At 66.4% G+C, this 57,042-nt stretch carries 52 protein-coding genes and 1 rRNA gene; 19 read left to right on the top strand and 34 right to left on the bottom strand.

The annotated features are described in order from the left end of the window. Positions 1–100: 100 nt before the first annotated feature. The 9 genes from V3B25_RS17840 to V3B25_RS17800 all read right to left on the bottom strand — a co-directional run bounded on the left by V3B25_RS17840 (position 101) and on the right by V3B25_RS17800 (position 10,970). The gene (locus tag V3B25_RS17840; RefSeq protein ID WP_329811099.1) at positions 101–1,465 is read right to left on the bottom strand and encodes a VOC family protein; all 1,365 of its coding nucleotides are present in this window, start codon (positions 1,463–1,465) and stop codon (positions 101–103) included. Between the two features lie 150 nt (positions 1,466–1,615). Next, the gene (locus tag V3B25_RS17835) at positions 1,616–2,104 is read right to left on the bottom strand and encodes a hypothetical protein (protein ID WP_329811098.1); all 489 of its coding nucleotides are present in this window, start codon (positions 2,102–2,104) and stop codon (positions 1,616–1,618) included. Positions 2,105–2,135: 31 nt separating this feature from the next. Next, entirely contained in the window at positions 2,136–2,888 is a 753-nt protein-coding gene (locus V3B25_RS17830) for an HAD family hydrolase (protein ID WP_329811096.1), read from the bottom strand. A 95-nt stretch (positions 2,889–2,983) separates the two neighbouring features. Beyond that, a complete protein-coding gene (locus tag V3B25_RS17825) occupies positions 2,984–3,394 on the bottom strand; it encodes an EF-hand domain-containing protein (protein WP_004139214.1) in 411 nt (136 codons plus the stop codon). Positions 3,395–3,626: 232 nt separating this feature from the next. Then, on the bottom strand, positions 3,627–3,998 hold the full coding sequence (locus V3B25_RS17820; protein WP_201117964.1) for a hypothetical protein: 372 nt from the start codon (positions 3,996–3,998) through the stop codon (positions 3,627–3,629). Positions 3,999–4,208: 210 nt separating this feature from the next. Next, positions 4,209–4,922, bottom strand: a complete 714-nt coding sequence (locus tag V3B25_RS17815; RefSeq protein WP_197617270.1) for a M15 family metallopeptidase — start codon at positions 4,920–4,922, stop codon at positions 4,209–4,211. Beyond that, on the bottom strand, positions 4,855–6,405 hold the full coding sequence (locus V3B25_RS17810) for a serine hydrolase domain-containing protein (RefSeq protein ID WP_329811103.1): 1,551 nt from the start codon (positions 6,403–6,405) through the stop codon (positions 4,855–4,857). Before V3B25_RS17810 ends, V3B25_RS17815 begins: the two co-directional genes overlap by 68 nt. 23 nt (positions 6,406–6,428) lie before the next feature. Next, entirely contained in the window at positions 6,429–9,428 is a 3,000-nt protein-coding gene (locus tag V3B25_RS17805; protein ID WP_329811093.1) for a TonB-dependent receptor, read from the bottom strand. Between the two features lie 51 nt (positions 9,429–9,479). Then, the gene (locus V3B25_RS17800; protein ID WP_329811092.1) at positions 9,480–10,970 is read right to left on the bottom strand and encodes a transglutaminase domain-containing protein; all 1,491 of its coding nucleotides are present in this window, start codon (positions 10,968–10,970) and stop codon (positions 9,480–9,482) included. Positions 10,971–11,102: 132 nt separating this feature from the next. Here V3B25_RS17800 and V3B25_RS17795 point away from each other — a divergent pair, with 132 nt between their 5' ends. The 6 genes from V3B25_RS17795 to V3B25_RS17770 all read left to right on the top strand — a co-directional run bounded on the left by V3B25_RS17795 (position 11,103) and on the right by V3B25_RS17770 (position 17,435). After that, on the top strand, positions 11,103–12,539 hold the full coding sequence (locus V3B25_RS17795) for an SH3 domain-containing protein (RefSeq protein ID WP_329811091.1): 1,437 nt from the start codon (positions 11,103–11,105) through the stop codon (positions 12,537–12,539). Further along, a complete protein-coding gene (locus V3B25_RS17790) occupies positions 12,540–13,634 on the top strand; it encodes a dipeptide epimerase (RefSeq protein ID WP_032130035.1) in 1,095 nt (364 codons plus the stop codon). It abuts the gene before it with no gap. 421 nt (positions 13,635–14,055) lie between these two features. Beyond that, complete coding sequence (locus V3B25_RS17785) at positions 14,056–14,904, top strand: MurR/RpiR family transcriptional regulator (protein WP_279913594.1); 849 nt, start codon at positions 14,056–14,058, stop codon at positions 14,902–14,904. 15 nt (positions 14,905–14,919) lie between these two features. Beyond that, a complete protein-coding gene (locus tag V3B25_RS17780; RefSeq protein WP_329811090.1) occupies positions 14,920–15,681 on the top strand; it encodes a L,D-transpeptidase family protein in 762 nt (253 codons plus the stop codon). Beyond that, positions 15,678–16,979 (top strand): amino acid permease, encoded by a 1,302-nt coding sequence (locus tag V3B25_RS17775; protein WP_329811089.1) that lies wholly within the window; start codon positions 15,678–15,680, stop codon positions 16,977–16,979. Before V3B25_RS17780 ends, V3B25_RS17775 begins: the two co-directional genes overlap by 4 nt. Before the next feature lie 111 nt (positions 16,980–17,090). Continuing rightward, entirely contained in the window at positions 17,091–17,435 is a 345-nt protein-coding gene (locus tag V3B25_RS17770; RefSeq protein ID WP_329811088.1) for a hypothetical protein, read from the top strand. 49 nt (positions 17,436–17,484) lie between these two features. Here V3B25_RS17770 and yiaA read toward each other — a convergent pair whose 3' ends face one another. After that, complete coding sequence (gene yiaA, locus V3B25_RS17765) at positions 17,485–17,937, bottom strand: inner membrane protein YiaA (RefSeq protein ID WP_100471068.1); 453 nt, start codon at positions 17,935–17,937, stop codon at positions 17,485–17,487. Positions 17,938–18,105: 168 nt separating this feature from the next. Between yiaA and V3B25_RS17760 the strand changes: the two genes are divergently transcribed. Beyond that, positions 18,106–19,272 carry a PQQ-dependent sugar dehydrogenase gene (locus tag V3B25_RS17760; RefSeq protein WP_329811087.1) on the top strand — a complete coding sequence of 389 codons (1,167 nt, stop codon included), beginning with the start codon at positions 18,106–18,108 and terminating at the stop codon, positions 19,270–19,272. A gap of 70 nt (positions 19,273–19,342) precedes the next feature. On the opposite strand, the gene V3B25_RS17755 is transcribed toward V3B25_RS17760, so the two are convergent. The 4 genes from V3B25_RS17755 to folB all read right to left on the bottom strand — a co-directional run bounded on the left by V3B25_RS17755 (position 19,343) and on the right by folB (position 23,996). Further along, the gene (locus V3B25_RS17755) at positions 19,343–19,876 is read right to left on the bottom strand and encodes a hypothetical protein (protein WP_329811086.1); all 534 of its coding nucleotides are present in this window, start codon (positions 19,874–19,876) and stop codon (positions 19,343–19,345) included. Positions 19,877–20,005: 129 nt separating this feature from the next. Then, entirely contained in the window at positions 20,006–22,180 is a 2,175-nt protein-coding gene (locus V3B25_RS17750; RefSeq protein ID WP_329811085.1) for a glycoside hydrolase family 3 N-terminal domain-containing protein, read from the bottom strand. Between the two features lie 128 nt (positions 22,181–22,308). Further along, entirely contained in the window at positions 22,309–23,580 is a 1,272-nt protein-coding gene (locus V3B25_RS17745) for a mechanosensitive ion channel domain-containing protein (RefSeq protein ID WP_049421187.1), read from the bottom strand. Between the two features lie 62 nt (positions 23,581–23,642). Continuing rightward, complete coding sequence (gene folB / locus V3B25_RS17740) at positions 23,643–23,996, bottom strand: dihydroneopterin aldolase (RefSeq protein WP_025878255.1); 354 nt, start codon at positions 23,994–23,996, stop codon at positions 23,643–23,645. A gap of 308 nt (positions 23,997–24,304) precedes the next feature. Here folB and V3B25_RS17735 point away from each other — a divergent pair, with 308 nt between their 5' ends. After that, positions 24,305–25,015 carry a hypothetical protein gene (locus V3B25_RS17735; protein WP_317608643.1) on the top strand — a complete coding sequence of 237 codons (711 nt, stop codon included), beginning with the start codon at positions 24,305–24,307 and terminating at the stop codon, positions 25,013–25,015. Positions 25,016–25,156: 141 nt separating this feature from the next. Here the strand turns inward: V3B25_RS17735 and tsaD are convergent, their stop codons facing one another. Then, positions 25,157–26,182, bottom strand: coding sequence for a tRNA (adenosine(37)-N6)-threonylcarbamoyltransferase complex transferase subunit TsaD (gene tsaD / locus V3B25_RS17730; RefSeq protein WP_049421188.1), 1,026 nt, complete (start codon positions 26,180–26,182; stop codon positions 25,157–25,159). Between the two features lie 166 nt (positions 26,183–26,348). Here tsaD and rpsU point away from each other — a divergent pair, with 166 nt between their 5' ends. From rpsU to V3B25_RS17700, 6 genes are all read left to right on the top strand, one after another. Further along, positions 26,349–26,564, top strand: coding sequence for a 30S ribosomal protein S21 (gene rpsU / locus V3B25_RS17725; protein WP_002808376.1), 216 nt, complete (start codon positions 26,349–26,351; stop codon positions 26,562–26,564). A gap of 133 nt (positions 26,565–26,697) precedes the next feature. Continuing rightward, entirely contained in the window at positions 26,698–27,141 is a 444-nt protein-coding gene (locus V3B25_RS17720) for a GatB/YqeY domain-containing protein (protein WP_005415013.1), read from the top strand. A gap of 104 nt (positions 27,142–27,245) precedes the next feature. Then, positions 27,246–28,166, top strand: coding sequence for a YihY/virulence factor BrkB family protein (locus V3B25_RS17715; RefSeq protein WP_005415012.1), 921 nt, complete (start codon positions 27,246–27,248; stop codon positions 28,164–28,166). Positions 28,167–28,227: 61 nt separating this feature from the next. Beyond that, entirely contained in the window at positions 28,228–29,967 is a 1,740-nt protein-coding gene (gene dnaG / locus V3B25_RS17710; protein WP_329811084.1) for a DNA primase, read from the top strand. 27 nt (positions 29,968–29,994) lie between these two features. Next, positions 29,995–30,495 carry a protein tyrosine phosphatase family protein gene (locus tag V3B25_RS17705; protein WP_134951714.1) on the top strand — a complete coding sequence of 167 codons (501 nt, stop codon included), beginning with the start codon at positions 29,995–29,997 and terminating at the stop codon, positions 30,493–30,495. A gap of 28 nt (positions 30,496–30,523) precedes the next feature. Beyond that, positions 30,524–31,495 (top strand): bile acid:sodium symporter family protein, encoded by a 972-nt coding sequence (locus tag V3B25_RS17700; protein WP_329811083.1) that lies wholly within the window; start codon positions 30,524–30,526, stop codon positions 31,493–31,495. 117 nt (positions 31,496–31,612) lie between these two features. Here V3B25_RS17700 and V3B25_RS17695 read toward each other — a convergent pair whose 3' ends face one another. From V3B25_RS17695 to V3B25_RS17670, 6 genes are all read right to left on the bottom strand, one after another. Next, complete coding sequence (locus V3B25_RS17695; RefSeq protein WP_329811082.1) at positions 31,613–32,356, bottom strand: hypothetical protein; 744 nt, start codon at positions 32,354–32,356, stop codon at positions 31,613–31,615. Positions 32,357–33,033: 677 nt separating this feature from the next. Next, positions 33,034–33,840 (bottom strand): calcium-binding protein, encoded by an 807-nt coding sequence (locus V3B25_RS17690; RefSeq protein WP_154351934.1) that lies wholly within the window; start codon positions 33,838–33,840, stop codon positions 33,034–33,036. A gap of 152 nt (positions 33,841–33,992) precedes the next feature. After that, the gene (gene cyoE, locus V3B25_RS17685; protein ID WP_010484229.1) at positions 33,993–34,886 is read right to left on the bottom strand and encodes a heme o synthase; all 894 of its coding nucleotides are present in this window, start codon (positions 34,884–34,886) and stop codon (positions 33,993–33,995) included. A gap of 4 nt (positions 34,887–34,890) precedes the next feature. Beyond that, positions 34,891–36,054, bottom strand: a complete 1,164-nt coding sequence (locus V3B25_RS17680) for a COX15/CtaA family protein (RefSeq protein ID WP_329811081.1) — start codon at positions 36,052–36,054, stop codon at positions 34,891–34,893. A gap of 10 nt (positions 36,055–36,064) precedes the next feature. Next, positions 36,065–36,634: a hypothetical protein gene (locus V3B25_RS17675; RefSeq protein WP_032129724.1), complete on the bottom strand. Its 570-nt coding sequence runs from the start codon at positions 36,632–36,634 to the stop codon at positions 36,065–36,067. 159 nt (positions 36,635–36,793) lie between these two features. Then, entirely contained in the window at positions 36,794–37,510 is a 717-nt protein-coding gene (locus V3B25_RS17670) for an SURF1 family protein (RefSeq protein ID WP_329811080.1), read from the bottom strand. Between the two features lie 57 nt (positions 37,511–37,567). Here V3B25_RS17670 and V3B25_RS17665 point away from each other — a divergent pair, with 57 nt between their 5' ends. Next, the gene (locus V3B25_RS17665) at positions 37,568–37,786 is read left to right on the top strand and encodes a twin transmembrane helix small protein (protein WP_005412025.1); all 219 of its coding nucleotides are present in this window, start codon (positions 37,568–37,570) and stop codon (positions 37,784–37,786) included. 20 nt (positions 37,787–37,806) lie between these two features. Here V3B25_RS17665 and V3B25_RS17660 read toward each other — a convergent pair whose 3' ends face one another. From V3B25_RS17660 to V3B25_RS17635, 6 genes are read right to left on the bottom strand one after another with little or no spacing between them, the layout of a single operon-like run. Next, complete coding sequence (locus V3B25_RS17660; RefSeq protein ID WP_005412024.1) at positions 37,807–38,682, bottom strand: cytochrome c oxidase subunit 3; 876 nt, start codon at positions 38,680–38,682, stop codon at positions 37,807–37,809. A gap of 14 nt (positions 38,683–38,696) precedes the next feature. Next, positions 38,697–39,287 carry a cytochrome c oxidase assembly protein gene (locus V3B25_RS17655; RefSeq protein WP_201117930.1) on the bottom strand — a complete coding sequence of 197 codons (591 nt, stop codon included), beginning with the start codon at positions 39,285–39,287 and terminating at the stop codon, positions 38,697–38,699. Beyond that, positions 39,284–39,520 carry a hypothetical protein gene (locus V3B25_RS17650; protein ID WP_329811079.1) on the bottom strand — a complete coding sequence of 79 codons (237 nt, stop codon included), beginning with the start codon at positions 39,518–39,520 and terminating at the stop codon, positions 39,284–39,286. Before V3B25_RS17650 ends, V3B25_RS17655 begins: the two co-directional genes overlap by 4 nt. An 8-nt stretch (positions 39,521–39,528) precedes the next feature. Continuing rightward, positions 39,529–41,136 carry a cytochrome c oxidase subunit I gene (gene ctaD, locus V3B25_RS17645; protein WP_005407790.1) on the bottom strand — a complete coding sequence of 536 codons (1,608 nt, stop codon included), beginning with the start codon at positions 41,134–41,136 and terminating at the stop codon, positions 39,529–39,531. Positions 41,137–41,195: 59 nt separating this feature from the next. Continuing rightward, positions 41,196–42,149: a cytochrome c oxidase subunit II gene (gene coxB / locus V3B25_RS17640; RefSeq protein ID WP_049401627.1), complete on the bottom strand. Its 954-nt coding sequence runs from the start codon at positions 42,147–42,149 to the stop codon at positions 41,196–41,198. Positions 42,150–42,160: 11 nt separating this feature from the next. Next, positions 42,161–42,637, bottom strand: a complete 477-nt coding sequence (locus tag V3B25_RS17635; protein ID WP_004153894.1) for a DUF2244 domain-containing protein — start codon at positions 42,635–42,637, stop codon at positions 42,161–42,163. 274 nt (positions 42,638–42,911) lie between these two features. Here V3B25_RS17635 and putA point away from each other — a divergent pair, with 274 nt between their 5' ends. Beyond that, positions 42,912–46,130, top strand: coding sequence for a bifunctional proline dehydrogenase/L-glutamate gamma-semialdehyde dehydrogenase PutA (gene putA / locus V3B25_RS17630; protein WP_329811078.1), 3,219 nt, complete (start codon positions 42,912–42,914; stop codon positions 46,128–46,130). Positions 46,131–46,249: 119 nt separating this feature from the next. On the opposite strand, the gene V3B25_RS17625 is transcribed toward putA, so the two are convergent. The 3 genes from V3B25_RS17625 to V3B25_RS17615 form a co-directional block, all read right to left on the bottom strand. After that, positions 46,250–47,323 carry an AAA family ATPase gene (locus V3B25_RS17625; protein WP_329811077.1) on the bottom strand — a complete coding sequence of 358 codons (1,074 nt, stop codon included), beginning with the start codon at positions 47,321–47,323 and terminating at the stop codon, positions 46,250–46,252. Continuing rightward, a complete protein-coding gene (gene pnuC, locus V3B25_RS17620) occupies positions 47,310–47,909 on the bottom strand; it encodes a nicotinamide riboside transporter PnuC (protein WP_049421201.1) in 600 nt (199 codons plus the stop codon). The genes V3B25_RS17625 and pnuC overlap by 14 nt, the downstream gene beginning before the upstream one ends. Before the next feature lie 105 nt (positions 47,910–48,014). Continuing rightward, positions 48,015–49,382, bottom strand: coding sequence for an outer membrane protein transport protein (locus tag V3B25_RS17615; RefSeq protein WP_049421202.1), 1,368 nt, complete (start codon positions 49,380–49,382; stop codon positions 48,015–48,017). Positions 49,383–49,608: 226 nt separating this feature from the next. On the opposite strand from V3B25_RS17615, the gene V3B25_RS17610 reads away from it, so the two are divergent. Next, positions 49,609–50,301, top strand: a complete 693-nt coding sequence (locus V3B25_RS17610; RefSeq protein WP_019662230.1) for a rhomboid family intramembrane serine protease — start codon at positions 49,609–49,611, stop codon at positions 50,299–50,301. A 117-nt stretch (positions 50,302–50,418) separates the two neighbouring features. Here V3B25_RS17610 and V3B25_RS17605 read toward each other — a convergent pair whose 3' ends face one another. From V3B25_RS17605 to V3B25_RS17595, 3 genes are all read right to left on the bottom strand, one after another. Further along, complete coding sequence (locus tag V3B25_RS17605) at positions 50,419–50,829, bottom strand: hypothetical protein (protein ID WP_049421203.1); 411 nt, start codon at positions 50,827–50,829, stop codon at positions 50,419–50,421. A gap of 83 nt (positions 50,830–50,912) precedes the next feature. After that, on the bottom strand, positions 50,913–52,361 hold the full coding sequence (locus V3B25_RS17600; protein ID WP_329811076.1) for a S41 family peptidase: 1,449 nt from the start codon (positions 52,359–52,361) through the stop codon (positions 50,913–50,915). 108 nt (positions 52,362–52,469) lie between these two features. After that, a complete protein-coding gene (locus V3B25_RS17595) occupies positions 52,470–53,768 on the bottom strand; it encodes a peptidoglycan DD-metalloendopeptidase family protein (protein WP_010484243.1) in 1,299 nt (432 codons plus the stop codon). 95 nt (positions 53,769–53,863) lie between these two features. Here V3B25_RS17595 and V3B25_RS17590 point away from each other — a divergent pair, with 95 nt between their 5' ends. Both V3B25_RS17590 and V3B25_RS17585 read left to right on the top strand, forming a co-directional pair. Continuing rightward, positions 53,864–54,526 (top strand): hypothetical protein, encoded by a 663-nt coding sequence (locus tag V3B25_RS17590; RefSeq protein WP_032129713.1) that lies wholly within the window; start codon positions 53,864–53,866, stop codon positions 54,524–54,526. Positions 54,527–54,612: 86 nt separating this feature from the next. Beyond that, entirely contained in the window at positions 54,613–56,328 is a 1,716-nt protein-coding gene (locus V3B25_RS17585; RefSeq protein WP_329811075.1) for a M28 family metallopeptidase, read from the top strand. Between the two features lie 382 nt (positions 56,329–56,710). Here V3B25_RS17585 and rrf read toward each other — a convergent pair. Then, a 5S ribosomal RNA gene (rrf, locus tag V3B25_RS17580) occupies positions 56,711–56,825 on the bottom strand. Between the last annotated feature and the right edge of the window lie 217 nt (positions 56,826–57,042).

Below are 57,042 nucleotides of genomic sequence, written 5' to 3'. Positions count from 1 at the left end.
GCGTCCACCGGGCCCCTTGACGGGCTGAGACCCGGAGACTCGGCTCGCGCCGGCCGCTGGCCGGCTCCCCAGAACAGCCGGCCAGCGGCCGGCTCTACCTTCACGCGGTGCGCAGCGCCGCCAGCGATTCGGCCTGCAGCCGCTCGTAGATCTCGAATTCGTCATTCACCGCCATGCCCAGCGCCTGCTCGAAGGCCTCGCGGTTGGCATGTGCGGCATAGGCGCGCTGTTCTTCACCACCCAGGTTCGACTGGAAGATGCCCGCGGCACTGACCGGCAGGAAATCCTCATAGACGATCGGGTCGGCCGTGGCCAGGCCGGCGGCCACCAGCACTTCAGCCGGCAGATCGGCCACGCGCTCCGGCGCGGCGCGGCCAGCGTCGGTCAGCTGGTAGCGGTAATAGCCCAGTCCTTCCTGGCGCAGCGTGTCATGGTCATCCGGGAAGCTGGCGAACACCGCCTGCAGGCGCTGGCCGTAGTCGCCGCCGGTGCTGCCTTCGCCACCGGCATCGCGGGCCTGCGACAGCAGCTGGTCGTACAGCGCGCGGCCCTTCGGGGTCAGCGCAAGGCCCCGCTGTTCGATCTCGCCGAAGCGCGCGGTGTGGGTGCCGGCATCGCCGCCTTCGCCGCCCGGGAAATGCACGGCCTCTTCCAGTGCCTTGAAGCTGGTCTGGCGCAGCAGGATCGGGCAGGCGCGGCGCGGCGGGCCCTCGATCACCGCCTTGGCCGCCATGCCGTGTTCGATCATCGCCGCCTGCGCCGCGTCGATATCCAGCGTGCGCGGGGTCAGGTGGTTGATGTGCGGGCCACGGAAACTGACCACGTCGGCCACCAGCCGATGCGCGTTGTGCAGCGCGTGGTAGGTCGGCAGATCGACGGTGGCATCGCCGTGCCAGCGGAAGGTTTCCAGTGCTTCATCGACGAAGCGCTCGGCATCGGCCTGCGACAGCCCGCCATCACGCTCGGCCTGCTCGATCAGCGCCAGCGCGCCCTCGGTGAAGATGCGGCGGCGTTCGAGGATGCGCGCCGATTCGGCACGCAGCGCTTCATCTTCGATCAGCTCCAGGCGCAGCAGCGAGGTGAACACGCGGAACGGATTCTGCGCCAGCGCCGCGGCGGTGAGCGGGCGGAACGCGGTGGAATGCACCGGCACGCCCGCGACCGACAGGTCGTAGTAGCCGACCGGGTACATGCCCATCACGGCGAACAGGCGGCGCAGCGTCGCCAGTTCCTGCACGGTGCCGACGCGGATCGCGCCGTGGCGCTCTTCATCCAGGCGTGCGCGCTCGTCGTTGCGCTGCAGCTGCGCGGCCAGTGCGGGGTCCTGCTCCAGCACCTGCGCGTTGATCCGCTCCACCAGTTCCACCAGCGTGCCGTACAGCGGCACTTCGGTGCGGTACATGCGGGACATGGCCTGCGCGAACAGGCGGCGGATCACATCAGGCGAAACGAAAGAGGCGCTCATCAGTCACTCGATTACGGGAACGGGGAACAGCTCGAACCCGTATTGTCGCCGGAGCGCGGGGCCGCGGCGATATGCAGAGCAACATGGCGCCTGGCCTGTGCCCGGCGGCGACCTGCGGACTGCTCCACCAGAATCAGGCAGCGGCCGGCACTACCGCTTGAGCTGGCGCCTCAGGGTGGCATCCAGGGTGATCGGCCGGTCCCAGTGCTGGTAGCTGGCCACGATGGCGTGGCGCAGCGCGCGGTAGTGCAGGTTGTCCGGCTTGGTCGGCATGCGCTTCACCACCGCCTCCCAGCCGCCCTCCGGGTCCTGGCTGAAGGCGCGCACGCTGTCGCGGCAGGTCTGGCCGCTGGCCTTGGCCCAGAAGCAGGCGAAGTAGATATCCCCGGCCTGCCAGCCATGGGTGGTGAACAGCGCGCTGATGTAACCGCGCGGCACCTCGGCATAGCGCGACACTTCGTCGAGGAAGGCGTCGGGGTAGCGTTCGGCGTAGTGGTTGATGTCCTGCAGCTGGGCATCGACCCAGCGGTCACCGGTTTCCACCGTGTAGGCCGCCGAACGCTCGGCGGTCTGCTGGGCCAGCACGGTGGCCGGCACCAGCAGCAAGGACAACAACAGTGCGCGCAGTCGGACGTTCATGCCCCGATTCTGCCGCAGCCGCCGGGTCCTGTCAGGCCGCCGCAGCCGCCTTGGCCTCGATCGCCGCCAGTGCGGCCGGCCAGTCGTGGGCGGTATCGGCGGTGACCATGCGCGGTTCATCGTCGGCCACGCCGTGCTGGGTCTCGTGGGCCCAGGTCACCGCGTACGGGGTATGCACGCCCCAGCCACCCAGGGTCACCACCGGCTCGATGTCCGAGCGCAACGAGTTGCCGACCATCACGAAGCGCTGCATCGGCAGGTCGAATTCGGCCAGCACACGGGCGTAGGTTTCCGGGTCCTTCTCGGAGACGATCTCGATGCGCGGGAACAGCTCGGCCAGGTTGGCGACCTTGATCTTGGCTTCCTGGTGGAACAGGTCGCCCTTGGTGATCAGCACTACCGGATAATCTTCGGCGATCGCCGCCACTGCTTCACGCACGCCGTCGATCAGCTCGACCGGGTGGCGCAGGGTGTCGTGGCCGATGTCCAGGATGCGCTGGATGTCCTTGGCCTCGATGCGCTGGCCGGTGATGTCGATGGCCGCTTCGATCATCGACAGCGTCATGCTCTTCACGCCGTAACCGAAGGTACCCAGGTGGCGCTGCTGCACTTCCAGCAGGTGGCGTGCGGTCTGCGTGTCATGCACGTCGACGTAGCGCGACAGCAGGTCAAGATAATCCTGCTCGGCCTTGCGGTAGTAGTCCTCGCTCTTCCACAGCGTATCGTCACCGTCAAAACCGACCAGGCCGATGGCGCGCGACGGCGCAGGCGTGGAGGTGTTCATCGCACAAGGATACAGGGGTGCTGGTGACGATAAAAACCCGGGCGGCCGCAGCCGCCCGGGTCCCCATGCATCGGTCTTCCCGAATCAGGCGTGGATCAGCGGCCCTGCGCCGCGCCGGCACCCGCACCGGCCTGCTGCGCGGCCACGTAGGCCTTGTACTCGTCGGCGCTCAGCTCGCCGTCCTTGTTGGTATCGGCCTGGTCGAACACCTGGGCGAGGCCGGCGTTCACCTGCGCCTCGGTCTTGCTGATGGTGCCGTTGCCATCGGTATCGATGCTGGCCCAGGTCTGACCACCGCCATTGGCCTGTGCCGAAGCCGCTGCGGCCGCATTGGTCGCCTGGTCAGCCGCCTGCCCTGCCTGTGCCGCCGACTGCTGCGCCTGCGCGGCCTCGTTCTGTGCCTGCGCGGCCTGCTGCTTGGCCGACTGGGCCATCGCCGGAATGGCCAGCACGCTGCCGGCGGCGACGATCAGGGCGATCAGGGGCTTGCGGTTGCGAATAGTCATCAGGGGTGTCTCCTACCAATTGGGTGGTGTTGCGCGGCGTGTTGTCTCCGCACGGCACCTACCCTGCCACCGTCTTTCTGAATCGATTTTGCCCCGCGACCGACATCAACACGCACGATTAACCACTCGCCTACGCGCATGCTTTAGCGCGGTGGTTAGCAGCGAGTGAGCAGCTCATAAGATGCGCATTCAGCGCTGCCGGATTTAACCGGCAACCAACGAAAAACCTGCGTCAGTCGACGTTCTGAGCCGATGACCGCGAACTGAACAACACCCAGCCGAGGGCAACACCGGCGAGCGCACCGGCGATTTCCAGCACCACGCGGCTGCCGAGTTCGTTCGGATCGTGGATGGTGGCGAGGAAAAGGCGCGCATACAGGGGCGACTCCAGACGCACGATGCCCATGTAGAACAGCTTCCAGGCATCGATGCCGGCGGAGATGATCACGGCGATGACGCAGGACCAGCCGATCGCGTGGCCAACCGTCCAGTGCAGGAGCCGGCACAGCTGCGACCACAGGAAGTACACCAGCAGCCCGACCAGCAGGGCGATGGCGCCCGCTTCGAGGGTACCGAACAGGCCGAAGTGCAGGGGAAGGTTCATCGGGTGGGCAACGGTGGGATGGCGGCCAGTGTAAGGGATCTGCCTCGGACCCAATCCGGTAGCCCCGGTAGATCCACGCCATGCGTGGATGAATCCCCATCGAAATCGAATACTCCGATGATTGAACGAAGAGCATCCACGCATGGTGTGGATCTACCGTGTCGACCAAGGTCGACACCTACCAACAGCAGCGCCCCTCTGCCGATGTCCCTACCGCACGGGGACGTCGTATGCGGTGCCCGGGTCCGGTTCGGGCTGCAGGGTGTAGTGCCACCACTCCTGCGGATAGTTGACGAAACCACGGCGCGCCATCGCCTGCACCAGCTGCTTGCGGTTCGCCTGCTGCGCAGCGCTCAGCCCGCTCGTCTGCGTATGCGCGCGTGGCCCGAAGAAATCGAAGTCGGTACCCATGTCCATCGGCCTACATGCACCACTGCCGCAATCCAGCAGCCCCAGATCCACCGTGGCACCGCGGCTATGGCCGGAGCGCTCGGCGATGTAGCCGTCGGCCAGCAGCCGTGGCTTGTCCAGATCCGGGTACTGCAGAGCCTTGCGCGAGCGCTCGCGCGGATCGTTCACCCAGGCCATGAAGGCCTGCACCGAACGCACCGGCCGGTAGCAGTCGTAGAGGCGCAGGCCAAAGCCATCCGCGCGCAGGTCCTGTTCCACCTGTGCCAGTGCCTTCGCCACCGGCGCCAGCAGGTAACAGGACGGCCCTTCGTAACCCGGCACGCGCGCGCCGGTGAAGTTGTTCGCGCCGGCGTAGCGGATGTCCATCTCGATGCCTGGCGACAATGTGCGGATCTCCACTAATCCGGCGCTGGCGGCATCAGTGGCGGGCGAAACACGCGGCGGCTCAGCGGCGCTGGCGCTCGCTGCCAGGGCAGTCGCCAGTACGAGTGAAATGCAGGTCCTGGAAGTCATAGCTGAAGTCGATGTCCGGATCGATGGCACGCAGGTCCAGTGTGGGCGGCGCACCGTCACCGGGCTGCAGCCAGGCCTGTGCGTCTTCGCCCAGCGTATCCCAGCGCAGCAGCCAGCGCCCCTGCAACTGCAGCACCGTGGCCTGCAGTCGGGGCGACTTGTCCACGCTGAAGTGCAGGCCGTCCGCGCCCGGGCACAGTGAGGCCGGGCCCAGCCACGGATCGCGGTAACGGCCCTGCCAGCGTGGCAGATCCGTGCGGCTCGTCTCCTGCGCCGCAGCGGTGGGCGGCCGCTGATGCGCGGTTGCCGCACGGGCGGCCTGGTCCGCCTTCAATTCGGCCAGGTACTCCATCGCAGGCCGCGCACCGTCCGCTGCGGTGAAGCGCTTCAGCGCGGCATGCATCAGGGCTGTGCGCGCATCCTCGCCTTCACCATTGATCAACATCACTACCCCCACCTTCCGGTCGGGCAGCAGCGCCAGCGACGAGTACATCCCTGACAGCGTGCCGGTGTGTGCCACCTTCCACTGCCCATCCATGTCAGACACGCGCCAGCCATAGCCGTAGCCGTAGAAATGCGCGTTGTCCCAGCGCCGCTGGCGCTCACCCAGCGGCATCGGCATGTGTAATGTCCACAACGTGCGGCGCTGTTCACTGTCCAACCAGTCCGGCACCACGGCAGGATCAAGCAGTACCTGCATCCAGCGCGTCATGTCGCGCAGCGAACAGCGGATGCCTCCGGCCGCCATGGACGGCAGGTCCGGGCTGATGGCACCGTCAGCGTTCACCACCTCATTGCGATCACGACGCCAGGCATGTGGCTGCGCGACGTTGCCTACGCGCTTCACCGACCAGGCCCCCACCTGGCAGCGCGTCATGCCGAGTGGTTCAAACACCTGCTCTCGCATCAACTGGTCGTACGGTTTGCCACCGGCCGCAGTGGCCACTTCGCCGGCCACCACGTACATCAGGTTGTCGTAGGCATAGTGGCTGCGGAAGCTGCTGACCGGCTTCAAGTGCGCCAGTCCGGCAATGATGTCGGCGCGGGTGAACGAGTTCGGTTCCGGCCACAGCATCAGGTCGCCGGCACCCAGGCCGAGGCCGCTGTTGTGGATCAGCAGGTCGCGCACCTGCATCTGCTGGCCCACCCATGCGTCGTGCATGCGGAACTCAGGCAGATAGCGCTGCACCGGATCATCCCAGCGCAGCCTGCCCTGCTGCACCAGCCGCGCCAGCAGCGCGGCCGTCATCGCCTTGCTGTTGGAGGCGATCTTGAACAGCGTGTCCTCGTCAATGCGGGCGCCATCGCCACGCGCGCCCTCGGCATGGCGATAGACCACGCGCCCATTCTCGATCACCGCCATGGCCAGCCCGGGCAGGTGCTCGTGCTGAACCACGGCGGCGACATCGGCATCGAGGGGGGCGGTGTCGGTCGCCGATGCCGAAGAGGCGGCCAGTGCGGCCAGGATCCAGAGGCCTTGCATGCTCACGCCCCCGGCACCGGGCCTCAGTAGGCCCAGGTGACGGTCAGCTGCGCGTAGCGCGGAGACTGGAAGCCCGTGCCGTAGCGGTACAGCGGGTTCGGCGTGCCGATGCTGTCCTGCGGCTCGTAATCCTGGTCCACGGTCACCACGCGCTGCTGGTTCAGAACGTTGTACACCGCCAACTTCAGGCGCAGGTCGGTGGGAATCGGCACCTTGTAGGACAGGCTCACATCCAGGTCGTAGGTCCACGGCGTGCGGCCGTCGCCACCGCGCGGCGAATGCACGAACACGCGCTCGGACGGCACCGTCGACTGGCAGTTGGACACGCACACGTAGTAGCTGTGGAAGTCGGTGTCGTCGAACGGGTTGCCAGCGCCGAAGCGGGTGATCGGGCTACCCGACTGCACGCCCAGGGTCGCGGCCACGCTCAGGTTCTCGGTCAACGCGTAGCTGCCACGGAACTTGAACTGGTGGCGGCGGTCGTTGGCGAGGTAACCATATCCCCGGTAGTTGACCCACGGGTTGTCGAAGTTCTCGGTGCGGCCGGCATCGGCGAAGTCGGTATCGGAATTCACCGGGCCTTCGGCGTTGCCGCGGCCATAGGCCAGGGTGTACGACGCATTGAAGCCCCACTTGCCGTCCCAGGCCCGGTCGACCTGCAGTTCCAGCGCCTTGTAGTCGCGCTTGGGCTTCACCCAGCCGCGTTGCCCCACGTAGTTGCCATCATCGTCGTACAGCGCCCAGCCTTCCTTGGATGTGTCGATGCTGATCCAGCCATCATTGGTGCCATCACAGTTGGTGTCACCCCATACAGTGTTGGTGCGGCCCGGGTTGCCCATGATCCACACCCCGTCGATGGCACCGCATTGGCCGGTGGCGGTGATGTTCATGTCATCGATGGCATTGTGCAGGCGGCGGTAAGTGACGCTGGCGCCAACCGACCAAGCCTCGTTGATCATCTGCTGGAAGCCCAGGATCGCTTCATCCTGGTAGACCGGATCCATATCCCGGTTCACTTCGGCACGCAGGTCCGGCACGCTGCCATCGCCCTGCGAGTTGTCCACCGGCCCGATCTGCGCGCCCAGCACGGGGACATTGTTGGCCGCGCCGCTGTAGCCCAGGAACTCATACCAGGTGCGTTCGTCGAGGAAGCCACCGGCCTGCTTGATGTTGATGACGTTCGCCACTGGCAGGAAGTAGCGCCCCAGGTTGCCGAACACCTTGGTGGTGCCATCGCCGCGCACGTCCCACGAGAAGCCGAGACGTGGCGCCACCATGTCATCGATCTTGATGTAGCTGCTGCCATCGCCGCCCTTGTTGTCGAAGGCTTCCAGGCGCACGCCCATGTTCAGCAGCAGATTCGGCGTCACCTGCCAGTTGTCTTCCAGGTAGTAGGCCGAGTTGATGGTTTCAAACGCGCCCTCCACCTCATAGCGGCGCGTACGCGCCACCAGGCCGCTGGCCGGCACCACGCCATCGTTGAGTGAGCTTCCCGGTGTACGCGCATAGACGTCGTAGCGCAGGCCACCCGGGCCGGGGTAGGCACGGCTGTAGTCGGAGGTGTTTTCCTCGCGGTCCATGCCGAAGCGCAGCAGGTGATTGCCCAGTGTCCATTCGAAATCGGCGCGGGCGGCCTTGCGGGTGTCCAATGCTGATTCCAGCTGCGAGCTGCTGGTGCAGCTGCGGTCACCCTGCAGCAATGGTGGCACGCCTTGGCTGGCCGTTCGGTTGTCGAACACACGGTTGCAGTTCTCGTCCATCAACGAGCTCTGCATGCGGTTGCGCTTGTTCTCGCCATACATCAGCTTCATGGTCAGGTCGTTGTTGACCTGCCAGCTATAGGTACCGGACCAGTTCTTGCCGCCCACCGTGTTGTAGATCTGGTTGCTGCGCTCACCTGCAGCCTGTCCCGTGGCGTAGTCGTAATCGAAGACATCGGTGAGCGTCTTGCTCTTGTCCGAGAAGCCGAACAGCGACAGCATCTGGTTGTCGGTGATCTGCCAGTCGATCTTTCCGCCCCAGAACGGATCATCGGCCTTGCCCTGGCTCAGGCGGGTGCCAGCGTCGTTGGTCGATGTCGGCCGGTAGTCGCGAGCTTCGTACATGCCGAAGAAGAACAAGCGGTCCTGCACCAACGCACCGGACGCGAATACGTTCAGCGCACTGCGACTGTAGTCGTCGCGGCTCGCGGTGATGTAGCGGCTGCCGCTGCCGTCGTAGCGGTCGCGTGCCTGCGATTGCCACGCGCGCGGTTCGAACACCAGCTCGGCGCCCGCCTTGAACTCGTTGCTGCCCGAGCGGGTGACTGCGTTGATGACACCGCCGGTGCTGCGCCCGAACTCCACCGAGTAACCGCCTGTCTTGACCTGGAATTCCTGGTAGAACGAGAACGGTACCGACGAGAAGCCGACCCGGTTGTAGAAGTCGGTAACGTTCAGGCCGTTGATGTAGACGGTGTTCTCGGCCACGGACGAACCACCGAAGGAAATGCCCTGGCCGCCCAACGAGCCCTTGCCCTTCACCGCGCCGGGCGCGAGCAGTGCCACGGCGGTGATGTCACGGTCCACCGGCAGGCGCGAAAGCTCTTCGCGGGTGATGTTCGTGGCCGATTCGGTGGACTTGACATCCACCATCGACACCACCTGCGGTGCACGTACCTCGACCGTTCCCAGCGTGCTGACCGCACCCAGCGGCACATTCACCGTGGTCGCACTGCCAAGGCTGACGGTGACCTGACCAACACGGCTGGCCGCTCCGCCCGGCAGGCTTACGTCCATCTCGTAGGTACCGACCGGCAGCAACGGGATGCGGTAGCTGCCATTGGCGTCGGCCTGCACCGATCGGACAAACCCCGTGGCGGGGTTGCGTACGGAGACCGTGGCACCGGCCGGTACTTGGCCTGCATCGCTCACCAGCCGGCCAACCACCGAACCATCCTGTGCGAATGCGCTGGGCGCGATCATGCCCAGACACGCCCCGAGGGCGACGCACAACGCCGCCCGCTTGATGCTGTAAGCCTTCATCCCCTGCTCTCTCCTGCAAGAATTGAATGGTGTGGAATGCGATGTGTCGCGCTAGCGTTGCCCGGCTGGCAGTACCCGCCACTGGAAGTCGTAGTTCCATTGGTCGAAGTACAGGTTGCCGCCTGACCACTCGGCCTCGCCGCGCTGCGAGTCGACCGTTTCCGAGCGGAAGTGCTGCTTGGCCGGCACCAGGGCCTGGCCGAAATCGTCGTTGAAGGCGATGCGGTAGCCGTCGAGGCCACCCAGGTAGAAATCGCGCAGGGCAGGCACGTCGCTGGCCAGCGCGCCGGTGGTCACATCCATCGGCAGCCAGCCATACGGCGCCAGGTAGACCTGCCCCCAGTCATGCAGGTTGTTGTAGCCGCTGCCATCGTCGGAGAACACCATGCCCGACTGCCAGCGCGCGGGAATGCCGTTCATGCGCAGCAGCGCGATCAGCAACAGCGTCTGCTGGCCGCAGTCGGCATGTCCGGCACGCAGCGCGTAATCGCTGATGTTGCTGATCGTGGAGTATTCGCGCGCACCGGCCCATGGAATGCGATCCACGGCAGCAAACAGCTTGCGCACCACTTCATACGGGCGGGTTTCCCCCTGCAGCACCTGGTCGGAGAACAGCTTCAGTGCCGGCGTGAATCGCACGTGCGGCGGCTGCTCGGCCAGGTAGGGTTTCAGCGCCGGATCGGCCGGTGTCGGCTGCACCTTGGCCGGATCGATCGCGGTATGCCGGGCCAGGATCGTGACCGCGTAGCGGACCTCGAAGCGCGTCGGCTGCCCAGCCACCGCCTTGCCTTCCAGATAGGCCGTGCGCTGCAGGGTGCTGGCTGGCGCCACGCGCGCCTTGCCCGGGGTGCTGCCCAGCCACTGCACCTGCTCCTGCTGGCCGGGTATCTCGCGCGGGTAGGGAATCCAGGCGCGTACGGTCTCGCCGGCCGGCACCGCATCGGCTTTCACCGTGAGCGACTGGGTGAATTCAATGCGCTGCGGCAGTACCGACGCCTGGCCACTTTGTTCCGCTGCGGCAAGCACGCGTGCGTGGTGCGCGTTGAGCACCTCGTTTGGGCCCGGCGCCGGCATCGGTGCATCCGCGCGGCGGCGCGCACGTGCCTCGTCGCTGAGCAGGAACAGGTTCGACGGTGCGCGCTTGAAATACCAACGCGTGCCATCGATGTCGAGATGCTCGATCAGGCCAAGCTGATCCCAACGCGCGAATTCCTCGTCGGTCAGGTCCGGAATCCAGCGGCGCACGGCAGACTTGGTGGCGGCTTCGTCGAGGGAAAAGTCCAGGCGAATGCGGCGCATGCGCTCTTCCTGGAACGCGATGTCGTCGAAACTGACGCCAGGCTCCGCCGCGTCCGCAGCCGACCAGGTGTTCAGTTCGCTGCCGGCTTCGGAGAACCGTCCCGCGTCGATCATCTGCACGACCCGCGCAAACTGGATGGCCGAGGGTGGCGGCTCCGCTCCCGCCGACCACGCCCACAGCAGCAGCGCGGCACACAGGCCGGCAGTGGCAGGCAGACGTGGTTTGCGAACGGCAGGATCCACAGCGACACTTCCCCAGCGCGGGTGGTAACGGCTGTGTAACACGGGCCGGGATGCCGGTCAATAATTTATTCTTGATTTTGATGCCAAAAGGAATAAATATTCCAACAGGCATTCGAGGAGGGTGTGCAGCGCATGATCCTGGCTTCCCGCGAACGGCATCGGCATTGGCCACGCCGCTTGACCCTGGCCCTGTGCCTGCTGGCCGCACCGGCCTTTGCACAGGCGGCCCCGCCGCCCGACCCGGGCGCGCCGCTGCCCTATGTGATCGGCCTGCACGAGGCCTACCTCACCCCCCAGTACTGGGCCGCGCGCCTGGACAACGCCGATGTGCCGATCCTGGACCGCAGCCAGATCGAGGCACAGAACGCACGGATGCGCTCACAGGACAGCCACATCCAGGACATCGCCGCACTGCCCGAGCAGCTTGATGCGGCGGCGGTGCGTGCCAGCATCACCTCGCTGTCGAGCTGGCCCACCCGCACTCTGTACAACGACAAGGGCCAGGCCATTGCGCCGGCACTGCGCAGCGCGACCGAAGCCAATCTGGGCCTGCAGTCCATTCCCGCGCAGACGACACCGCAATATGGGCTGGTGGTGAAGCGCGCGGCACTGCGTACCTTCCCCACCCGCGAGCGCGTCTTCAGCACCGCCGGTGACACCGACATCGACCGCTTCCAGGAATCGGCGCTGTTCCCCGGTGACAAGGTCGCGGTGGTTCACCGCAGTGCCGACGGCCGCTGGCTGTTCGTGCACAGCGAGCGCTACAGCGCGTGGATCGAAGCCGATGCCATCGCCAGCGGCGACAAGGCCACGGTGCTCGGCTATGGCACGAAGGGCCCGTACCGCATTGTCACCGGCGCCACCGCGCAGACCGCCTACACCCCGGAGGAACCGCGCGTCTCGCGCCTGCAGCTGGACATGGGCGTACGCCTGCCGGTGCTGGCCGACTGGCCCGCTTCAGAACCCGTGAACGGCCAGCAGGCGCATGCCTCGTGGGTGGTGCAGTTGCCGGTGCGCGAGGCCGATGGGCGTCTGAAGCTCGTACCGACGCTGCTGCCGCGCTCGCAGGACACCGCCGCCGACTACCTGCCACTGACCCCGCGCCTGCTGCTGCAGCAGGCCTTCAAGTTCCTGGGCGAACGCTACGGCTGGGGCCATGACTACGACACCCGCGACTGCAGCGGTTTCGTATCCGAGATCTACCGCAGCTTCGGCGTGCTGCTGCCGCGCAATACCAGCGCGCAGGCGGTCAGCCCGGCACTGGATCGCCTGCCGTTCACCGACAAGGTCGGCAAGGCCGCGCGCGACCGTGCGGTCACCGAACTACAGGTCGGCGACCTGGTCTACATCCCCGGCCACGTGATGATGGCCATCGGCCACGTCGACGGCCGCACCTGGGTGATCCACGATACGGCGGGCGGCAGCTGGTTCGGTGCCGACGACACGCGCGTGCAGGCCCATCTCAATGGTGTTTCGGTCACGCCGCTGGAGCCGATGATGGCCAGCGATACCGTCCGCTACATCGACCGCATCACCAACATCCAGCGCCTGCGGGCCAAGACCCCCTGAATGAAGATCACTGCCATCGAACTGGGCATGCTGCGCGTGCCGCTGAAAACACCGTTCAAGACCGCCCTGCGCACGGTGGAAACCGTGGAAGACGTAGTGGTGCTGATCCGCACCGACACCGGCCACACCGGCTACGGCGAAGCGCCGGCCACCGCGGTGATCACCGGTGATACCCACGGCTCGATCATCGAGGCGATCCGTCACTTCATCGCGCCGCGCCTGATCGGCCAGGACGTGGCCAACCTCAATCGCCTGTGCGGTCTGGTGCAGACCGCGATGGAGCGCAACACCAGCGCCAAGGCCGCGGTGGAGATCGCGCTGTACGACCTGTGGGCGCAGCTGCACGGTGCACCGCTGTACCAGATGCTCGGCGGCGGCGACCCGGTGATCACCACCGACATCACCATCAGCGTGGACTACATCGACAAGATGGTGGCCGATTCGCTGTCGGCGATCGAACGCGGCTTCGAGTCGCTGAAGATCAAGGTCGGCAAGGACATCGGCCTGGACATCGAACGGGTCAAGGCGATCCACGCCGCTGTGGAAGGCCGCGCCCTGCTGCGGCTGGATGCCAACCAGGGCTGGACCGCCAAGCAGGCGGTGCATGCCATGCGCACGCTGGAGGAAGCGGGCGTGGTGCTCGAGCTGCTGGAGCAGCCGGTGAAGGCCGCCGACATCAGTGGCCTGAAGTACGTCACCGACCGCGTCAACACGCCGGTGATGGCCGACGAAAGCGTGTTCAGCCCGAGCCAGGTGATGGACCTGATCCAGCAACGCGCGGCCGACATCATCAACATCAAGCTGATGAAGACTGGCGGCCTGTCCAACGCCATCCGCATTGCCGACATCGCCGGTATCTACGGCGTGCCCTGCATGATCGGCTGCATGATCGAGTCCAGCATCAGCGTGGCTGCCGCCGTGCATCTGGCGGTGGCCAAGAGCGATGTGATCACCAAGGTCGATCTGGACGGCCCCTCGCTGGGCCAGTTCGACCCGGTCAGCGGCGGTGTGCATTTCAACGAGTCGGAGATCAGCATCAGCGACGTACCGGGGCTGGGCATTACCGAAGTGCGTGGGCTGGAGATGCTGGGTTGAACCGCGCAGTCGAGCATGGCTCGACTCTACAAGGGCCGTGCGTATCTGATGCTTGGTCGGGCGTTACTTTTCTTTTCGCGAAAAGAAAAGTAACCAAAAGAAACGCTCCGCCGGCCGCGAGCCGACATGCTGCGCAGGTCGGTGCCCTGTGCTCCTCGGTCCGTCGAGGGACGGCGCGGAACTCGCTGCGCTCAGACACCCGCGCCTCTTCGCCCTCGCCGGACCTGCGGTGCTCGGCTCGCTTGAAGGCGGACTCAACGTCAAAGGCAACAACTGCACCCCGTAGATTCACGCCATGCGTGGATGCTCCTGCTTCTGCTCTACCCCGTACCCCCCTCGCGTCTGGCACCCGCCCGGCCCATTCCATGACACGCTCTACGCTGCCAACCGCAACGCGCCTATCCTTGCCCGGACTCCCCGCATGCCGCCCCTGCTGAAGATCCGCTCCGAGCGCGGGCAGATGTCGGCCATCGAGCGTCGCATCGCCGACTTCATCCTCGACAACGCTCACCTGCTGCGCGACTACTCGTCCCAGCAGCTGGCCAGCGCGTTGGGCATCAGCCAGTCCAGCGTGGTGAAGTTCAGCCAGAAGCTCGGCTTCAAGGGCTACCCAGACCTGAAATATTCGATCGGCCAGGACGTGGCTCGCGCCGGTGCCGATCCGCAGCAGACGCCCAGCGAACCCGACAGCGGCGATGACTACCTGCGCCTGGGCGAGGCCCTGCGCCGCAGCAAGGCACAAGCCGAAGAGGAAACCCGCCAGGCCAACCCGCGCGGGGAAATCGAGCGCATCGTGCAGCTGCTCGACGGCGCGCCGAAGCTGTTCGTGTACGGCCTGGGTGACGACGGCCTGTACGCGCGTGAGTTCGCCATGCGATTGTCGCTGCTCGGCCTGCTGGTGGTGCCGCATACCGACCCGATCCTGATGCTGGCCAACCTGTCGGCGGCACGCCCGGGCGATGCGCTGCTGGTGTTCTCCGAGTTCGGCAACCTGCCCCAGCTTTCGCAGCTGTCGCGCCAGTTCCAGGACATGGGTGGCAAGGTGATTTCCATCACCCGCCACACCGCCAACCCGCTGCGCGCGCATGCTGATGCAACACTGGTGGTGTGTGCGCACGACCGCACGCCGCAGGTCGCGCAGCTGCTGTACCGTAGCGCCATGCACGCCCTGCTCGATTTCCTGTTCGTGCTGCTCTGCCACGCCAATCCGGATCGCCAGCAGCAGCTCGCGGTGAACCTGGAGCGGATCGACCACCTGCTGGATTCCTGACCGGAGCGCACGTTGATGAAATCGCTGGTTCGCCTCGCCGCCACCGCACTGCTGCTTGCTGCGGCAGTGTCCGTCCACGCCGCGCCGCTGGATGGCGCGCGCCAGCTGATCGTGGTCACCAGCGAAAGCTGGGACAGCGCCGAGGGGCAACTGCAGGCCTATGTGCGCGATGGCAAGGGCTGGCATGCGCATGGGCAGGCGTTCCCGGTGGCGCTGGGCCGCACCGGCAGCGCCTGGGGGCTGGGCCTGCATCCGGCGCAGGCCGACGGCCCGCAGAAGCAGGAAGGCGATGGCCGCAGCCCGGCCGGCGTGTTCGCGCTCGGTAGCGCGTTCGGCTATGAGGTCACCCGCGCGGGTACCGCGATGCCGTACCAGCCGATGCTGGACAGCAGCTACTGCATGGATGTGCCCGGTTCGCCGTTCTACAACCGCATCGTCGACGCGAAGAAGGTCGGCAGTGCAGCGGTCAAGGGCTCCACCGAGCCGATGCGGCTGGACCTGCACAACAAGGGCGACGTGCGCTACCGGGAAGGCTTCGTGATCGCCCACAACCCGGACAACCAGCCCGGCAGGGGCAGCTGCATCTTCGCCCATCTCTGGCGCCAGCCCGGTGAGGCCACCGCCGGCTGCACCGCCATGCCACAAGCACGCATGCAGGCGCTGCTGGACTGGCTGCGGCCGCAGGATACGCCGCGCTTCGTGCTGCTGCCACGCGCCGAGTACACGCGCCTGCAGGCCCAGTGGCAGCTGCCCGCACTGGGCGGAGACGCCCGTTGAGCGCGCAGGACGAACCGCAGCTGCAGCGCGCGGTCAGCCGCTGGCAGATCGTCGGCCTGTCGATCAACGACGTGATCGGCAGCGGCATCTACCTGCTGCCGGCCGCCACCGTCGCCCTGCTCGGCCCGTTCAGCCTGTGGGGCGTGGTCGCCGCCGGCATCGTCGTCGCGCTGCTGGTGCTCTGCTACGCGCAGGCCGCCAGCTACTTCGATGAACCCGGTGGCAGCTACCTGTATGCCCGTGAAGCCTTCGGCCGCTTCGCCGGGTTCGAGATCGGCTGGATGATCTGGTTGACCCGCATCAGCTCGGCGGCCGCACTGAGCAACGCGCTGGCCGATGCCGTCGCGCGCTTCTGGCCGTGGGCCGGCGCCGGCATGGGCCGCATCGCGGTGATCGTGGTGTCGCTGGGTTTCCTCACCGGCGTCAACATCATCGGCGTGCGCTCGGCCGCGCGCACCGGCGTGGTGCTGGTGATCGGCAAGATGCTGCCGCTGCTGCTGTTCGTGGCCATCGGCGCGTTCTACATCGATCCGCAGCTGGCCTTCTCCGGCCAGCGCCCGGACCCGCATGACCTGCAGCGCATGGGCGAAGCCGCCTTGCTGCTGCTGTACGCCTACGCCGGCTTCGAGAACATCCCGGCAGCTGCGGGCGAGTACCGCAATCCGCGCCGCGATATTCCGTTCGCGCTGATCACCATGATCATCACCGTCACCGTCATCTATGGCGCAGTGCAGGTGGTGGCGCAGGGCACGCTGGCCGGCCTGGCCAGCTCGGCCACGCCGCTGGCCGATGCCGCCGCCGGCTTCGGTGGCGAAGCCCTGGCGCTGATCCTGACCGTCGGCGCCACCATCTCCATCCTCGGCACCAACAGCAACACGATGATGATGGGCCCGCGCTTCCTGTTCGCGCTGGCCCGCGATGGCTACGGCCCGAAGATCCTGGCCCAGGTGCATCCGCGCTTCCACACGCCGGCCGCGTCGATCCTGTGCCAGGGTCTGATCGCACTCGGCCTGGCCCTGTCCGGTTCGTTCGTGCAGCTGGCGCTGCTGTCGATGACCACGCGCCTGTTCGCCTACATCGGTACCGCTGCGGCGGTTCTGGTGCTGGCCAAGCGCTACGCCGACCGCCCCGGTGCGCTGAAGCTGCCGGGTGGTCCGCTGATTCCGGTACTGGCGCTGCTGCTGTGTCTGGCCCTGTTCGCCAGTGCCAGCTGGCAGAACATCGCCGCGGCGTTGGTCGCGTTTGCCATCGGTGCGGTGATCTACAAGCTGCCGCGAAAGGATGCCGAGGCCGGTTGACCGGTAGCACCGGGCATGCCCGATGGATTGATCTGGCGATCACACCGTCGGCCCGGAGTGTTAACCGGCCGCTGGGCAGGATCGAAGCTCCTCCACAACGGAGCCCGATCCATGAGCCCCGAGTACCAGATCCCCGGCCGTGTACCGGACGACAGCACGCCGCGCGACGCGGTCAGCAACTACTGGCGCGAGCGCTATACCGCCGAGCCGTACTACGACGACCAGCTGTTCTTCGAGGATTACGAGCCGGCCTATCGCATCGGCCACGCCGCGCGTGCGCAGGACATGATCCGTGCCTACGAGGACATGGAAGCCGAGCTGGAGTCGCGTTGGGCCAGCGAACGCGGCCGCAGCCAACTCGAATGGGCGCAGGCACGCAGTGCCGTGCGCCGTGGCTGGGAAGAAGCGGTCAACCTCGACCAGCGGCTGGACAAGGGCGTGCCGCGCGGCACCTGACCTGACGTCGACAGGTTGTAGCGCCGAGCGTAGGCTCGGCGCTACACAATTAATCCTGCTCCGGCAGCGGCGGTACGATCGCACTACGCTTGCTCTCGCCGCCACCGGCGGCGATCAGGTCGCGGGTGTTCTTCTGCACGGCCACCGCACCGAACAGCGACAGTGCGTACGCCATGCCATAGAAGCCCTTCTCGCTCGGCGCCAGCGTGGCATTCCACAGGCCGACCAGCAGCAGCATCAGCGCCGACAGCAGCGCGAACCAGCACAGCGCGTAGTACAGGCCGCTGACCGGAATGCCTTCGACGCGGTCGCGCACGCTCTTCTGCAGCGAGACCGCCGCGAACAGGCCGAACAGCAGCAGCGTCAGGTAGTAGCCCTTCTCGTTGAGCGCCATCGTGGCGTTGAACAGGCCGATCAGGTAGGCCGCCGCACCCAGCAGCAGGGCCACCCAGGAGGCGGCAATGAAGGCGGTGGACGGCTTGTGGGGCATGGCAGTGTTCATTGCAGATCCTTGGCAGGCAGACGGGCACGCTTTGCCCGGGCGTGCCCACCCTAGACGATCCCGCTGCCGTCGCACAGGGGGCGCAGGACCTTCGGGCCACGACCGTCACCGCGGCAGTGGTATACAAGGGACAGCCCGGCCATCCGCATCCCCGCCCTGGAGATACCCATGACCCGCACGCCCCTGCTGCTCGCCCTCGGCCTCGTGCCGATCCTCGCCACCTCCGCCTGCAATGCTGCCGGTCCGGCTGCCAGCGGCGCGCAGACTGCCGCTCCGGCCGCTGCCGCCACCGGCCAGCGCCCGTTCACCGCCACCGAAGTCAGCCGCTTCAGCCAGCCCTGGGCGATGACCTTCCTGCCCGATGGCAGCCTGCTGGTCACCGAAAAGCGCGGCAAGCTGCAGCACCTGGACCTGGCCAGCGGCCAGAAACACGAGATCACCGGCGTTCCGAAGGTTGCCTACGGTGGCCAGGGGGGGTTCGGCGATGTGATCCTGCACCCGCAGTTCGCAAGCAACCACGTGATCTATCTCAGCTACGCCGAGGAGGGCACGCTGGATACCCGCGGTGCCGCCGTGGCCCGGGCCACGCTGGCGCTGGACGCCAACGGCGCCGGCCAGCTGAAGGACCTGAAGGTGATCTGGCGGCAGAGCCCGAAGGTCAGCGGCGAGGGCCACTACGGCCATCGCCTGGCCTTCGGTCCGGACGGCAAGCTGTGGATCAGTTCCAGTGAACGGCAGAAGTTCGATCCGGCACAGGACATGGGCGGCAATCTCGGCAAGATCATCCGCCTCAGCGAGGATGGCAGCCTGCCCGCCGACAATCCGTTCGCCTCGCAGGGCGGGGTCGCCGCGCAGGTGTGGTCGCTGGGCCACCGCAACATCCTGGGCATGGCCTTTGATGCCAACGGCAAGCTGTGGGCGCACGAGATGGGCCCGGCCGGTGGCGACGAACTGAACCTGATCGTGCGCGGCGCCAACTACGGCTACCCGATCGTTTCCAACGGTGACCACTACGACGGCCGCCCGATTCCCGACCACGATACCCGCCCGGAATTCGCCGCCCCGAAGGTGACCTGGACGCCGGTGATCTCGCCGGCCGGCTTCGTCATCTACAGCGGCACCCTGTTCCCGCAGTGGAAGGGAAGCGGCTTCATCGGTGGCCTGTCGTCCACCTCGCTGGTGCGCGTGGCCTTCGACGGCGACAGCGCGCGCGAAGCCGAGCGCTTCAACATGGGCGAGCGCATCCGCGAAGTGGAACAGGGCCCGGATGGCGCGCTGTGGCTGCTGGAAGACGGCAGCAAGGCGCGCCTGCTGAAGCTCACGCCGAAGACCTGACAGGGTGGTAGTGCCGGCCGCTGGCCGGCACATTTCTCCGCAACGGCCCCGCACGCGGGGCCGTCTGCGTTCACTGGATGGTGATGACCTTCACTTCGGTCTGCGCGCAAGCCTGGTCCAGGCACTGCCCGTTCAACCACACCTGCCCGTCACCGATCATCACGCCCTGCTGGTTGACGAACACCTTGCCGAAGTCCTGCCCGGACACCGCCTTCACCACCGCCGGGGTGATGATCTTCTCGTAGTTGCGCTGGAACTCACCGGGGCCGGTGATCTTCTTTCCGCCGGCGATATTCAGCGGGAAGCGCACCTCTTCCACCACCGCAGCGCGATCACCGCCGACCACGGCGGTCTTGAAGGCGTTGAAGACCTTCTCGTACTGCGCGGCATCACCGAGCAGGGTTTCAATGCGCGCACGTGCGTCTTCAGCAGGCGCGTCCGCTGCAGCGGGTTCAGCAGCAGGCGCCGCCGTTTCAGCCGCAGGCGTCGCAGCAGCACTGGCCTCCATCGGCGGCGGTGCATCCACCGCAGGCTCGGCCGGCGGTGCCGGCTGCGAACAGGCCGCCAGCAACAGGGCGGGAATCAACACAGCGATCGTGCGCATGCGCGGGCATCCATCGGTTCAAGAACACCGATGGTAGCGCCGCCCCAGTGAGAACAACAAAATGGGGACGGAGGGGATTAAGTCGTTTGTGCCACTAACGACTTAATCCCCTCCGTCCCTTTTTCTAGATCAGGCCTTCAGCAGTTCGAACTGCACGGCTTCGCCTGCCGCCGACGAGGCGCAGACCCACAGGTCGAACTGGCCCGGCTCGGCACGCAGCACGCCGTCGCGGCCGGTGAACGCCAACTGCTCGCGGGTCAGGGTGAACACCACTTCGGTCGACTCGCCCGGCTGCAGTGCCACCTTGCGGAAGTCCTTCAGTTCGCGCACCGGACGCACGCGGCTGGCCACGCGGTCGTGGATGTACAGCTGCACCACTTCCTCGCCGGCCACGTCGCCGCTGTTGGTCAGCGTGGTGGTGATGGTGAGGGTCTCATCCCAGCCAAGCTGGGCTGCACTCAGCTGCGGCACGCCGTAGGCGAAGGTGGTGTAGCCGATGCCGTGCCCGAACGGGTACAGCGGCTCATTCGGGATCTCGCGCCAACGGGCCTTGAACTCCGACATCGTCGGCAGTTCCGGGCGGCCGGTGCGCGGGTGGTTGTAGAAGTACGGCTGCTGGCCGGACACCTGCGGGAAGCTGACCGGCAGGCGGCCGGACGGGCTGTAGTCACCGAACAGCACATCGGCCACGGCATGGCCGGTCTGGGTGCCCAGGTACCAGGTCACCGCCACGGCCTGTGCATTGCGCACCGCGCCCTGCAGCGCCAGCGCGCGGCCATTGCGCAGCAGCACCACCAGCGGCTTGCCGGTCATCGCCACTGCCTCGGCCAGCGCCTGCTGTGCCGGCGGCAGGGTGATCTCCACGCGCGACTGCGCTTCACCGCTGTAACGCTGCGGTTCGCCCAGCGCCAGCACCACCACATCGGCGCGCAGCGCGGCGGCCACGGCCGCTTCGGTACCGCCCGGAATCGCGGCTTCCAGATCGCAACCCGGCACGATTTCCAGTAGCGCTTCATCGCCGATGGCGGCGCGCACGCCGGTTTCCAGATCCACGTAGCGCTGCTTGTCGCCGAACAGCGTCCAGCAGCCTTCGATGTTTTCGCGGTCCTGCACGAACGGGCCGATCAGCGCGATCTTCTGCCCGGTCTTCTGCAACGGCAGCACGTTGTCGCGGTTGTTCAGCAGCACGATCGAACGGCGCGCGGCATCGCGCGACAGCGCGTCATGTGCGGCAATGTGCGAGGTATCGGCTTCGCGCGCCGGGTCCAGCGAACGGTACGGGTCGTCGAACAGGCCGATGGTTTCCTTCAGCCACAGGATGCGGCGCACGCCTTCATCCAGCACCGCCATCGGCACCTCGCCGCTCTCGACCAGGCCCGGCAGGTGCTCGGCGTAGAAGCCGCTCTGCATGCTCAGGTCGAGGCCGGCGGTGAACGCCTTGGCGGTGGCATCGCGGTCGTCGGCGGCATAACCGTGCGCGACCAGTTCCATGTCGGCGGTGTAATCGGAGATCACCACGCCCGGGAACTTCCACTCACCGCGCAGGATGTCGGTCAGCAGTTCGGCGTTGGCACTGGCCGGCACGCCGTTGATGTCGTTGAACGAGGACATCACTGTGATCGCGCCGGCGTCGAACGCAGCCTTGAACGGCGGCAGGTGCACGTCGCGCAGGGTCTGCGGCGAGATGTCCACCATGTTGTATTCCATGCCCGCCATCACCGCGCCATAGGCGGCGAAGTGCTTCGGCGTGGCCAGCAGCGAATCGGCAGCGCGCAGGTCGCTGCCCTGGAAGCCGCGCACGCGGGCGGCGGCGAACGCACACCCCAGCACCACGTCCTCACCGGCACCTTCGGCGCCACGGCCCCAGCGCTGGTCGCGGGCGATGTCCACGGCCGGCGCATAGGTCCAGTGCAGGCCAGCAGCGGTGGCTTCGATGGCGGTGGCGCGTGCGGTGCGCTCGGCCAGCGCCGGCTCGAAACTGGCGGCCTCGCCCAGCGGGATCGGGAACACGGTACGCATGCCGTGGATGACGTCGGCGGCCAGGATCACCGGAATGCCCAGGCGGCTCTCTTCGGTGGCGACCTGCTGGATGCGGCGGCCCAGCTCGGCGCCCACACCATTGAACAGCGAGCCGACCTTGCCCTCGCGCACCTGCTGCAGCACCTGGTCGGCATTGCGCACGTTGGCTTCCGGGTTCACGTCCGGGGCGAACGGGCGGACCATGTCCGCGAAGACACCCAGCTGGCCGACCTTTTCCTCGACGGTCATCTGGGCAATGAGGGATTCGATGCGATCGGAGGCCACCGGCAGTCCTTGATGAAAACGTTTACAAGCCCGGCATTCTAGCGATCCCGGGCGATTTGGCGAGAGGTTTCTTCATTCAGTTTCAGCCACCAGCGGGGTCCGTATGGCCCCGCCGGGGGCACCGCAGCTTACTCCGAGCCGGCCAACTGGCGCTGCCCAGCCATCAACATGGCGTCGCTGGAGGCCTGGAACACCCGCAGGCCAAAGGCCGGCAGGATTGCCAGCAGGTGGTCGAAAATGTCCGACTGCACCGCCTCGTACTCACCCCAGGCGGTGCTGCGGGTGAAGCAGTACAGCTCCAGCGGCAGGCCCTCGGTGGTCGGTTGCAGCTGCCGTACCAGCAGGGTCATGTCGGTATGGATGCCCGGGTGGCTGCGCAGGTAGCGCTCCACATACGCACGGAAGGTGCCCAGGTTGGTCACCCTGCGGCTGTTCACCTCGGCCACGCCCTGCTCGCGCAGGCGCCCGTTCCACTGGCCCAGCTCCTGCTCCTTGGCCTGCAGGTAATCGCGCAGCAGCGCGAATTCGCTGAGGAAGGCCAGATCCCCCTCATCCAGGAAGCCCACGCTGTGCTGGTCCAGGTACAGCGCGCGCTTGATGCGGCGGCCGCCGGCCTCCTGCATGCCGCGCCAGTTCTTGAACGACTCGGTCACCAGCTTCTTGGTCGGGATGGTGGTGATGGTCTTGTCGAAGTTCTGCACGGTGATGGTGTGCAGCGCGATGTCGATGACGTCACCATCGGCGTTCTGGCTGGGCATCTCGATCCAGTCGCCGATGCGCACGCGGCCATCGCCACTGATCTGCACACTGGCCACCAGCGACAGGATAGTGTCCTGGAAGATCAGCATCAGCACCGCCGTGGCCGCACCCAGGCCGGTGACCAGCGGGCCCAGCTTCACTCCCAGCAGAGTCGCGACGATCGACAGGCCGGCAGCCACGAACACCACGATCTTGACCACCTGCAGGTAGCCCTTGATCGGCTTGTTGCGTGCATCGGGCTTGCGTTCGTACAGGCTGTTGGCCGCGTCCAGCGCATGCGAGAACGCCATCGACACCGTCAGTACGGCCCACACGATGCACAGCTTGATGACGATGTTGACCAGGCTTGGCGGCAGGTCGGGGATGAGGGTGATGCCCGAGGCGATCACCTGGCTGGGCACCACGTTGGACAGGCGCGAAATGACCCGCATCAGGTGGCTGCCACGCCCGGATTCGGCACCCGGCAGGCGCTGCAGCAGGCGCCGCAGGCCACGCACCAGGATGCGCTTGGTCACCCAGTTGGCCAGGCCCGCTGCGATCAGCAGGGCTGAGATCATCAACGCCAGGTAGGCGCCGGGATAGGGTTCCAGTGTGTTCTGCAGCTTTTCCAGCCACTGTACCGCCACCACCGCGTCCACCATCAGTTGTCTCCTTCTTCCTTCATTGATGTTGAGGTTGCCGGCCAGCGGCCGGCACTACCGGATCAGTCCCGCGAGCGCTCGATGATCACGCCCACCGCGCGCGCGCCACGCACCGCGCCCGGCTTGCTCAGTTTCAGGCGCAGCCACTTCACGTCGAATTCGTCCAGCACGATCTGTGCGCAGCGCTCGGCCAGGGTTTCCACCAGGCCGAATTCCGACTCGCGCACGAACTGCTCCAGGCGCTTACTCACCGCCTTGTAGTTCAGGGTATGGGCGATGTCGTCGGAGGCCGCGGGACGACGGTTGTCGAAGCCCATCTCCAGGTCGAACACCAGGTCCTGGCGGATCCGTCGTTCCCAATCGTAGATACCGATCAGGGCGTCGATCGTCAGCCCCTCGATGAAAACCTTGTCCATTGCGCTTACCAGCCCGAATACAGGGGGCCATGGTAACGGCACGGCGGTGAGCCTGCCCGGAACGGGCGGTGGGTGGCCGGCAGGAACGCGGCTCCAGAAAAGACAAAGGGCCCTGCTAGCGGGGCCCTTTGGTACCTCTCAACGTCCCCAGGGGAAGCTGGAATTCAGCCGCGAGTCCCGGAGCACACGCCGCAAGGTTAGGAGTGCCCCCCTGACCAGTCAATTGGCAAATGCGTCACGGCAGACGACCGGGTGAAAAACCGAGCCGATCCACGAAAGAACACTGACGATCATGATGCCGTTTTCTGATGTTCCTGCATCGTTCCCAGGGTCAAGGTGAAACCACGTTCCCTGGGAGTGAGTTGATGAAGGAAAGCAGGATCCTGCAGGCAGCTCTATCCAGGCAGAGATGGTCGACCTACGAGCGCATCGCTTCTCGTTGCGTAGCCGATCCAGCCACGCTCTATGCCTGGAACATGCAGATGTGTGCTGCTCTCCTGCCACCGTTGCACATCTGTGAAGTCGTGATCCGCAATGCAGCAGCTACGGCGCTGGTGCATCGCTATGGTCGATGCTGGCCCTGGCATCCAGCGCTGCTGCGCAGCCTTCCTGCCGAAGGCGCCCTTGCCTCGCTATGCGATGTCCGCGGCAGCGCCGGAGCTCCACGGGATGTACCGGAGGTCATCGCCAAACTGCGATTCGGCTTCTGGCAGCAATTGTTCGCTCGACGGTTCGAGCATTCGATCTGGGCCGGGACCATGGGCCTGGCGCTGCCACACGCACCCTCGGTGCCGCTGTCCGTCCTGCGTCGGTCCATCCATGCCGACCTCGACCGCATCCGCCTCCTGCGCAATCGGATCGCCCACCACGAACCCATCCTGGAACGCGACATCGGTGCCGACCTGGCGGCGATCGGACGGCTGATCCACGCCCGCTGCCCGCATACGCTGGGCTGGCTGCAGCGCCATGAGCGGGCGACAACGGTGTTGGCGGCGTCGCCGTTGGCAGGGCGTCCGTAATGTGTAGCCGGGCGTGGCCCGGCGCTACGGAGGCCTGCCTGTAGAGTCGAGCTTGCTCGACTGCTCTGTGTTCGTCATTGCGCCCAGTCGAGCAAGCTCGACTCTACAAACGCCGATCGAGCGGTTCGCGCGGCCGGGGGCTCAGACCGCAGGCAGGGTCGCCATGTCCCAGCGCGGGGTGACCTCGACCTTTGGCGGGCTGTGCTGGCCAGCCTGCAGGCGCAGCGCGCCGGCGAAGGCGATCATCGCGCCGTTGTCGGTGCACAGTGCCGGCCGCGGGAAGCAGGCACGGCCGCCGAGACGCTCGGCCATCTGCTGCAGGCGGGCGCGCAGACGCTTGTTGGCGCCGACACCGCCGGCCACCACGATCACGTTGGTGCCGGCCGCTTCCAGCGCGCGCTCGCATTTGATCGACAGAGTCTCGACCACGGCGTCTTCGAAGCCCCGAGCGATGTCGGCGCGGGTCTGTTCGCTCTGGTCACTGTCGCGCCAGGCCATCAGGACCTGGGTCTTCAGGCCGGAGAAGCTGAAATCCAACCCCGGGCGGTCGGTCATCGGCCGCGCGAAGCGGTAGACACCCGGCGTGCCCTGCTCGGCCAGCCTGGCCAGCTGCGGGCCGCCCGGATAGGGCAGGCCCATCATCTTGGCGGTCTTGTCGAAGGCCTCGCCGGCGGCATCGTCCAGGGTTTCGCCCAACAGGCGGTACTGGCCGATCGCGTCCACCGCCACCAGCTGGGTATGGCCACCGGACACCAGCAGCGCCACGAACGGCGCTTCCGGCGGGTCGTCCTCCATCAGCGGGGCCAGCAGGTGGCCTTCCATATGGTGTACGCCCACCGCCGGCACCTCCAGCGCCCAGGCCAGCGACCGCGCCACGCCGGCGCCGACCAGCAGTGCGCCGACCAGGCCGGGACCGGCCGTATAGGCCACGCCGTCGATATCACCTACACCCAGGCCGGCGTCGGCCAGGGTCTGGCGCACCAGCGGCAGCAGCTTGCGGACGTGGTCGCGGCTGGCCAGTTCGGGCACCACACCACCGTATTCGGCGTGCAGGGCGATCTGGCTGTAGACCGCATGGGCGCGCAGGGCCGCGCTGCCGGCCAGGTCGGTGTCATACACCGCCACGCCGGTCTCATCACAGGAAGATTCGATGCCAAGGACTCGCATGCCTGCTATTATGACGCCCCTGCCGCCCCCTCGGGGGACGCGCAGGTCTCACTGCTTTCGAACCTCTGGCCCGTATTCAGGGTTGGCCGCTTGCAGTTTGTCGTTTCGCCGCTATAATGTGCGGCTCGCCGGGCGTGACCCGGTTCTACTGTGTCCCGGAGATTCCATGCCCAGCGTCAAAGTCCGCGAGAACGAGCCCTTCGAGTTTGCTCTTCGCCGCTTCAAGCGCACTTGCGAAAAGGCCGGTGTGCTGGCCGAAACCCGCAAGCGCGAGTTCTACGAAAAGCCGACCCAGGAGCGCAAGCGCAAGGCCGCCGCTGCTGTGAAGCGTCAGCTGCGCCGCTCGTCGCGCGACGTCACCAAGCGTCAGCGCCTGTACTGATCGGACGCATCTTCATTGCGATGGGCTTGCCTGTCGCGATGGAGCCGAAGCCGGCACGCGCGAGCGTCGCCGGCTTTTTGCGTTTCCGGGTTCGGGCATCCGCCCCGCCCCACCTACCACCACGAGGTTCCTCATGAGCATGAAGCAGCAGCTCACCGAAGACATGAAGGCCGCCATGAAGGCGGGCGAGAAGCACAAGCTGGGCGTGATCCGCCTGATCAACGCCGCCATCAAGCAGCGCGAAGTGGACGAGCGCATCGAGCTGGATGACACTGCCGTGATCGCCGTGCTCGACAAGATGGTCAAGCAGCGCAAGGACTCGGTCAGCCAGTACGAAGCGGCCAACCGCGAAGACCTGGCCGAGATCGAGCGCGCCGAGATCGTGGTCATCGAAGCCTACCTGCCGGCCAAGATGGGCGAAGCCGAGATCGTGGCCGCCATCCAGGCTGCCATCGCCGAGACCGGCGCTTCCGGTCCGGCCGACATGGGCAAGCTGATGGGCGCATTGAAGCCCAAGCTCGCTGGCCAGGCCGACATGGGTCTGGTCTCCAAGCTGGTCAAGCAGCAGCTGGCGTAAGCCATTGCCGGGGTCGGATCCCTTTCGCATCGCGGAAGGGCTCTGACCCCATTGATGCACCCGCTTCACCGCACCTTCGTCGCTCGCCTGCTACAACCACACCCATGGTTGAACCCGAGCCCAACGTTCCCGTGTCCCTGCACAAGTACCTCAAGCGCCTGCAGGACAGCTTTCCGATGGCGGTGGCCAAGCGCTTCATCGACGTCGACGTGCTGACCCAGGCCGCCTCCGTTTCCTTCTACGCCCTGCTGTCGATGGCCCCGCTGCTGGTGCTGCTGCTGTGGTTGACCGCTTCGCTGTACCCGCCGGCACAGCAGGCGCTGATCGACCAGATCAGCTCGGTGGCTGGCAGCAGCGCGGCTACGGTGGCCGAAACCGTCCTGAAGAACGCCGACAACCAGCCCGACGTCGGCTCGTTGGCGGGGCTGTGGAGCACGCTGCTGCTGTTCGTCGGCGCCACCGCCGTGTTCGCGCAGCTGCAGAACGCGCTCAACCTGATCTTCCGCACCAGTGGCGAGCGCCTGGAGGGCATCAAGGCATGGCTGCGCAAGCGTGTGTTCTCGTTCGGCGTGGTGCTGGCCCTGGGCTTCCTGCTGATCCTGTCGATGACCGCCACCACGGTGCTGCAGGTGGCCTTCGCGCAACTGCCCTCGATCCTCCCCGCGTTAGGGTACGTCACCAGCCTGCTGCTGTACGCGGTGGGGTTCGCCTTCATGTACCACTACCTGCCCGACCGCCGCGTGGCGTGGCGCCAGGCCTTCATCGGCGGCGTCATCACCTCGGCACTGTTCGCACTGGGCCGCTACGGCATCGGCGTCTACATCGCCACCGTGGCCCCCGGCAGTGCCTACGGCTCGATGGGCGCGCTGGTGATCTCACTGGTCTGGATCTATTACGCGACCGTGGTCTTCTTCGTTGGCGCGCTGATGACCGCGGTGATCGATGAGCGCCTGCGCGCGCGCCATCACCTGGCCGCCGCCGGCATCGATCCGGCCACCGCCAGCCAGGTGCCCGACAGGGGGTAAACTAGGGCAACCGCCCCCGGTTCCGTCGCGTGGTCCTGTACCGCGCCCTGCCCTGTTGCCCATGGCCCGTATCCCCGACGCTTTCATCGACGATCTGCTGGCCCGCACCGACATCGTCGAGGTGGTGGGCAGCCGCGTGCCGTTGAAGCGCCAGGGCAAGGAGTACGCCGCCCGCTGCCCGTTCCATGACGAGCGCTCGGCGTCGTTCACGGTCTCGCCCACCAAGCAGTTCTATCACTGCTTCGGTTGTGGCGCGCACGGCACCGCGATCAGCTTCCTGATGAACTACGACCGCCTCGAGTTCCTCGACGCGGTGGATGAACTGGCCAAGCGCGCCGGCATGGAAGTGCCGCGCAGCGAGAACCCGCGCAGCCCGCAGCAGCAGGACGACAGCCGCGAGCTGTATTCGGCGCTTGAGGCGGCCACCAAGTTCTTCCAGAACAACCTGCAGGGCAGCGACAAGGCCCGCAGCTACCTGGATGGTCGCGGCGTGGATGAAGACAACCGCGCGCGCTTCCAGATTGGCTACGCGCCGGATGGCTACAGCGGCCTGCGCGATGCGCTGGGCAAGGACGAGCGGCGCATGAAGCTGCTCGACCGCGCCGGCCTGTTCTCCAAGAACGATCGCGGCCACGTCTACGACAAGTTCCGCGACCGGGTGATGTTCCCGATCTTCGACCGCCGCGGCCGGGTCATCGCCTTCGGCGGCCGCGTGTTCGAGAAGGACGACGGCCCCAAGTACCTCAACTCGCCCGAGACCGCGCTGTTCCACAAGGGCCGCGAACTGTACGGCCTGTGGCAGGTGCGCCAGGCCAACCAGAAGATCGAGCGGCTGATCGTGGTCGAGGGCTACATGGACGTGGTCTCGCTGTTCCAGTTCGGGGTCACCCAGGCGGTGGCAACACTGGGCACCGCGACCACGCCGGACCATGCCGAGCTGCTGTTCCGCAACGCACCGGATGTGTTCTTCTGCTTCGACGGCGACGCCGCCGGCCGCCGCGCCGGCTGGAAGGCGCTGGAGTCGGTGCTGCCGCGCATGAAGGATGGCCGCCAGGCCTTCTTCCTGTTCCTGCCCGATGGCGAAGACCCGGACACCATCGTGCGCAAGGAAGGCGCCGAGGCGTTCAACGAGCGCCTGAAGCAGGCCACGCCGCTGTCGCAGTTCTTCTTCGACGAACTGACCCGCGAGATCAACCTGGGCACGCTCGATGGCAAGGCACGCCTGGCCGAGCGGGCCAAGCCGATGCTGGCGCAGATTCCCGACGGTGCCTTCGGCGACCTGATGAAGCAGCAGCTGGCGCAGCTGACCGGCCTGGGCGGTACTGCCCAGGTCACGCGCGCGCCGATGCCGCAACGGCAGCCGCAGCGGACGATCCAGCCCGTGGCCAAGCGCAGTCTGGTGCGCGGCGCGATCGCCGTGCTGCTGCAGCAGCCGTCGCTGGCGCTGACGCTGGGCGGCAAGCATCACTTCCAGGGCCTGCGCCTGCCCGGCGTGGAACTGCTGCTGGAGCTGCTGGGACTGGTCGAACAGCGCCCGGACATCAGCACCGGCGCCCTGCTGGAGCACTTCGACGGGCGCGAGGAACAGGCATCACTGCACACGCTGGCTGCGCAGACACTGCCTGGCACCGAGGCCAGCTGGACCCAGGAACTGCACGACGCCGTGGCCCAGCTGGAGAAACAGCTGCTGGTGCAACGTCTGGAGGAGTTGTTGGCAAAGCAGCGCCAGCAGGGCCTGGACGATACTGACAAGTACGAACTGCGCGAGCTGCTGAAGGCGCGCGCCGGACTGCGCCTGTAGCGGCAGAACGTTTTCACGGAGAGGACCATGCTGCTGCGCCTGACCTGCCTGCTGTTGTTGTCGCTCTGCCTGCCGCTGACGGCCCTGGCCGAAGACGCGCCCCTCAACGAAGTCCGCCCCGGCCTGTACGCCGGCGGCCAGCCCAGCGCTGTACAGCTGCAGGCCTTGGCCACGCAGGGCGTGCGCACCGTGATCGACCTGCGCCAGCCCGACGAAGACCGCGGCTTCGATGAAACGCGCGTGGCCGAATCACTGGGTCTGCGCTACGTACGCATTCCGGTGGCCGGCGCCGAGGGGCTCGATGCCGCCAACGTGCGCGCCGTGCATCAGGCCCTGCAGCAGAGCCAGGGGCCGGTGCTGCTGCACTGCGCCTCCGGCAACCGCGCCGGTGCCGTGCTCGGCCTGGTCAATGCACGCTACGAACACGCCAGCCCCGAACAGGCCCTTCAGCTGGGCCAGCGTGCTGGCCTGAAGTCGCTGGAAGCCGCCACCCGCCAGCGCCTGGCCACGCCGGTCACCTCGCCCTGAACCCTCCGCACCAAGGACTCTGCCCACCATGACCCGCTGGTGGTCGCGCCTGCGACCGGACAACTTCACCCTCGCCCTGCTGTGCACCGTCGGCCTGGCCTCGCTGCTGCCGATGAAGGGCGCCGCCGCCATCGTGCTCGATGATGTCACCACCGTCGCCATCGCCGCGCTGTTCTTCCTGCATGGTGCGCGCCTGCCGCGCGAGTCGATCATCGGCGGCATGCTGCACTGGCGGCTGCACCTGACCATCCTGGCCTGCACCTTCATCCTGTTCCCGCTGCTGGGGCTGATGTTCAAGCCACTGTCGGGCTGGCTGCTGACCCCGGAGCTGTACCTGGGCGTGCTGTTCCTGTGCACCCTGCCCTCCACCGTGCAGTCGTCCATCGCGTTCACCTCGATGGCACGCGGCAACGTGCCTGCCGCGGTATGCAGCGCGTCGCTGTCGAGCATCCTCGGTGTGTTCCTGACGCCGCTGCTGCTGACCGCACTGGCCGGTACCTCCGGCGGCGTGCACGACCCGCTGCATGCGATCGGCGGCATCATGCTGCAGCTGCTGGTGCCGTTCGTGGCCGGCCACCTGCTGCGGCCGTGGATCGCCGGCTGGGTGGAGAAGCAGCGCGCGCTGCTGCGCTATACCGACCAGGGCACGATCCTGCTGGTGGTGTATTCGGCGTTCGGCGAAGCCGTCACCGAGGGCCTGTGGAGCAAAACGCCGCTGCTGTCGCTGCTGGCCGTGGCGGTCGTGGCCGCCGTGCTGCTGGGCATCGCCATGCCGCTGATCACCTTCCTCGCCCGCCGCCTGCACTTCAACCGCGAGGACGAGATCGCCATTGTATTCTGCGGCTCGAAGAAGAGCCTGGCCACGGGTGTGCCGATCGCCAAGGTGTTGTTTGCGGGTGGCAGCCTCGGCGCGATCGTGCTGCCGGTGATGATCTACCACCAGATCCAGCTGATCGTCTGCGGCGTGATCGCGCAGCGGTATGCGAAGCGCGCGCCCTGATTGGGCGCGCGGGCTTTTGTAGAGAGCCCATCCACGCGCGGCGTGGATCTACCAAACCGCGGATGGCGTGAACCCGCAGTAGATCCACGCCATGCGTGGATGACGCATACGCCGCCGCTAATCCACGATGGCCGCGGCGATGTCGTGCAGCACTCGGGCGTTGCGCTCCACGTCGCTGCCCGGCTCGCCCGTTACGGTCAGACTGTAGGTCTTGCTGTCTCCCGTCCAGGCAAGCTCAACCCGAGTACGGCCGACACTATCCACAACCTTCCCGAGGTGAGCGGGCTTGCCGTCCACCACGGTGTTCTGCGCCTCCGCGATGACCTCGATCTGCATGCCCGCAGCGAGGAAGTTGTTCTCGCTGAACTCCACGATGCCGACACCCTCCAGCCGGTAGAAACGGCTCAAGCCCGAGGACTTTCCACCCTCCAACGCACCACTGGGCTCCATGCCAATCATCTCGGCTGCGCCCAGCAGGCTGCTTTCCAGCCTGCTGGGTGGCTGCGGCAGGCGCTGGCGTAGTTCTGGAGTTGAGCGGTGAGTCCGCGGCACGGCAGCCAGCATTTCGGCCTGCGTTGGGATGCTCCCTGCTGCAACCCGCACGACACCGTTGGATCGTTCGATGTCATCGCGAAGCTGCTGCTTCACTTCTCGGGGGGCATCAAGGTCTGCCAGTTTCACCATCTGGTAGCTGGCCACGCTGGCGGACGATCTTCCCATTGCCGAGGCTTCCTGCATTGCAGCCTGCATGGCGCGTTGGTGTAGCCAGCTCCCTACCGCATCGGGAGCAGGTTCATTCTGGGATGCTTGAGCTGACATCGACATGGCCAGCGAGAATGCGATAAAGCAAAGAATCTTCATGATGCTCACCACTCCGAAAGCTGGCAATCGACCGCACTCGTGGATTGCGTGAATACGCGTCCGCCCAGTACCCATGTGTGATATCCGTGAACAACCATTCGTTCTGGATCACTGCCATCGCCTGCGTAAAATCGCCAGGAGTACAGTCCATTGTTAGGCGCACCGAAAGCATGCTTCGGCTCAATGTTCCCGAGGGGAACGTGCCTGGTTACGGCCGACCCCTGAAAATTGCGAAACTGGGGCCGTTCATAGGTCACGGATTCGTTGATGAATCCAATGCAGTTGGCCCGACTCAGTGCTTTTACTTCTGCTGCCGCATTGCCAGCCAGGCAGGTAAGCGCGGCACACAGAACGATGGGCAGAGAAACATGACATCTCATTGATTGCTCCACAGAATTGCGAGTCATCCCGCAATACCTGTGTATCTACTGTTGATGATCCGGTCTGGTGGAACAGTCGGTATCTGTGACGCCTTGCGTGCAGGAAGCTGACAGCGCGGCAAAACCCTACAGCGCGACGGCTTGGTCGATGGGCGCAGTTGCAGCCCTCCCGGGCGAAACCCGACACTGGCTGCGCCGGGTTCCGTGAGAGCCCATCCACGCATGGCGTGGCTCTACTCCCACCGATGGCGTGAACCACCAGTAGATCAACGCCATGCGTGGATGGATTGCCTGCCGTTACGGGCCCACCAGCGTGCCGACGCTCAACTCCGGCATCCACACCCACAGGTCGTACGGCCGTTTCGCATCGGCATCGACCCGCGGCGCCGTGGCCACCTGCTCTGGAAGTGACCGCGCCACGCAGCGGCCCGCGCATCCCCACGCCTGACCACGCTGCGCGCCCAACCGTACGCTGTAGATATCCAGGTCCCGCAGCTGCGACGCCATCGGGTGCATCTGCATTTCCGGCGGCGCACCGCCCGGCCGCTGCAGCATGGCGTGCACGTTACCGGTCAGCACCAGCATGCGTGCGTCAGCCGGCAGGCGCCGGTACAGGCGCCGCAACTCGGTAGCCATGCGGTCATCGCGTGCCTGGTTGCCGCCCTTGCTGGCATTGACGTCATAGCCAACGACTTCGATCACACGCCCCTGCGACTTCAGCACGCGCAGGCTTTCGATCATCGCCAGCATGTCGCGGCTGCGACGGCCATCGTGCTGGTCGTCGCGCACGCTCCAGAAGGCACGCCTGCGCAGCTGCTGGCGTGCCTGCTCGCCGCCATCGGAAGCCAGGTAATCGCGTAACGTGGGGGTTTCGCCGCGTGGCAGTTCCAGCGCCAGCACGACCGGGCCGTTACGGCTGTAGTCGTCCACCAGCTGGCGTACCAGCAGCGGTGTCTCGCGGGTACCGTGAAATTCACCCAGCACCAGCAGGCGATGCTCACCGGCGTGCTGGCGGATCTGCACGGCGGTGTCGTCGGCATGCGCACTAAGGGCCATGCCCAGCGTCAGCAGCAGCGCCGCCGTCCAGCGGAAGATCGAATGCATCCCTGCGCCTTCCTTTCCTTGAGGTCAGGAACAGCAATGGCGACACAGCAACCGCGGTTCAAGTAGATCCACGCCATGCGTGGATGCGCCCACCATCAGACCGGGTCAGAGCCCCGACGGGGATCCGCCCCCGAGTCGAGCATGGCTCGACTCTACAACCAGGGCAGGATCCAATGGTCCACCAGCAGGAAGGCGAACAGCGCCATCAGGTAGACGATGGAGTAATAGAACATCTTCATCGAGAACAGTTCGTCCGGCGGATTGAGCATGCGCCAGGCGTACCAGAGGAACACCGCATTGAGCACGATCGCGCCGCCCAGGTAGAACGCACCGCTCATGCCCACCAGGTACGGCAGCAGGCAGACCAGCGCCAGCACCACCGAATACACCATGATCTGCTTGCGGGTGTGCACCACGCCGTGGGTCACCGGCAGCATCGGAATTTCCGCCTTGGCGTAATCTTCGCGGCGGAAGATCGCCAGCGCCCAGAAGTGCGGCGGCGTCCAGATGAAGATGATCAGCACCAGCAGCGACGAGTACGCCCAGTCCGACGAACCCTGCATGCCGGTCACCGCAGCCCAGCCCAGCATCGGCGGCATCGCGCCGGCCAGGCCACCGATGACGATGTTCTGCGAGGTCGCACGCTTGAGGTACACGGTGTAGATCACCGCGTAGCCGATCAGCGAGGCGAAGGTCAGCACGGCGGTGATCAGGTTCACCCACAGCACCAGGATGACCATCGACAACACGATCAGCACGCCGGCGAACACCAGCACCTGCCACGGCTTGACCTTGCCCACCACCAGCGGACGCCACGATGTGCGCGCCATCTGCGCATCGATGTGCGCATCCAGCAGCTGGTTGATCGCCGCGGCGGCCGAAGCGGCCAGCCAGATACCGAGGAAGCCGAGCACGCCTGCGCGCACCTGCTCCCAGCTGGGCACGCCGGGGATGGCCAGGACCATGCCGACCAGGGCGGTGAAGACAATGAGGGCAACGACCTTTGGCTTGGTCAGGTCCCAGTACTGGCGGTAATTGGAAAACATGGAATCAGTCCGGGGCACGCAGGCGGGCCAGCAGGCTGACCAGCACGAACAACAGGGCAACGGCCACGCCGTTGTGGGCCACCGCCACTTCCAGCGGCAGCGCCAGCTTCACATTGAGGATGCCAAGGGTGACCTGCAGCACCAGCAGCGCGATCAGCGCGCTGGCCCAGCCACGCATGCTCGGCAACCGGAACAGGCGCACGCCCAGCCACAGCAGGTAGAGGGCCACCACCACCGCGAACAGGCGGTGTGCCATCTGGATGGCGATGCGCGAGGCGCCATCCAGCACGCCGCCTTCGTAATCCACGCCGATGCCACGCCACAGGGTGAAGCCTTCGACGAAGTTGTGCTGCGGCCACCACTGGTTGGCGCAGCGCGGGAAGTTGTCCAGCGAGGCGCTGCCACCGCCGCAGGCCAGCGCCGCGTAATTGGCGCTGACCCAGCCCCCCAACGCGATCTGGGTGACCAGCACCGCCACGCCGATGCGCAGCAGCCACTTCAGCTTCGGCGCCTCGGCCAGCGTGATCGGCATGTGCGTCGCGCGCCAGGCCATCCACACCAGCAGGCCGAACATCAGCATGCCACCGAGCAGATGGCCCATCACTACGATGGGTTTGAGCAGCAGGGTCACCGTCCACATGCCCAGCAAGGCCTGGAAGATCACCACCGCCAGGGTCAGCAATGCAGCGCGCGCCAGGTCAATGTTGCTCCAGCGCAGCGCGGCGATCAGCAGGATCGCCTCACCGATCAACGCCAGCACGCTGGCCGTGCCATGCCAGCCCATCATGTACAGCGGTATGCCGGCGGCCACCAGCACGCAGGCGGTCACCACCGCCGTGCTTCCGAATCGCCGCTTGCGCGTGGCCAGCAGCGCCAGGGTCAGGATCTCGATGCCCAGCGCGCCGGCCAGGAAGCGGTGCACCTGCTCACGCCAGGCCTTGTGGGTCTCCAGCGGGCGGATGTCCGCGGCCGGGTGGCCGATGGTCTCTTCCACGTGCTGCGGCCAGGTGGCCTGGCCATAGCAGGTCGGCCAGTCCGGGCAGCTCAGGCCGGCATCGGACAGGCGCACGAAGGCGCCGAACATGATCGTGCTCGCGGTCATGATCATGGCGAACCACGCCAGGCGGTGGAAATTGCGGTGCAGCGCCGGACGCGCGGAAAGGCTCATCAAACGGGACTCACTTCAGTTTCAGCAACGTGGCCATGTCCTTGCGCAGGCCGCCCAGGTCGGTGCCCGGGGCATGACGCATGATCACGAAGCCGTTCGGATCGATCACGTAGACCGGCAGGCCAGCCGGATCGTCGACGCCGGGCAGGGCCGCGCGCAGTGCTGGCGACGGAGCCAGCGGCCGCAGCGCGGGCAGCGAGGCGATCGACGCCGGTGGCGTTCCCAGCCACAGGATTTCGACATTATCGGCGTTATGGCCGAACAGCTGCCACACCTTGCCCAGTCCCTGCGACAAAGTGACGCACTGCGCGTCGCAGGCACCGGCCGGCGCCACCAGCAGGCGCCAGGTACGGGCCTCGGGGTTCCAGGCGTAGGGCTGGCCGCTGGCCAGGGTCGGCGCCTGCTGGCGCAGGTCCACCGGCGGCTTCAGCAGCTGGCCGGCATTGCGGTGCCCGGTCGGTTGCCAGCCGGAGAAGCGCAGCACGGCGGCCAGTGCCATCGCACCGAAGAACACGGCAAACAGCAGCACCAGGGTCCGGCGGCCGGAGCCGCGCGCCTGCGGGGACGTAGCAGTGTTCATGCGGAGCATTTTCTCATGGTTGGGTAAGGGATGCGGGTGTGGTGCCCTGGTAGTGGGGGGGGGGGGGGGGGGGGGCGGGGGGGCCGGGCGCGCCGGCGGCGCGCCCGCGCCCCCCCCGCCCCCCCCCCCCCCCGCCCCCCCCCCCCCCCCCCCCCCCCACTACCGGGCCACGGCACGTCTCCTGCGCCACTCCAGCACCAGCGCGACCACCAGCACGGTCAGGGCCAGGCCGAACCACTGCACGGCGTAGCCCAGGTGACGCTGCGGCGGCAGCGTGTTCGGCAGCAGGTCCAGATCGCGTTCGTCGCCGAATGGCAGCACCGGATCCAGCCGCAGGACGCGGTCGGGTAATGCCGGTAGGCCAAGCGCCGCCGCCAGGCCTTCGGCGGGCAAACGGCTGGCCAGCCAACGCCCGGCCTCATCGGTTGCGGAGAATGCGGGACCCAGTGCCAGTCCCGCCGACGGCGGCGGCGCCAGCAGCCCGCGCACGGCCACTGGCGAAGGCGGCGCCGGCACATCCGGCAGCGTGCGATCCGGCGGCAGCGCACGCCAGCCGAGGTCGACCAGCAGCACGCTGCCCTCGTCACTGCGGAACGGGCGGTAGATCTTCACGCCCGCGCGGCCGTGCCGGGTCTGGTTGTCCAGCAGCACCACGCCGGGAAGGAAGCGACCGTGATCGGCCACGCCATGCAACGCACCGGGCGCTGCGAGCGCCTGTGCCAACGACAGTACCTGCGCTGCGGCTGGACCTTGTGCATCCAACATTGCCTGTTTGGCATGCATGCGCTGCAGTTGCCACAGCCCCAATGCGCTGAAACCGGCCATCGCCAGCACCGCCAACAGCCAGCCGATCACGCGCGTGTGCTGGCGCATCATGACAAGTCCGCGCAAACGCGGTCAGATAGGCGCATCCACCCTGCCCTCGAGCCGCGCATGAGTGATTCGCTGAAGACCCTGCTGGTAATCGCGTTTCTGATCGTCATCGTCTGGAATCTGGGCGCCGGCCTGTATTACCTGCTGGTCGACCGCGGCCAGACCAAGCGCACGGTCAACGCACTGACCCGCCGCATCGCGGTGTCGGTGGCGTTGATCCTGCTGGTGATCGTGAGCATCTACATGGGCTGGATCAAACCGCACGGCATCGGCGGCTGAGGCCACCGATACGTGCGCGGTCAAAGCACGTAGACGAACATGAAGAGCATCAGCCACACCACGTCGACGAAGTGCCAGTACCACGCGGCGGCTTCGAAACCGAAATGGTTGTCGCGGGTGAAGTGCCCCTTGGCCGATCGCAGCCACATCACGATCAGCATGATCGTGCCCAGCAGCACGTGCGCGCCGTGGAAGCCGGTCAGCATGAAGAACGTTGAACCGTAGATGCCCGAACCGAGCGTCAGGTTCAGTTCCTTGTAGGCGTGGATGTACTCCTCCGCCTGCAGGGTCAGGAAGCCGAGGCCGAGCACCACGGTCAGGCCCAGCCAGATCAGCAGCTGGCGGCGGTTGCCGGCCTTCAGCGCGTGATGGGCGATGGTCAGGGTCACGCCTGAGGTCAGCAGGATCAGCGTGTTGATCAGCGGCAGGCCCCAGGCCGGAATGGTCTGGAACGCGCCACCGATCGCCGCCGGGCCATTGGTCGGCCATCCGGCGGAATAGCCCTGCCAGAGCAGCTCGTTGGTCATCACCCCGCGGCCTTCGCCGCTGAGCCACGACAGGCCCAGGTTGCGGGTGTAGAACAGCGCGCCGAAGAACGCACCGAAGAACATCACTTCGGAGAAGATGAACCAGATCATCCCCATCCGGAACGAGCCATCGACCTGATGGTTGTAGTTGCCGGCCTGCGATTCGCGCACCACGTCGCTGAACCACCAGAACAGGGTCAGCACCAGCATCGCGATGCCGATGTAGAACGTCCAGCGTCCCCAGCTGGCATCGTTGAGCCAGCTGGCCACGCCTACCATGGTCACCATCATCGCGATGGAACCCACGAACGGCCATTTGCTCTGGGCCGGGACGAAGTACACGTTGGCGTCGGTCGGTGTCTGGGCCATGTCGGTATCCGGGGTCAGGGTGCGGCGTGCGCGCCTTCCGAGGTGGCGGCCGGAGCCAGCCGATCGGACAGCGCGTCGTTGCGGTAGAAGGTGTAGGACAGGGTGATCGTCTTGATCTCCGGCGGCAGGCCCGGATCGACGATGAAGCGCACCGGCATGTCGCGCTTCTCGCCGGCCTGCAGCGTCTGCGCGGTGAAACAGAAGCACTCGGTCTTGCTGAAGAAGCCCGACGCACGCGCCGGCGCCACCGAAGGCACCGCGCTGCCGACCACCGCCTGCTGGCTGTCATTGCGGGCGAAGTACAGCGCTTCGTTGAGTTCGCCGGGCACCACGTCCATGGTCAGCTGCTCGGGATGGAACGACCATGGCAGCCGTGAGTTGACCCCGCCATCGAATTCCACGCGCACGGTGCGCTTGCCGGTCACGGCGCCGGTACTGGCCTCGCTGCCGGGACCGCGTTCCAGGCGCACGCCGAACACCTTTTCGCAGGCGATGCGGTACAGCGGCACCAGCGAGAACGTGAGCAGGAACACCGCCACCGCCACGCCGATCAGGCGCGGCAGCCCCGCACTGCGTGACGGTGTGCTGGCCGGCGCCTCGCTCATCGGCCGATCACCCCGCTGAGGATGAAACCGACGTAGACCAGCACGGCGATGGCGCCGACCCACATCGCCGTGCGCCTGGCGCGCTGGCGTTGCTGCTCGATGCTTCCACCCTGGTAGAGCCGACCGCTGGTCGGCTGCGCTTCGCTGTTGTAGAGCCGAGCCGTGCTCGGCTGCTTTTCGTCAGTCGAGCCTGGCTCGACTCTACCGATCGGCAGCGGGCTCTCGTTATGCATGCCCCACCTCAATGCGTGATGTCGTCATGCGCCAGATCACCCGGGCGGATGGTCGGCGGCGTGGTGAAGGTGTGCGCCGGTGCCGGCGACGGCAGCGTCCACTCCAGGCCGCGCGCACCCTCCCAGGAACGGGCCTCGGCCTTCTCGCCGTTGCGCAGGGACGACAGCAGGATCGCGGCCATCATGAACGGGGTAACGAACATGCCGAACGCACCGATCGAGCTGATCAGGTTCCAGTCGGCAAACGCCACGCTGTAGTCGGGAATGCGCCTCGGCATGCCGGCCAGGCCGAGGAAATGCTGCGGGAAGAACAACAGGTTGACGAATACGATCGACCACCAGAAGTGCACCTTGGCCCACTTCTCGCTGTACATCCGCCCGGTCCACTTCGGCCACCAGTAGTACACCGCGGCGATCAGCGCGAACACCGCACCGGTCACCAGCACGTAGTGGAAGTGGGCGACCACGAAGTAGGTGTCGTGGTACTGGAAGTCGGCGGCGACGATCGCCAGCATCAGGCCGGAGAAGCCACCGATGGTGAACAGGATGACGAAGGCCACCGACCACAGCATCGGTGCCTCGAACGTCAGCGAGCCACGCCACATGGTGCTGACCCAGTTGAACACCTTCACGCCGGTCGGGATCGAGATCAGCATGGTGGCGAACATGAAGTAGATCTCTCCGCCCAGCGGCATGCCCACGGTGAACATGTGGTGGGCCCAGACGATGAACGACAGGAACGCGATCGCGGCGGTGGCGTACACCATCGCCTGGTAGCCGAACAGCGGCTTGCGGCTGAAGGTCGGGATGATCTCGCTGACCACGCCGAAGGCGGGCAGGATCATGATGTAGACCTCGGGATGGCCGAAGAACCAGAAGATGTGCTGGTACATCACCGGGTCACCGCCACCGGCGGCGTTGAAGAAGCTGGTGCCGAAGAACTTGTCGGTCAGCAGCATGGTCACCGCACCGGCCAGCACCGGCATCACCGCGATCAGCAGGAAGGCGGTGATCAGCCAGGCCCAGCAGAAGATCGGCATTTTCAGCAGGTCGATGCCCGGCGCACGCATGTTGAGCACGGTGGCGATGATGTTGATCGCGCCCATGATCGAACTGATGCCGGCCACGTGGATGGCGAACACGCTGAAGGCGACGTTGTAGCCGCCCTGCAGCGACAGCGGCGGGTACAGCGTCCAGCCACCGGCCGGTGCACCGCCCGGCAGGAACAGGGTCAGCAGCAGCAGGCTGAAAGCCACCGGCAGCAACCAGAACGACCAGTTGTTCATGCGTGGCAGCGCCATGTCCGGCGCGCCGATCTGCAGCGGGATCATCCAGTTGGCCAGTCCGACGAAGGCCGGCATCACCCCACCGAAGATCATCACCAGCGCATGCACGGTGGTCATCTGGTTGAAGAACTCGGGCTTGACGAACTGCAGGCCCGGCTGCGCCAGCTCGGCGCGGATCACCACGCTCATCGCCGCGCCGATGATGAACATGATGAAGCTGAAACCGAGGTACAGCGTGCCGATGTCCTTGTGGTTGGTCGAGAAGAACCAACGTTCGAAGAAGCTCTGGTGGTGATGGTGATCGTCGTGCCCAACTGCCGAGTGCGCCATTGCAAAACACCTCTCAGAATCGGTTGTCACCACGGCCGCGAACGGCCGCGGGCTTTACATCACGCTCCGCTGGCCGCGGTGGCAGGCGCGCTGCCGGCTTCAGCAGCGGCAGGCGCTGCAGGTGCCTCTCCCGTCGGTGCAGTCGGTTCGGCAGGTGCCGCCGGCGTTGTCGGCTCGGCGGGCGGCGCCGGCTTGCGCTGCGCCAGCCACTGCTTGAACTCTTCCTTGGACACCGCCTCGACCACGATCGGCATGAAGCCATGGTCCTTGCCGCACAGCTCGGCGCACTGGCCGCGGTAGACGCCGGGCTGCTCGATGCTGGTCCAGGCCTCATTGATGAAACCGGGGATGGCGTCCTGCTTCCAGCCCAGCGCCGGCACCCACCAGGCGTGGATCACGTCGTCGGAGGTGATGACGAAGCGCACCTTGGTATCGACCGGCAGCACCAGGCGGTTGTCGACATCCAGCAGGTAATGCGGGTGAGTCTCGCGGGTCGGCACGATGCCACTTTGCCGCACGCGGTCGGACTCGCGATCCAGGCGGCTGGTGAAGGTGACGTTCTCGCCGAGATATTCGTACTTCCACATCCACTGGTAGCCGGTGACCTTCACCGTCATCTCGGCATCGCGGGTGTCGTACATCTTGATCAGGTTGGCCGTGGCCGGCCATGCCATCACGATCAGGATGATCACCGGGATCACTGTCCAGATGATCTCGGCCTTGGTGTTGTGGCTGAAGGTGGCGGCGACCGCGCCCTTGGACTTGCGGAACTTGAAGATGGCGTAGGCCATCGCCCCGAACACGATGACGCCGATCACCGTGCAGATGATCAACGAGAGATTGTTCGATTCCCAGGCCAGGCGCGAGGTCTGGGTCACCCCCTTGCCCATGTTCAGCTGCCACGGCTTGGGATCGGCCGCCTGGGCCCAGGCCAACGCCGGCATCAGTCCCCCGGCCACCATGGCGGCGACCGCTGCAACGCACTTCGTGCCCCACCTGCTGCTTTGCTTCATTGCCTAGACCCTTAGCGTCGTCGGTTGCCGCCATCGCTGGCGGCGAGCAAGCTTTCAAGTGTCTCTGCGAGCGTCTGACGTTCGGCCGGCGCGAGGAAACTCCCCACCTCCACCTGCCGGCCGCTGGATGCCAGCCGGACCCTCTCGTCGTCGGTGAGCAGGCGCACCCAGTGGGGGTGGGCCCGGAACACCGGTGATCCACCGGGTACGGGGATGACCTCCACGTACGCCGGCACTACCCGGATCTCCTCCTGCCGTTCACCACTGCGCCACAAGGCACGCAGTGCCGCCGCCAGCACCAGGCTGTACAGCAGCGCGAACAGGGGGGCGAATGCATTGCCGGCCAACCACCCGAGGGCGGACACCAGCCACATCGCACCCGACAACACGGTGAACAACAGGACGAACTGCCGGGCATCGAGCGCCCGTGGGGGACGCAACCGCAGCTGCGTACCTGACCCATCCGGAGCTGGAAGCACCTCGATCATGTCGCAACCGCGTTCCTGCCGCGGGAAACGTCTCGATGGTAGCCCCGCCCTCTCGCCGGTAGCAAGGGTGCATTCACACTTTTTACCATGCTGCAACACAGCATGAGGTCGGCGGCACGAATGACGAATTCAGCACAAATTCTGCCGAGCTTGCTGAACACGCTGAATCCACCGCAGCTAGGGGCTATCAGCGCTTCACGAAGGTGGCTGATGGGCACTTCCGCAACCCGCAAAAATGATTAAAATCGCCAAGTTTTCCACTGGCCGGACCGGCATGAACGCACCTTCCTCCTCCCCTGCCGCCCACGACGCTCCGCGTCCCGGCGCGCTGCTGTCGCCGGAACTGCCGGCGCCCCCCAACCCGTTCCGCCAGGCCATCACCGATGGCTGGTTGAAGGACGAGGCCAGCCACGTGCGCGAGCTGCTGGCGCAGGCCCGCCTGCCCGCCGAAGAGCAGGCCAAGGTGCAGGCGCTGGCCGCCGACCTGGTCGGCCGCGTGCGCGTGCGTGCCAAGGACCAGGGCGCGATCGAAGCCTTCATGCGCCAGTACGACCTGGGCAGCGAGGAAGGCGTGCTGCTGATGTGCGTGGCCGAGGCGCTGCTGCGCATTCCGGACCAGGACACCGCCGACAAGCTGATCCGCGACAAGCTGGCCGATGCCGACTGGGAAAAGCACCTGGGCGGCAGCGACTCCGTGCTGGTCAACGCCTCCACCTGGGGCCTGATGCTGACCGGCAAGCTGGTGCAGATGAACGACGCCACCCGTGCCGATGCGCCCAGCGCGTTCAAGCGCCTGGTCGGCCGCGTCGGTGAGCCGGTGGTGCGCCTGGCCGTGCGCCAGGCGATGAAGATCATGGGCCACCAGTTCGTCATGGGCCGCACCATCAGCGAAGCGCTGTCGCGCTCGCACAAGGGCGACAACGCGAACTACCGCTACTCGTTCGACATGCTGGGCGAAGGCGCGCTGACCATGAAGGACGCGCTGCGCTACCTGGAAGACTACCGTCGTGCGATCCACGCCATCGGCGGCGACCACAAGGCACGCGGCGGCCGTCCGGACGGCGACGTCAACAACGCGCCGGGCATCTCGATCAAACTGTCGGCGCTGTACCCGCGCTACGAGCACGCCAAGCGCGAGCGCGTGCTGAAGGACCTGGTGCCGGGCGTGCTGGAACTGGCACAACTGGCCAAGAGCTACGGCATCGGCTGCACCGTCGACGCCGAAGAGTCCGACCGCCTGGAACTGTCGCTGGACATCATCGAGCAGGTGTTCTCCGACACCTCGCTGGCCGGCTGGGATGGCTTTGGTGTGGTCGTGCAGGCCTACCAGAAGCGCACGCCGTACACGATCGACCACCTGGCCGACATGGCCCGCCGCGCCGGTCGCCGCCTGCAGGTGCGCCTGGTCAAGGGCGCCTACTGGGACGCCGAGATCAAGCGCGCGCAGATCGAAGGCTACCCGGGCTACCCGGTGTTCACCCGCAAGCAGAACACCGATGTCTCCTACCTGGCCTGCGCCAAGCGCCTGTTCACGCATGCCGACGCGATCTACCCGATGTTCGCCACGCACAACGCGCACACCATCGCGGCCGTGCGCAGCATCGCCAATGGCGGCGTGTACGAGCACCAGAAGCTGCACGGCATGGGCGATGACCTGTACGCGGAAGTGGTGCCGGCCGACCGCTTGAACCTGCCCTGCCGCGTGTATGCACCGGTCGGTTCGCATGAAGACCTGCTGCCGTACCTGGTGCGTCGCCTGCTGGAAAACGGCGCCAACTCCAGCTTCGTCAACCGCATCACCGACGAGCGCGTGCCGATCGCCGACCTGATCCGCGATCCGGTCGAGATGGTGTCCTCGTTCGAATCGATTCCGCATCCCAAGATCCCGCTGCCGGTTGACCTGCTGCGCAGCCAGAACCACGACAGGAAGAACTCCATGGGCGCCAACCTCGCCAACGACAACGAACTGCGCGCCCTGGCCGAGCAGATCAACGCGGCTGTGAAGCCCTGGCAGGCCGCCCCGCTGGTACCGGGTGCCAACCCGGCCGGCGCCGCGCTGCCGGTGACCAACCCGGCCGACACCCGCGAAGTGGTCGGCCAGTGGCTGGCCGCCGATGCCGCCACCGTGCAGAAGGCCCTGGCCAACGCCGTGGCCGCGCAGCCGGCCTGGAACCGCACCCCGGCCGCCAGCCGCGCCGCCATCCTCGAGCACGCCGCCGACCAGCTGGAAGCGCGCATGCCGGAGTTCATGGCGCTGTGCGTGAAGGAAGCCGGCAAGAGCCTGCCCGACAGCATCGCCGAAGTGCGCGAAGCGGTGGACTTCCTGCGCTACTACGCCAAGCAGGCGCGCGAGCAGTTCAGCCACGCCGAGAAGCTGCCGAGCCCGACCGGTGAGTCCAACGAGCTGCAACTGCACGGCCGTGGCGTGTTCGTCTGCATCAGCCCGTGGAACTTCCCGCTGGCGATCTTCCTGGGCCAGGTCGCTGCCGCCCTGGCCGCCGGCAACAGCGTCATCGCCAAGCCGGCCGAGCAGACCAACCTGATCGGCTACTACGCGGTGAAGCTGCTGCATGACGCCGGCGTGCCGGCCGAGGTGGTGCAGTTCCTGCCGGGCGACGGTGCCACCGTCGGTGCCGCGCTGACCGCCGACCCGCGCGTGGCCGGCGTGGCCTTCACCGGCTCCACCGACACCGCCCGTGCGATCAACCGCGCGATGGCCGCACGTGACGCCGCCATCGGTGTGCTGATTGCCGAGACCGGTGGCCAGAATGCCTTCATTGCCGACTCCTCGGCACTGCCGGAACAGCTGGTCAAGGACGCGATCGGTTCGGCCTTCACCTCTGCCGGCCAGCGTTGCTCGGCCGCGCGCGTGCTGTTCGTGCAGGACGACATCGCCGACAAGGTGATGACCATGCTGGCCGGCGCGATGAAGGAACTGAAGGTCGGCAACCCCGGCCTGCTGTCCACCGACGTCGGCCCGGTGATCGACGCCGACGCGCTGAAGATCCTGCAGGACCACGCCGAACGCATGGACCGCGAAGCGCGCCTGATTGCTGCCGCCGAGCTGTCTGCCGAAGCGGCCAATGGCACCTTCTTCGCGCCACGTGCGTACGAACTGAAGGACCTGGGCCAGCTGCAGAAGGAAGTGTTCGGTCCGGTCCTGCACGTGATCCGCTGGAAGGGCGACCAGCTCGACGCGGTGATCGACCAGATCAACGCCACCGGCTACGGCCTGACCCTGGGCGTGCATTCGCGCATTGACGAGACCGTCGACCGCATCAGCAACGGCGTCCACGTCGGCAACGTCTACGTCAACCGCAACCAGATCGGTGCGGTGGTCGGCGTGCAGCCGTTCGGCGGCCAGGGCCTGTCCGGCACCGGCCCGAAGGCCGGCGGCCCGCACTACCTGCTGCGCTTTGCCACCGAAAAGACGGTGACGGTGAACACCACCGCCGCCGGCGGCAACGCCTCCCTGCTGACCCTGGGCGACTGATCGCCTGCGTCATGCGGTGAACGAAAAACCCCGCGAAAGCGGGGTTTTTTTGTGCTTTTTATTCCTGTAGAGCCGAGCCCACGCTCGGCCTGCATGGTGCAGCGGGCACTGGACCGGCTCTACAGTGGCGGGGTGACACTGAACCGGTTGTCCGCCCGCTTCGCCAGCTCGCCCTGCACGCGTACGATGCGCGTCTCCAGATCGCCTTCCAGCAGCACGTACTCGACACCCTCTGCCTGCAGCTGCGCCAGGTACCACGCATGCTGCTGCGACCGGAAGGCTTCGCCCACGCGCGTACCATCCTGGTCGAACGGAATATCCGGCGCGCACAGGAACAGCAGGTCGTAGCGTCGTCGTGCCGCCTGCCGCAGCGGCTCCGGCGCCGTGCCGAACATCCAGCCGCTGTACCCCAGCGTTACCCACGGCGTGGTATCGCAGAACAGCCAGCGATGCGCGCGCCGCGCGGCCTCGTCTTCGTGCTGTGGCTGTGTCATTGCAATGCGAAGCAGATCGTCCGGCGTCAGTTCTCCCCCCTGCTGCTCCCACAGGGTGCGGCCATACTCCGGCACCCAGGCGGTCTGCAGGCGCTCGGCCAGCACGCGCGCCAGCGTGGTCTTGCCGCTGGACTCGCCACCGATGAAGGCCACGCGCTGCACATGGTCGGCATACACCTGCGATGCGAGGCCATGGCGATGCGCATGCGGATCGGTGCGCAGCTGGGTGCCACAGGCCTGCCCGACGTCCAGCGCGCGCTCCAGCCGCTCATGGCGCACGGGTGTGCCGAAGTGCGTGGCCAACGCCTGCGCGAAGCCGTCTCCATAGTCCTCACCGGTGTACACCGCCTGCACCGGCCCACCGAACAGGTTCAGGCACAGCCAGGCGGTGAAGTCGCGCTGCACCTGTTCGTCATCACTGTCCTGCGGCAGCGCTCGCACTGGCAAGCCATGCTGCATGCACAATGCCGCCAGTCGCGCGTCGTCAAGCACTGCTACCGTCGCCTGCGGGAAACGCGCACGCAGCCAGCGCTCACGGCGCTCGGCGCTGTAGCCGGCAAAGCCCGGCTGCGACCAGCCGATCACCAGCAGCTGATGGCAGCGCGTGGCGGCGAAGTCGATCAGTCGTTCATGGCCGAGGTGCAGCGGGCAGAACTTGCCCACCACCAGCCCCCGCGCAGCACGCTCAGGCAGCGGCATCGGCCGCCCTGGCCTCGTTGCGCATCAGGTGCCGCCAATGGCGCAAGGCCACCAGCGCGTTGATCCAGAAGCCCACATACAGGATCGAGGTCAGGTGCAGGCCACGGCTGTAGTACAGCGGCACCGCCACGGTGTTCACCAGCAACCACACCCACCACGATTCCAGCTTGCGCCGCATCATCAGGATCTGCGCGATCACGCTCAGCACCAGCACCGCCGAATCAATGTACGGGGCGTAGGCGTTGGTCAGGCGGGTCAGCATCCAGCCGTAACCGAAGGTCGCCACCACCGCCAGCGGCGCCAGCCAGGCCCATGCACGCGGTCGCAATGAGGTGATCGGCAGCGGCGCACCGTGATCGCCGCGCAACCACTGCCACCAGCCCAGCACGCTGATGGCAATGAAGAAGAACTGCAGCACCATGTCAGCGTACAGATGCGAGCGCTCGAACACCGCGGCAAACAGCGCACAGCCGACGATGCCCAGCCACCAGGTGTGCACGTTGTTGCGGCCGGCCAGCAGGATCGAGCCGGCGACGGCGATGTTGGCAGCCAGCTCCAGCTGGAAGTTCGGATCGGACAGGTTCATGGCGCTATTGTCGTGGATCCACGCCGTGGATGGCCCGTGGCCACAGAAAAGGAAAGCCCCGCTTGCGCGGGGCCTTCCGTGTGCTGCGTCAGGCCGAGGCCCGAATCAGAACTTGTACTGGAACGAAGCCGCCAGCACGTCGCCACGGACCTTGTACTTGCCCGACAGCGAGTTGCCCTGGTTGTTGTTGCCAGCCGGCACGTAAACGTTCGGGTCGCTGGTGAACAGATGGGTATAGCCCAGGTTGTACTCGGTGTTCGCCGACGGGGTCCAGCCCACGCCCAGCGACAGCCACTTGCGGCTGGTATCCGGCACACGCACGTCGCGGTGGGCGTCGGTGGTCGGGGTCTGGTCCAGCGCCACACCGCCACGCAGGGTGACGGTATCGCTCAGCTTGTAGTCGGCGCCCAGCGACACGAAGGTGGTATCGCGGTAGCCGAACTTCAGCTCCGAATTCGGCTGCGGCGAGGCGTAGTCGACGGTGACGTTGTCAAAGGCGGTCGACCAGGCGGTACGGGTCACGTCGCCCATCACGGTCCAGCGGTCGTTGACCTTGTGGGTCACGCTCAGGGTGGCCGAGGCCGGCATGGTGACGTTGGCCTTGCCGCTGGTGTCCATGAACCAGCCGCGGGTGTTCGGCGAGTTGGTCAGCAGGGCACGGGCACGATCGGCGCCGCTGAAGGTCGCATCACCACCGGTGATCTTGTGCTTGACCTTGGAACGGTAGCTCAGGCCGATATGGGTGTTCTCGTCCAGCGAGAACAGGCCACCGACGGTCCAGCCCACGGCATTGTTGTCGCCCTCGATCTTCAGGGTGCCATCCGAGCTGCCCGGGGTGAAGCCCGGAGCGCCAGCACCGGCCAGGATGCTGCCGTAGTCGATGGCGTTGCTCAGCTCGATGGTCAGGTGTTCAACAAACACCGACGCGCCGAAGGACACGTATGGGTTGACGTCATACGACGCGGCGAAGCCGAGGTCGATGGCCTTCAGGTCGGTCTTCAGGCCGCTGTAGCGACCGACCCAACCGTTGTCGTATTCGGTCTTGAAGCCGAACGGAGCGGTCAACGACACACCGAAGTGGGCCTGCTCGCCGATCGGCATGTGGAAGTACGCAGCCGGAACCGGGGCGATCATGCCGGCGTCGCCGCCGTTGCCGCCCTGGGCCGGGAAGCCATTCGGGGTCCGCTGGCTGACGCCGGTACGGCCGGTGCCCTTGTACTTGGCACCGAAGCTGATGGCGCTGACGTCGCCCTGGATCATGGTGCCTTCCAGCTGGCGCATGCCGGCCGGGTTGACGGCGATGATGGAGGCGTCGCCTTCGGCGCTGCCGGAACCGGCGAACGCGCGGCCGAGGCCCTTGGCGCTGTTTTCCTTCAGCTGGAAGGCGGCAGCGTTGGCATCGGCGGCGGCCAGCGCACCGGCAACGCCGACGGCCAGCAGGGTCAGTCGGGCAATGGTGGAAGCGGTTTGCATCGTAGTTCTCTCTCCGGTAAGCGGTGATGGTGCTCTGAGTGCGCCTGCGCCCGGCAGGCCTTGGGGCCCTTCGGAGCGCGCCGGATTCCCCTCCCGACATACGACGCCGTATGCGAGTATTACCCAGAGCTGTTAATGAAACAATAACAGCGCAGGCGCTTTTTTCGTCCCAGAAGCTGAACAGGACAATCCCCGCCGTAAGCGCCCGCACGCTAGGCTATTGCCCATGTTCGTCTCCCTCCCGTCGCGCAAGAAGGCGGCCCTGCGCTGGGCCACGCCCGTGCTGTTTGCGGCACTGTGGCTGGCGTTCCTGTGGTCGATCTCGCGTCCGGACGACGCCCGCGGCAGCCTCTGGCTGGACTGGGGCGCCCTGTCCACCGGCCTGACCCACCCGCTGGACTGGTGGGCGACCCTGCAGGACGGCAGCGTGCTGCGGCTGTTCACGGCCCTGTTCCTGCACGCGGACTGGTCACACCTGCTGGGCAACCTGGTATTCCTGCTGATCTTCGGCCTGCCCGCCGAGCGGGTGCTGGGCCCGTGGCGGCTGCTGCTGCTGTTCCTGGTCGGCGGTGCCGTTTCCAATCTGGTGGCGATCTACACCATGGGCAGCCCGGACCAGATCATCATCGGTGCCAGCGGCGCGGTGTCCGCACTGATCGGCGCCTATCTGGCCCTGTTCCCGGGTGCCCGGCTGGGCGTGGTCATTCCGCTCGGCCTGTTCCTGGAGTTCGTGCGCGCCCCGGCCTACCTGCTGATCGGCGTCTGGGCCGCCCTGCAGGTGGTGTTCGCCCATATCGGCCCAAGCTTCGGCATGGTCGCCTGGTGGGCGCACATCGGCGGCTTCGTGTTCGGCGTGGTGTACGGGGTCTACGTGCGGGCGGCCATCGCCCGCCGCCTGCGCAAGCGCCACGGCTTCTGACCCCTGGTAGTGCCGGCCGCTGGCCGGCTCCACGCGCACCCGCTCGTTCGTGGCGTCGAGCGTGCTCGACTCCTTCATCGATATGGATCTGCTCCGTCCGCGATGACGCCGAATGCGTCACTCGCGACTGACCACCAACGTGTTGTGGTGGGTATCGAACAGCAGCGTAGCGCCGTCATCCAGCACGACGAAGTACTCAAAGAACGGCAACTCGCCGAGCAAAGGAATCAGTTCACTTTCCTGCAGAGTCCAGATCGGCCAAGGCAATGCGCGCTCATCTGACGCTACCAGGCACATTTCACCGTTCACTTCCGCCAGCAGTTCAGCCAGGCAGGAAAGGCCTTCATCGCTGCTGTCGTATTGGATCGTCTGATCAGACGTCGCTTTGCCTGCCCACCAATAGACAAAGCGCGGATCGATTCCATGGCGGACCGCCAGGGATTCCAGCAAGGTGGCGGCCCGGTCAGGTGGCAGCGGATCACGGCCAAGCAGTTGGCTGATCGTAGTCGCTAGGTTCGAATCGTCCATGGGCCGATTCTATCGGGCGACGCCTCGGCCGCGTCGCCTTGTGGATGAGCAGGGTGTCCGCCGGGCACAGCCCGGCGCTACCGTCAGGGCTTGGCCGGGACCGGAATGGGCTTCGCTTCCGGCTTCGCTTCTGGCTTCGCTTCTACCTTCGCCTCCGGCTTCGCGGCAGCGGCCTTCGCAGCCTTGGCCGCATCCGCTTTTGCCGCTTCGGCCTTCAAGCGTGCAGCCACCGAACCCGGGATCTTCAGCTCGGCCAGCGCGTCGTTGATCGGGCCATCGCCCGGCAGTACCGCACCTGCGTGATAGCCCTCGGTGCCCTCGTCGTCACCGCGCAGATGACCCGGCAGGGTCGCTTCGCTGTAATCGCTCAGGCTGGCCGGCAGTGCATCCTCGGCCGGCGTAGCGGCCGGCTTCAGTTCGACCTCCGGCACGATGCCCGTGGCCTGGATCGACTTGCCGCTGGGCGTGTAATAACGCGCGGTGGTCAGCTTCACCGAGTCACCGTTGTCCAGCGGCAGCACGGTCTGCACCGAGCCCTTGCCGAAGGTGCGGCTGCCAACCACGCGGGCGCGCTTGTTGTCGCGCAGTGCGCCGGCCAGCACTTCCGAGGCACTGGCCGAACCGGCGTCGACCAGCACCACCACCGGTGCGCCCTTCAACAGATCGCCCGGCGTTGCATCGAAACGTGCATCGCTGATGCTGATGCGGCCGCGGGTACTGACGATGTTGCCCTTGTCGAGCAGGTCGTCGGCCACCTGCACGGCAGCAGTCAGCAGGCCACCCGGGTTGCTGCGCAGATCCAGCACCAGGCCCTTGAGCTGGCCACCGGACTGCTTCTGCAACTGCTGCACGTGCTTCTGGAAGTCCGAACCGGTGTCGGCCTGGAACGTACTCAGGCGGATGTAGCCATAGCCCGGTTCCAGCAGGCGGCTGCGCACGCTGGTCACGCGGATGGTCTGGCGGGTGAGGCTGACATCGAACGGCTTGGGCTTGCCTTCGCGCACGATGGTCAGCACCACCTTGCTGCCGGCCGGGCCGCGCAGCGGTTCGCTGGCATCGATCGCGCTGATCGGCTTGCCGTCGATGGCGATGATCAGGTCACCGGCGAGGATGCCGGCCTTGGCCGCCGGCGTGTCGTCGATCGGCGAGATCACCTTCATGCTGGCGTTGTCCGGCTGCTGCTGCAGCTCAACGCCGATGCCTTCGTAGGCGCCGCTGGCCTGTTCGTCGAAGGCCTGCGCGTCTTCCTTGTTGAAGTAGGTGCTGTGCGGATCGAGGTCGAGCAGCAGGCCACGCACCGCTGCCTGCATCAACTTCTTGTCATCGACCGGATCGACATAGGCGGCACGCACCGCGTTGTACACGGCCACGAAACGGCGGATGTCCTCGAGCGGCACCTTCGAGGTCACCGCCTCCTCGCTGTTCGCTGCCTGCCCGCTGGTTTCCTGGCTCGGGGCGGGCGCGGTCTGCTGCGCCCAGGACAGCGCTGGCAACAGGGCCAGCAAGAGGGTGGCGGTACGGGCTGCGCGCATGGATCACTCCTGTCGACGGTGGCATGGTGCCCAAGGCACATGCACCGATTATGCGCGAAGCACAGCTAAATTCCCGTTGAATCCAGCCCGCACGTGGCGAGCGGGGATTCAGCGCCGCTGCAGCCAGCTGTCCGGATTCACCGGTTGCCCGCCACGACGCAGCTCGAAGTACAGCGCAGTGACCCCTTGGCCCCCCGAGTTGCCGACCTTGGCCACCGCATCGCCACGGCTGACCCGTGCACCGGCGTCCTTGAGGAGGGTGTCGTTGTGGGCGTACAGGCTCATGTAGCCATTGCCGTGGTCGACGATCAGGATCATGCCGTAGCCGGTCATCCAGTCGGAGAACACCACGGTACCGTCGGCCACGGCGGTGACGGTGCTGCCGGCCGGTGCGCCGATCAGCACGCCGCTGCTGGTACGCCCGTCAGGCAGCTTGCCGCCGTAGCGGGCCAGCAGGTTGCCGGACAACGGCCAACCCAGGCCCCCCACCTTCGGGGCCGGTGCGGAAGCCACCGCCGGCGGAACCTTGGTGGGCGGTGGCGGCCGGCCCTGCGCGGCAGCCTGGCGTGCGGCTCGTTCGGCAGCGGCCTTTTCGGCGGCAGCTCGACGTGCAGCCGCGCGACGCTCGGCTTCGGCACGGGCGGCGGCGGCACGCAGATTGGCCAGCAGTGTTTCCAGCGCCTTGGCATCCTGGCCCAGCGCCTGTTCCTTCTCGCGCTGGTCCTTGAAGCGCTCGTCCAGCGAGGCCACGGTCTTTGCACGATCGCGGCGGTCGGCTTCCAGCGCCGCTGCCTGCTGCTTCTGGTCCTGCTGCGCCCCCTGCAGCTTCTGCTTACGCTCCGCAATCTGCGCCTGCAGCGCTTCCAGTTCCTTCAGGTCGGCGGTCAGCGTGGTGATGCGCTGGGCCCGCTCACGCTGCAGGTAGCGGTGGTAGGCCAGGGCGCGATTGGCATCGGCCACCGTGTCCTGCGACAGCAGCAGCTTCAACGGTGCGTGGTTGCCCAGCTGGTAGGCCGCACGCAGCAGGCCGGCCAGCTCGCGATGCTGCTGGGCGAGGTTGGCCTGCAACGTGCTGCGGCGCTGTTCGGCCTCGGCCAGGGCCCTTCCCTGCTCGCGCAGCGCGGTTTCGGTCTGCGCCAACGCACGGCCGGTGCGGGCCACCTTCTCGTCGGCCTCGCGCAGCTGCTGCGAAGCCTGGCCGCGCTGGCCCTCGATCTGCCGGCGCTCCTGCGCCACGCCCTTCAGTTCACTGCGCAGTTTCTGCAGCTTGCGCTCGGTCTCGCGCGTGGTCTGCGCGGCACCCGGCAGCGGCAACGCCAGTGCCAAGGCCAGCCCCAAGAGCAGGCAGCGCCCGCCGCGAGCAGCGGCGATGTGATGTCGGCGTGATGGGAAGGCGTTGTTGCGCAAGGGCTTTCCAGTGACTTCAGGCAGTTGCAGGGGGTACCGGGGAATGGTGACATCTCCGCACGCGGCCTGCCAGCCACACATCCATCGAGGTCCCCATGAAAGCTCTCTCCATTCCGCTGCTGTTGGGCGTACTGCTGGTCACCGGGCCAGTGGCAGCGCAGGAAAACATCAGCAAGGTCAACGGCAGCATCAGCGCCGAACCCGGCCAGCGCTACGGCAAGCTGGACACCGTCAACGGCGGCATCCGCGTCGGCGAAGGCGTCGAGACCGGCAGCATCGACACCGTCAACGGCGGGGTCAAGGTCGCCGACCGCGCGCGCACTGGCAAGATCGAAACGGTCAACGGCGGCGTACGCCTGGGCCGCGAAGTGATCGCCCACGGCAGCGTCAGCACCGTCAACGGCAGCATCTTCAGCGATCGCGGCAGCCAGATCGAAGGCGGCGTTGAAACCGTGAACGGTGGCATCGGGCTGGTCGAAAGCCGCGTCGGCAACGACGTGGAAACCGTCAACGGTGACATCACCGTGGGCATCGGTTCGCAGGTCAAGGGCGGTGTGCACGTGCGCAAGCCGAACTTCAGCGTCTCGCTGACCGCCAGCCGCAAGCCACGCGTGATCATCGGTCCAAATGCCGTGGTGGACGGCCCGTTGCAGTTCGAACGCGAGGTGGTGCTGTACGTGCACCGCACGGCCCGCATCGGCCCGGTCACCGGCGCCGAGCCGATCCCGTTCGACACCGAAACCGCTCCGGCGGACTGAGCACACCGCGCCCATCGGTTCGGTGATACTCGCTGTTACCGGTCGTACACGTGGTGCGGCCGCCCTTTGTTTTCCAGGAATCGACGATGCCCCGCAAACTCCTCCTGTGCCTGGCCGCTGCGGCCGCGCTCAGTGCCTGCAAAGGCGAAGACACTCCGGCGCCCGCGCCGGCCACCGACACCGCCGCTGCCAAGCCGGCGGCCCATGCGTTCTCGCCGGAGATCAACGCCGGCGACTTCGCCGAGATGGTCAAGACGCTGGCTTCGGATGAATTCGAAGGCCGCGCCCCGGGCAGCAAGGGCGAGGAACTGACGGTCAACTACATCCGCGACCAGATGCAGCGCATCGGCCTGCAGCCCGGCAACGGCGACAGCTGGTTCCAGGATGTGCCGATGACCGAGACCACGGCCGACGAATCGACCGTGCTGAAGATCACCCAGGGCGGCAAGACCACCGAGCTGAAGTTCGGCACCGACATGGTGGTGGGTACCCGTACCGGCCAGGCCGAGGTGAAGGTCGATGCCAGCGACCTGGTGTTCGTCGGCTACGGCGTCGACGCGCCGGAGCAGAAGTGGAACGACTACGCCGGCCAGGACTGGAAGGGCAAAACGGTCGTCATGTTCGTCAACGACCCGGGCTTCCATGTCGATGACGCGAAGCTGTTCGACGGCAAGCGCATGACCTATTACGGGCGCTGGACCTACAAGTTCGAGGAGGCTGCGCGAAAGGGCGCCGCTGCCGCGCTGATCGTGCACGACACCGCCGGCGCTTCCTACGGCTGGGATGTGGTGAAGAACTCCTGGGCAGGCCCGCAGTACGACCTGCCGGCCAAGGATGACCCGGAAGCCCGCATTCCGGTGCAGGGCTGGCTGAGTGCTGACGCTGCCAAGGCGCTGTTCGCCGGTGCCGGCCTGGACCTGGCGCAGGCCTACAAGGACGCCAGCAAGCGCGGCTTCAAGCCGGTGCCGATGAAGGCCACCGCTGCGGTCGATCTGAAGAGCCAGATCGCGCAGAAGCAGTCGCGCAACGTGGTGGGCGTACTGCCGGGCAGCAAGCGTGCCGACGAGGCCGTGCTGTACATGGCGCACTGGGATCACCTGGGCAAGCACGAGGGCGAGACCGGCGACAACATCTACAACGGCGCGGTCGACAACGCGACCGGCGTGGCCGGCATCCTCGAGGTGGCTGAAGCCATGGCCCACCAGGAGCCGAAGCCGGAGCGCTCGGTGGTGTTCCTGGCGGTGACCCTGGAAGAATCCGGCCTGCTGGGTTCGAAGTACTACGTTGCCCATCCGACCTTCCCGCTGGACAAGATCGCCGGCGTGATCAACATTGATGCGATGTCGGTGGCTGGCCGTGCCAAGGACGTGACCGTCACCGGCTTCGGCAGCTCGGAGCTGGAAGACATCCTCAAGCCGCTGGCCGCGGCCCAGGACCGTACCCTGCACGGTGAGACCTCGGTGCAGAGCGGCTTCTACTTCCGTTCCGATCACTTCAACTTCGCCAAGGCCGGTGTGCCGGCCCTGTACGCCGATGGCGGCGAAGACCTGCGCGAGGGTGGCGTGGACGCGGGCCGCAAGGCTGCAGCCGACTACGGCGCCAACCGCTACCACGGCCCGAAGGATGAGTTCGATGCGGCCACCTGGAAGCTGGACGGCACCGTCGAAGACCTGCAGCTGATGTACGGCGTCGGCAAGGAACTGGCCGGTGGCGATCGTTGGCCGAACTGGTACGAAGGCAACCCGTTCAAGGCAGCCCGCGACGCGATGATGAAGGACAAGGCCCCGGCTGCGGCGAAGTAGCGTCGAGCTTGCTCGACTGAGTACTGAAGCAAGCCAAGGCGGCGCCCGCAAGGGCGCCGCTTTTTTGTGTGTGATCGCGCCCTGCAGTTGTAGATGCCAACCTTGGTTGGCGCCGTGGTTCCGTGCAGAGAGCATCCACGCATGGCGTGGATCTACCGGTAGTGCCGGCCGCTGGCCGGCAAACGATCGCTGTGTGGGCCTGCTGTTGGTAGCCGCCAACCTTGGTTGGCGCCATGGTTCCTCACGGAGGGCATCCACGCATGGCGTGGATCTACCGGGCGATGTAACGCCGTCGGGTTGCCGGCCAGCGGCCGGCACTACCCGCATTTCGCGCGCATAAAGAAAAACCCCGCTGCGTGAGCAGCGGGGTTTTGGGTGTAAACCCTGGCGATGACCTACTCTCGCATGGCTTGAGCCACACTACCATCGGCGCAGCTGCGTTTCACTTCCGAGTTCGGGATGGGATCGGGTGGTTCCACAGCGCTAATTTCACCAGGGAGACGGTTGCAGCAGCGCTTGCAGCGCCAGCTTCGCGATCTTGCCCTTGGGGCGGAAGGTACCCGGAAAATGCAGTGCCTTCACTTAATAAGAAAAACCCCGCTGCGTGAGCAGCGGGGTTTTGGGTGTAAACCCTGGCGATGACCTACTCTCGCATGGCTTGAGCCACACTACCATCGGCGCAGCTGCGTTTCACTTCCGAGTTCGGGATGGGAT

This window comes from Stenotrophomonas sp. SMYL8, from assembly GCF_036320065.1.
GTDB lineage: Bacteria > Pseudomonadota > Gammaproteobacteria > Xanthomonadales > Xanthomonadaceae > Stenotrophomonas > Stenotrophomonas maltophilia_A.
The sequence above is the reverse complement of the archived record's forward strand: the minus strand, read 5'-3'. Positions and strand labels throughout refer to the sequence as shown.

Coding starts and splice junctions, on each gene's coding strand:
- V3B25_RS17840 (WP_329811099.1), bottom strand. CDS start 1,465: ATGAGCGCCTCTTTCGTTTCGCCTGATGTGATCCGCCGCCTGTTCGCG.
- V3B25_RS17835 (WP_329811098.1), bottom strand. CDS start 2,104: ATGAACGTCCGACTGCGCGCACTGTTGTTGTCCTTGCTGCTGGTGCCG.
- V3B25_RS17830 (WP_329811096.1), bottom strand. CDS start 2,888: ATGAACACCTCCACGCCTGCGCCGTCGCGCGCCATCGGCCTGGTCGGT.
- V3B25_RS17825 (WP_004139214.1), bottom strand. CDS start 3,394: ATGACTATTCGCAACCGCAAGCCCCTGATCGCCCTGATCGTCGCCGCC.
- V3B25_RS17820 (WP_201117964.1), bottom strand. CDS start 3,998: ATGAACCTTCCCCTGCACTTCGGCCTGTTCGGTACCCTCGAAGCGGGC.
- V3B25_RS17815 (WP_197617270.1), bottom strand. CDS start 4,922: ATGACTTCCAGGACCTGCATTTCACTCGTACTGGCGACTGCCCTGGCA.
- V3B25_RS17810 (WP_329811103.1), bottom strand. CDS start 6,405: ATGCAAGGCCTCTGGATCCTGGCCGCACTGGCCGCCTCTTCGGCATCG.
- V3B25_RS17805 (WP_329811093.1), bottom strand. CDS start 9,428: ATGAAGGCTTACAGCATCAAGCGGGCGGCGTTGTGCGTCGCCCTCGGG.
- V3B25_RS17795 (WP_329811091.1), top strand. CDS start 11,103: ATGATCCTGGCTTCCCGCGAACGGCATCGGCATTGGCCACGCCGCTTG.
- V3B25_RS17790 (WP_032130035.1), top strand. CDS start 12,540: ATGAAGATCACTGCCATCGAACTGGGCATGCTGCGCGTGCCGCTGAAA.
- V3B25_RS17785 (WP_279913594.1), top strand. CDS start 14,056: ATGCCGCCCCTGCTGAAGATCCGCTCCGAGCGCGGGCAGATGTCGGCC.
- V3B25_RS17780 (WP_329811090.1), top strand. CDS start 14,920: ATGAAATCGCTGGTTCGCCTCGCCGCCACCGCACTGCTGCTTGCTGCG.
- V3B25_RS17770 (WP_329811088.1), top strand. CDS start 17,091: ATGAGCCCCGAGTACCAGATCCCCGGCCGTGTACCGGACGACAGCACG.
- yiaA (WP_100471068.1), bottom strand. CDS start 17,937: ATGAACACTGCCATGCCCCACAAGCCGTCCACCGCCTTCATTGCCGCC.
- V3B25_RS17760 (WP_329811087.1), top strand. CDS start 18,106: ATGACCCGCACGCCCCTGCTGCTCGCCCTCGGCCTCGTGCCGATCCTC.
- V3B25_RS17755 (WP_329811086.1), bottom strand. CDS start 19,876: ATGCGCACGATCGCTGTGTTGATTCCCGCCCTGTTGCTGGCGGCCTGT.
- V3B25_RS17745 (WP_049421187.1), bottom strand. CDS start 23,580: ATGGTGGACGCGGTGGTGGCGGTACAGTGGCTGGAAAAGCTGCAGAAC.
- folB (WP_025878255.1), bottom strand. CDS start 23,996: ATGGACAAGGTTTTCATCGAGGGGCTGACGATCGACGCCCTGATCGGT.
- V3B25_RS17735 (WP_317608643.1), top strand. CDS start 24,305: ATGTTCCTGCATCGTTCCCAGGGTCAAGGTGAAACCACGTTCCCTGGG.
- tsaD (WP_049421188.1), bottom strand. CDS start 26,182: ATGCGAGTCCTTGGCATCGAATCTTCCTGTGATGAGACCGGCGTGGCG.
- rpsU (WP_002808376.1), top strand. CDS start 26,349: ATGCCCAGCGTCAAAGTCCGCGAGAACGAGCCCTTCGAGTTTGCTCTT.
- V3B25_RS17720 (WP_005415013.1), top strand. CDS start 26,698: ATGAGCATGAAGCAGCAGCTCACCGAAGACATGAAGGCCGCCATGAAG.
- V3B25_RS17715 (WP_005415012.1), top strand. CDS start 27,246: ATGGTTGAACCCGAGCCCAACGTTCCCGTGTCCCTGCACAAGTACCTC.
- dnaG (WP_329811084.1), top strand. CDS start 28,228: ATGGCCCGTATCCCCGACGCTTTCATCGACGATCTGCTGGCCCGCACC.
- V3B25_RS17705 (WP_134951714.1), top strand. CDS start 29,995: ATGCTGCTGCGCCTGACCTGCCTGCTGTTGTTGTCGCTCTGCCTGCCG.
- V3B25_RS17700 (WP_329811083.1), top strand. CDS start 30,524: ATGACCCGCTGGTGGTCGCGCCTGCGACCGGACAACTTCACCCTCGCC.
- V3B25_RS17695 (WP_329811082.1), bottom strand. CDS start 32,356: ATGAAGATTCTTTGCTTTATCGCATTCTCGCTGGCCATGTCGATGTCA.
- V3B25_RS17690 (WP_154351934.1), bottom strand. CDS start 33,840: ATGCATTCGATCTTCCGCTGGACGGCGGCGCTGCTGCTGACGCTGGGC.
- cyoE (WP_010484229.1), bottom strand. CDS start 34,886: ATGTTTTCCAATTACCGCCAGTACTGGGACCTGACCAAGCCAAAGGTC.
- V3B25_RS17680 (WP_329811081.1), bottom strand. CDS start 36,054: ATGAGCCTTTCCGCGCGTCCGGCGCTGCACCGCAATTTCCACCGCCTG.
- V3B25_RS17675 (WP_032129724.1), bottom strand. CDS start 36,634: ATGAACACTGCTACGTCCCCGCAGGCGCGCGGCTCCGGCCGCCGGACC.
- V3B25_RS17670 (WP_329811080.1), bottom strand. CDS start 37,510: ATGATGCGCCAGCACACGCGCGTGATCGGCTGGCTGTTGGCGGTGCTG.
- V3B25_RS17665 (WP_005412025.1), top strand. CDS start 37,568: ATGAGTGATTCGCTGAAGACCCTGCTGGTAATCGCGTTTCTGATCGTC.
- V3B25_RS17660 (WP_005412024.1), bottom strand. CDS start 38,682: ATGGCCCAGACACCGACCGACGCCAACGTGTACTTCGTCCCGGCCCAG.
- V3B25_RS17655 (WP_201117930.1), bottom strand. CDS start 39,287: ATGAGCGAGGCGCCGGCCAGCACACCGTCACGCAGTGCGGGGCTGCCG.
- V3B25_RS17650 (WP_329811079.1), bottom strand. CDS start 39,520: ATGCATAACGAGAGCCCGCTGCCGATCGGTAGAGTCGAGCCAGGCTCG.
- ctaD (WP_005407790.1), bottom strand. CDS start 41,136: ATGGCGCACTCGGCAGTTGGGCACGACGATCACCATCACCACCAGAGC.
- coxB (WP_049401627.1), bottom strand. CDS start 42,149: ATGAAGCAAAGCAGCAGGTGGGGCACGAAGTGCGTTGCAGCGGTCGCC.
- V3B25_RS17635 (WP_004153894.1), bottom strand. CDS start 42,637: ATGATCGAGGTGCTTCCAGCTCCGGATGGGTCAGGTACGCAGCTGCGG.
- putA (WP_329811078.1), top strand. CDS start 42,912: ATGAACGCACCTTCCTCCTCCCCTGCCGCCCACGACGCTCCGCGTCCC.
- V3B25_RS17625 (WP_329811077.1), bottom strand. CDS start 47,323: ATGCCGCTGCCTGAGCGTGCTGCGCGGGGGCTGGTGGTGGGCAAGTTC.
- pnuC (WP_049421201.1), bottom strand. CDS start 47,909: ATGAACCTGTCCGATCCGAACTTCCAGCTGGAGCTGGCTGCCAACATC.
- V3B25_RS17615 (WP_049421202.1), bottom strand. CDS start 49,382: ATGCAAACCGCTTCCACCATTGCCCGACTGACCCTGCTGGCCGTCGGC.
- V3B25_RS17610 (WP_019662230.1), top strand. CDS start 49,609: ATGTTCGTCTCCCTCCCGTCGCGCAAGAAGGCGGCCCTGCGCTGGGCC.
- V3B25_RS17605 (WP_049421203.1), bottom strand. CDS start 50,829: ATGGACGATTCGAACCTAGCGACTACGATCAGCCAACTGCTTGGCCGT.
- V3B25_RS17600 (WP_329811076.1), bottom strand. CDS start 52,361: ATGCGCGCAGCCCGTACCGCCACCCTCTTGCTGGCCCTGTTGCCAGCG.
- V3B25_RS17590 (WP_032129713.1), top strand. CDS start 53,864: ATGAAAGCTCTCTCCATTCCGCTGCTGTTGGGCGTACTGCTGGTCACC.
- V3B25_RS17585 (WP_329811075.1), top strand. CDS start 54,613: ATGCCCCGCAAACTCCTCCTGTGCCTGGCCGCTGCGGCCGCGCTCAGT.